Source organism: Streptomyces sp. NPDC058326 (assembly GCF_042879855.1).
Lineage (GTDB): Bacteria > Actinomycetota > Actinomycetes > Streptomycetales > Streptomycetaceae > Streptomyces.
On sequence record NZ_JBHVZO010000001.1, the window covers coordinates 427,018 to 483,269 of the forward strand.

Consider the following 56,252-nt stretch of genomic DNA (forward strand, 5'->3'; position numbering starts at 1 on the left):
GCCCATCTAAATACTAAAACCGCAAAACCATATAAGGATTTGTGCCGGTGGATATGTTAGTTCTATAAGTGACCGGGGGGCCCGGGCCGGGCACACCCCCCTCACCGTGCGGAGGAGTTACGGCCGCAGGCCGTGCTCCCGCGTCACGTCCTCGTCGACCGGCTTGTCGAGGCGGGCGTCGAACCGCGCCAGCGGCTGCGCCGCCTGGACGGCCGGGGCGGAGAGACCGGCCCAGGCCAGGATGCGGGCGGTGGCGTTCTCCCGCTCGGCGGGGACGAGCCCGGCCACGTTCGCGCCGTGGTTCGCGCCCGGCGCGGTGTAGACGTAGCTGTCGCGCGCGCCCTTGCCGAGGCGGAACGGCTCGGCGCTCCACGGGTCGTTGCCGCCGTTGACGAACAGCATCCGGTGCGCGTTCTTGCGGACCCAGTCGTCGATGTCCCGCATGACCCACGGCTGGAACTTCATGGGGATCGAGCTCGGCACGAAGTTGCGGGCCGGCTGGTAGCCGTACCGGCTCAGGCCGTCCAGGTGCGGCTGCTTGATGCTGGGCGAGCCGAGCTGGGTCGCCGCCTGGTAGTAGTACGGCGTGTAGTACTCCAGGCCCTGGTCGGCGTAGGCGCCCCAGCCGGAGTAGGCGTCGATCGTCTCGTAGACGGTGTCGTCGCTCGCGGTCTTCGCGTCCGGGATCTGGTCGCAGACGTCCTCGCCGTAGTACTGCCAGAAGCCCCACACGAAGTCGAGGACGACGGCCTCGTAGGCCTTGTCGAGCGTGCCGACCGTGTTGAAGGTGGCGCCCTCGGCCTCGGCCCACTCCTTGTACTTCTTCTGCAGCGGCTCGCGGCGGACGAGAGCCTCGCGCTGCATGTTGTTCAGGCGGTCGCGGCACTCCTTGGTGCCGACGTTCGCGAAGAACCGGTCGTAGGCCGAGTCCTCCTTGTTCACCACGTCGTTCGGGGCGACGTAGGCGACGACGCCGTCCATGTCACGCGGGTAGAAGCGCTCGTAGTAGGTGGCGGTCATGCCGCCCTTCGAGCCGCCGGTGGAGAGCCAGTTCTCGCTGTAGATCTTTTTCAGGGCGGTGAAGATCCGGTGCTGGTCGCTGGCCGCCTGCCAGATGTCGAGCTTGGACCAGTCGGCCGGCTGCGGGCGGGACGGCGTGAAGAAGCGGTACTCCATGGAGATCTGGTTGCCGTCGACGATCCGGGTCGGCTCGGTCCGGCTCGGGGTGGTGCTCAGGCCGTAGCCGCTGGTGCGGAAGACGGTGGGACGGTCCGTGCCCTTGTGGAGGACGGAGATCCGCTGCTGGAAGGTGCCCGCCCACGGGCGTCGGTGGTCGATCGGCTGTTCGTAGTTCAGCACGAGGAAGCGGTAGCCGGCGTACGGCTTCTCCTCGATCAGGCTCATCCCGGGGATTGCCAGGATGCGGTCCTTGATGTCCGTGCTCTGCGAGTCGGCGACGGCGGTGGTGCTGTCGACCTCCGTGTCCGCGGCGGTGGCCACGCCCGTGGAGCCGACGGTGCCTATGAGCACCGAGAGCGACACCAGCCATCTGAGCGACTTGCGCATTCGTCCTCCCCTTGGTTCACAACGGTGTCGCGAACCTAGCGGGGGCAACGTGTGGACCGCCAGACCCTGTTGGTCCTTACCCTTGGACTTTCCTTCGGATCAGCACAGGATCCAGCCCGTGGACGTCCCCCGCCCGGACACCGAAGCGGCCGCGCGGACACAGCGGTTGAGGGCGTGGACGGTGACGGGCCCTGCCTGCCGGCCGAACCGTCCGGCCTTGACGGCGGGGCGGCCGCCGCGCGGCTGGAGCGAGACGCTCATGGGCCGGGCGGCTCCCGGGCGCTTGGCGACGGTGACCGCGCAGGCGTAGTGGCGGGTCTTGTAGAGGCGCAGCTCGCCGGTGGCGAAGCGGTAGGTCTTGGTCGGGCGGCCCTGGCAGACGGAGGCGGCGTCGGCGGTCCCGGCGCCGGGTCCCGGCGCGGGGATCAGCAGGAGGGCGAGGGCCACGAGGAGCGGGGCGAGGACACGGGCGAGCGGTCGTCGGCCACGTCGTCCGTTCTGCGTGTCCGTGGGCATGCGTCCCCTTCCGGGCGGGTCGCCGCACGAACGTACGGCCGTACGGCGGTTCAGGCGTACGGGCGTACGACGCGCGAGCCCCCGGAATGGTTGCCTCCGGCAGGATTACGCGAACGTCGTGAGGACGAACAGCAGGAAGAAGGCCTCGGCGCCGAGCTGCGTCCACAGCGCCGCCCGGCGGACGCCGGCGCGGGAGGCGCCCCGCACGGTCAGCACGGTCACGAAGGCCGCGGCGGCGATCACCAGACTCACGGCGTACAGGAAGCCGGGGGCGCCCCCGCAGCCGCCTCCGTGGGTGATGCAGCGGCCGGCGTCCTCCGGGATGAGGGCGAGGACGCCGGCGAGCAGGGTCGCGGGCAGCAGCAGCCCGGCCCAGACCAGCGCCCACTTCCGCAGGCGCGCGCCCTCCACGTCCGGCGGGGTGATCGGGACGGGCGAGGCGGCGCGGGCGCGGAGGTCGGGGCTCATGCGCTCATCCAAGCCCGCGGGGCGGTGGCCCCGGAATCCGCCCGGATACTCATCCCGGGCGGCCCCCCGTACTCACACCCGCTCCGGCTCCTCCTCGTCCACGGCCTCCCCGACGAAGGTGCTCCACAGCGCCGCGTACCGGCCGCCGAGGGCGAGCAGTTCCTCGTGGGTGCCGTCCTCCACGACCCGGCCGTGGTCCATCACCACCACCCGGTCCGCACGCGCGGCCGTGGTCAGCCGGTGGGCGACGACCAGGGTCGTACGGCGGCCCGCGAGACGGTCGGTGGCCTGGTTGACCTGGGCCTCCGTGGCCAGGTCGAGGGCCGCCGTGGCCTCGTCGAGGAGCAGCACGTCCGGGTCGACGAGCTCGGCGCGGGCGAGGGCGATCAGCTGGCGCTGCCCGGCGGAGAGGTTCCGGCCGCGCTCGGCGACCTCGTGGAGGTAGCCGCCGTCCAGGGTGGCGATCATGTCGTGGGCGCCGACCGCGCGGGCCGCCGCCTCTACCTCGGCGTCGGTCGCCTCGGGGCGGCCGTACGCGATGGCGTCGCGGACCGTCCCCGCGAAGAGGTACGCCTCCTGCGGGACGACGCCGAGCCGGTGGCGGTACGCGGTGAGGTCGAGCTCCCGCAGGTCGGTGCCGTCGGCGGTGACCCGGCCGCCCGTCGGGTCGTAGAACCGGGCGACCAGCTTGACCAGGGTCGACTTGCCCGCGCCGGTCTCACCGACGAACGCGACGGTCTGCCCGGCCGGGATGCGCAGGTCGATGCCGGTGAGGGCGGTCTCCTCCTTCGCGGTGCCGTCCTCTCCCCCGTAGGCGAAGGAGACGTCCTCGAAGGCGATCTCGCCGCGCAGCGCGCGCACGTCCAGGGGCGTGTCGGCGGCGGCCGTCGACGTCGGCTCCTGGAGGAGCTCCTGCATCCGCCTCAGCGAGACGGTGGCCTGCTGGTAGCCGTCGAAGACCTGGGAGAGCTGCTGCACGGGGGCGAAGAACAGGTCGATGTAGAGGAGGTAGGCGACGAGCGCGCCGGTGGTGAGCGTGCCCGCCTCGATCCGGTTCGCGCCGACGATCATGACGGCGGCGGCGGCGACCGAGGACAGCAGCGTCACGAACGGGAAGTAGACCGAGATCAGCCACTGGCCCCGGACGCGCGCCTCGCGGTAGGAGTCGCTGCGCTCGGCGAACCGGGCCGCGCCCGACCGCTCGCGGCGGAAGGCCTGCACGATCCGCAGGCCGGAGACCGACTCCTGGAGGTCGCCGTTGACGACGCTGATCCGCTCGCGGGCCAGCTCGTACGCCTTCACGCTGGAGCGGCGGAAGAAGTACGTGGCGACGGCGAGGACCGGCAGGGTCGCGAAGACCACCAGGGCGAGCTGGAGGTCGAGGAAGACCAGAGCGACCATGATCCCGAAGAAGGTCACGACGGAGACGAAGGCGGTGACGAGACCCGTCTGGAGGAAGGTGGACAGGGCGTCCACGTCCGTCGTCATCCGGGTCATGATCCGGCCGGTGAGCTCGCGCTCGTAGTAGTCGAGGCCGAGCCGCTGGAGCTGGGCGAAGATCTTCAGGCGCAGCGCGTAGAGCACCCGCTCGCCGGTGCGGCCGGTCATCCGGATCTCTGCGGTCTGCGCCACCCACTGCACGAGCACCGTGACCAGGGCGAACGCGGAGGCCGCCCAGACCGCGCCGAGCGCGAGCCGGTTCACGCCCTCGTCGATGCCGTGCCGGATCAGGACGGGAAGCAGCAGGCCCGCGCCGGCGTCCAGGGCGACCAGGCCGAGGCTGATGAGCAGCGGGATGCCGAAGCCGCGGAGCAGCCTGCGCAGGCCGTACGTGTCCTCGGGCGACACCGCGCGGACCTCGTCGACGTCGGGGGTGTCGGTGGCGGGCGGCAGGGCCTCGACGGCGGCGAGCAGTTCGGGGGTGGCCCCGGGTGCGGCGCTCTCCTCGCCGGCGGCCTCGTCCCGTACCCACAGGGCCGGGGTGATGCCCCGCTCGGCGTCGAACTCCGCGTCCAGCTCGGCCCGCAGCGTGCGGTCCTCGGGGAGCTCGGGCGGCGTCACGTGGCCGGGCGAGACGGCGCCCAGCTCCTCGGGATCGGTGAGCAGCCGGCGGTAGAGCGGGGAACGCTCCTCCAGTTCCGCGTGGGTGCCGATGTCGGCGAGCCGGCCGTCCTCCAGGACGGCGATGCGGTCGGCGAGGTTGAGGGTGGAGCGGCGGTGCGCGATGAGCAGGGTCGTACGGCCCGCCATCACCGACTTCAGGGCCTCGTGGATCTCGTGCTCGACCCTGGCGTCGACGGCGGAGGTGGCGTCGTCGAGGAGGAGGAGCCGGGGGTCGGTGAGGATCGCGCGGGCGAGCGCGACGCGCTGGCGCTGGCCGCCGGAGAGGGTGAGGCCGTGCTCGCCGACCTTGGTGTCGTAGCCCTCGGGCAGTTCGGCGATGAACCGGTCGGCCTGGGCGGCGCGGGCGGCGGTCTCGATCTGCTCCTGGGTGGCCTCCGGGAGGCCGTAGGCGATGTTGGCGCGGACGGTGTCGGAGAAGAGGAAGGAGTCCTCGGGGACGAGGCCGACGGCGGCGCGCAGTGAGTCGAGGGTGAGCTCGCGGACGTCGTGGCCGCCGACGAGGACGGCGCCGTGGGAGACGTCGTAGAAGCGGGGCAGGAGGAGGGAGACGGTGGACTTGCCGGAGCCGGAGGCGCCGACGACGGCGACGGTCTCGCCGGACCTGATCTCCAGGGAGAAGCCGTCGAGCACCGGACGCCCGTCTTCGTACGCGAAGCTCACGTCGTCGAACTCGACGGTGGCGGATGCGTCGGCGGGGAGTTCCTTCGTGCCGTCCTGGATGACCGGTTCGGTGTCGATGAGGTCGAGGACCCGGTCGACGCCCGCGCGGGCCTGCTGGCCGACGGTGAGGACCATGGCGAGCATGCGGACCGGGCCGACGAGGGAGGCCAGATAGGCGGAGAAGGCGACGAAGGTGCCGAGGGTGATCTGGCCGCGGTAGGCGAGCCAGCCGCCGAGGGCGAGGACGGCGACCTGGCCGAGGGCGGGCACGGCCTGGAGGGCGGGGGTGTAGCGCGAGTTCAGCCGGACCGTCCGCAGCCGGCCGGCGAACAGCTTCCGCCCCGCCTCCCGGATCTTGCCGGTCTCCTGGTCCTCCTGGCCGAAGCCCTTGACGACCCGGACGCCGGTCACGGCCCCGTCGACGACCCCCGCGACGACGCCGGCCTGCTGCTGCGCGTACCAGGTGGCGGGGTGGAGACGGGTGCGGCTGCGCTTGGCGATGTACCAGAGGGCGGGGGCGACGGCGAGGGCGACGAGGGTCAGCGGGATCGACAGCCAGGCCATGACGGCCAGCGAGATGAGGAAGAGCAGGATGTTCCCGATGGTCATCGGGAGCATGAAGAGAAGGCCCTGGATCAGCTGGAGGTCGCTGGTGGTCCGCCCGACGACCTGCCCGGTGGACAGCTCGTCCTGCCGCCGCCCGTCGAGCCGGGTGATGGTGGCGTACATGTCGGTCCGCAGGTCGTGCTGGACGTCGAGGGCGAGCCGGCCGCCGTAGTAGCGGCGGACGTAGGTGAGGACGTAGACGAGGACGGCGGCGCCGATGAGGAGGCCGGTCCAGACGCCGAGGTCGCGGGTCTTCGTCCCGATGACGTCGTCGATGATGACCTTGGTGACGAGCGGCACGAGGGCGAGTACGGCCATGCCGAGCAGCGAGGACCCGAGGGCGAGGATCACGTTCGCCCGGTACCGCCAGGCGTACCCGGTGAGCCGCCGGGCCCAGCCCTGCTGCCGGTCCGCCGCCGGTCGCCCGCCGGCCGCCGGTTGTCCGTCCGCCGCCTGTTTTTGCTGCCCCACCGCCGCCACGAATGGCCTCCCGTTCGTCCTGCTCTACCGGAAGGCCCAACGCGGCCGACGTGCGATTTCATCCCGCCGCAACAAAAGTCCGGGCTTGGTCCTAGACGGTCCCGGGCGGGGCGACCCACTCGGTGGGCTGGCCGGTGACACGGGCGATGGTCTCGAAGTCCCGGTCGTAGTGGAGGAGCGTGAGACCCGAGAGCTCGGCGGTGGCGGCGACGAGCAGGTCGACGGGACCGGCGCTGCGGTGCTCGCCCCGGTTGGTCAGCATGTGCTGGACGCGGCGGGCCCGGGAGTAGACGCCATCGGGGACGGCGGTCCAGTTGAAGAGCTGCCCGAGGAGCTCCTCCTTGGCGAGCCGGTCGTTGGCGGACTGGGCCGAGTAGAGGAGCTCCAGCTCTGTGAGGTCGCACAGGGCGATGACGCCCTCGACCGCGAACTTCCGCCACTGATCCTGCACGCTCTTCTTGGCGATGATCCGCACGGCGGCGGAGGTGTCGACAAGGTAGGTGAGGGGGGTCATCGCCGGTAGTTCGCCTTGTCCATGAGGATGTCGAAGTCGCCCCGCTCACCCATCTCCGTGAGCTTCTCCAGCGCCCGCAGCCGCTCGTGCCGCCGCGCCACCTCCCGCAGGGCCGCGTTGACCGTGTCCTTCTTGGTCTTCGTGCCCAGTATTTCCGCCGCCTCGGCGAGGGCCAGATCGTCGACTTCCACGTACAGGTTCGACATGACAAATCCTCCCTATGTCAGAGACACATGGAGGATATGCCCGGGCGGAACGGCGCCGCAAACGCCGTTCGCTCACAGGTGGGTCGGTTCGAACATCCGCAGCAGGGCCGGGAGGACCACCACCGACGGGCCGGGGGTCGCGAGGGCCTTCGTGAGGTCCGCCGTCAGGGATTCCGGGCTCGTCAGGGTCCCGGGGACGCCGAAGGACTCCGCCAGGGCGACGAAGTCGGGGCGGGTCAGCTCGGTGCCCGTGGTCTCGCCGAAGGCGTCCGTCATGTACTCGCGCAGGATGCCGTAGCCGCCGTCGTCGACGATCAGCCAGGTCACGTCGAGGCCGTACTGCTTCGCCGTCGCCAGCTCCGCGATCGAGTACATCGCGCCGCCGTCGCCGGAGACCGCCAGGACCGGCTGGGACGGGTCGGCGACGGCCGCGCCGAGAGCGGCGGGGAAGGCGTAGCCCAGGCCGCCCGCGCCCTGGGCGGAGTGCATGGTGTTCGGGTGCTTGGCGTCGAAGGCCGACCAGGCCCAGTACGCGAGGATGGTCATGTCCCAGAAGCTCGGGGAGCGGTCCGGCAGCGCCTCCCGTACGGCCGCCACGGTCCGCTGCTCCAGGTCCAGGTCCTGCGCGGCGATCCGGTCCCGGACCTTGGCGAGGACGACAGAGACCCGCCCGGGGGCCGTCGGGTCCCGCCGCTCGGGGGCTGTCTCCAGGAGCGCCTGGAGGGCGAGGCGGGCGTCCGCGTGGATGCCGAGCGCCGGGTGGTTGGACTCCAGCTTGCCCGCGTCGGCCTCGATCTGGATGACCCGGCCGCGCGGGGCGAACGTGTGGTAGTTCGAGGACAGCTCGCCGAGGCCCGAGCCGACGACGAGGAGCACGTCGGCGTCCTCCAGGAAGTCGGTGGTGTGCCGGTCCTCCAGCCAGGACTGGAGCGAGAGCGGGTGCTCCCAGGGGAAGGCGCCCTTGCCGCCGAAGGTGGTGACCACGGGGATGTCCAGGCGCTCGGCGAGCGCGCGGAGCTTGCCGGAGGCGTCGGAGCGGACGACACCGCCGCCCGCGATGATCGCGGGCCGCTCGGCGTTCGCCAGGAGGTGGGCGGCGACCGCCGTCAGCTCGGGTCGCGGGGCGGCCTCCTCGGGCGTCGCGTCCATCGCCGTGACCACCGGCAGGATCGTCTCCGCGAGGAGCACGTCCTGCGGGATCTCGACCCAGACCGGCCCGTGCGGGGCGGTGAGCGCCGACTCCCAGGCCGCCGCGAGGGCGGAGGGGATCTGGGACTGCGTACGGACCGTGTGGACGGACTTCACGATGTCGCGGAAGGACGCCTGCTGGTCGCGGAGCTCGTGGAGGTAGCCGTGCCGCCCGCCGCCGAGACCGGCCGCCGGGATCTGGCTGCCGATGGCGAGGACGGGCGCCGAGGCGGCGGCGGCCTCCTGGAGCGCGGCGAGCGACATGAGCGCGCCGGGCCCGGTGGAGAGCAGCAGCGGGGCGGCCTCGCCGGTGATCCGGCCGTACGCGTCGGCGGCGAAGCCCGCGTTGTTCTCGACGCGGAGGCCGACGTACCGGAGGGGGGAGCGGCGCAGCGCGTCGAACATGCCGAGGGCGTGCTGGCCGGGGAGGCCGAAGACGGTGGTGGCGCCGAGGCCGGTGAGGGTCTCGACGACGAGGTCGCCGCCGTTGCGCCCCGCGGGCGGATTCAGGGCGGCCTCCGTCTGCGCGCCGGTCGGGCGCAGGACCAGGTCGTGGTCGTGGGTCATGGGGGCGTCCCTTCAGGGGATGGCGTTCAGGCCGTGGGCAGGCGTTCCGCAGGGCGATGGGGGTGCCCCCTGCGCGAGCGGAGCCGAGAGCTCGGGGGAGGGTGGGCACGACCCGACCACCGGGCCGCGCCCACCACGTACCTCGGCCCGCTGCCGCCCCCGAGGTTACTTCGCGCCGTCGGCGCGGCCGGCCGCGATCTGGCGGGACATGATCGTCGTCAGTTCGTACGCCGTGTGCGACGCGGCGACGGCCGTGATCTCGGCGTGGTCGTACGCGGGGGCGACCTCGACGACGTCGGCGGAGACCAGGTTGCAGGAGGAGAGGCCGCGGAGGATCTCCAGGAGCTCGCGGGAGGTCATGCCGCCCGCCTCGGGGGTGCCGGTGCCGGGCGCGTGGGCCGGGTCGAGGCAGTCGATGTCGATGGAGATGTACAGCGGGCGGTTGCCGATGCGCTGGCGGAGCTGGTCGGCGACCTCGTCGGCGCCGCGGCGGTAGACGTCGGCCGAGGTGACGATGCCGAAGCCCATCTTCTCGTCGTCGGTGAGGTCCTGCTTGCCGTAGAGCGGGCCGCGGATGCCGACGTGGGAGAGCGCCTCGGTGTCGAGGATGCCCTCCTCGACGGCCCGGCGGAACGGGGTGCCGTGGGTGTACTCGGCGCCGAAGTAGGTGTCCCAGGTGTCGAGGTGCGCGTCGAAGTGGAGCAGGGCGACGGGGCCGTGCTTCTTGGCGACCGAGCGGAGCAGCGGCAGCGCGATGGTGTGGTCGCCGCCGAGGGTCATCAGGCGGGCGCCGGTGCCGATCAGCTCGTCGGCGGCGGCCTCGACGGTCTCGACGGCCTCGTTGATGTTGAACGGGTTGGCGGCGATGTCACCGGCGTCCGCGACCTGGGCGAGGGCGAACGGGGAGGCGTCCTGCGCCGGGTTGTACGGGCGGAGCAGGCGGGAGGCCTCGCGGATGGCGTTGCCGCCGAAGCGGGCGCCGGGCCGGTAGGAGACACCGCTGTCGAAGGGGACGCCGACCACGGCGACGTCGGCGGTGCCGACCTCGTCGAGTCGCGGCAGCCGGGCGAACGTCGCGGGACCGGCGTACCGCGGGACGCGGGACGAGTCGATCGGGCCGCGGAAGGCGTTCTGGTCGCTGCTCATGGTCGGGTCCTCCTGGAGGTTCGTCGGGTCCGGCTCGACCGTAAGTCGCCTGACAGCGCCATTGAAGTGTACGTTTCTTCCATTGTTCGAGCATGTGATGTGCGAAGGATCCATTCGATGACCGTCGCGGCGGAGACCACCTCCTCTCCCCCCGTCCCACCGGTCCCGCTGGCCGCGCTGCTCGCCCGCAGGGCGCTGGGCCTGCGGCTGCTCGCGGGCCGCGACGACGTGGCGCTGCACTGGGTGCACACCTCGGAGATGGCCGACCCGTATCCCTATCTGCTCGGCGGCGAGCTCCTCATGACGGCGGGCGTGCAGCTGACGGACCCGGTCCGGTACGTGGAGCGGCTGGTGGAGGCCGGTGCCGCGGCGCTCGGCTTCGGCGTCACCCCCGTGTACGACACGGTGCCGACGGCCCTCGTCGAGGCGTGCGCCCGGCACGGCCTCGCGCTGATCGAGGTGCCGCCCGAGACCCCCTTCACCGCGGTGGCGCGGGCGCTGTGGCGGCTGATGGCCGAAGCGCGGCTGCACGAGCTGCGCCGGGTGTCGGAGGCGCAGCAGTCCCTGGCGACGGCCGCGGCCCGGCCGGCCCCCGTCCCGGCGGTCCTCGGCGCGCTGGCCTCGCGGCTCGCGGGGCGGGCGGTGCTCTTCGGGGCGGACGGTACGGAGTCGCTCGCGGCGGGCCGGGAGGTACCGGCGGAGGCGGCGCGTGCGCTGCGGGAACTCGCGGCGGTGCTCGGCCCGCGCCCGGGCGGACCGGCCTCGGCGAGCGGGGAGGGCGGCGGGTTCCGGCTCGCCGCGTACGCCCTCGGCGGCGGTGACGGTCTGACCCTCGGGGTGGCGACGGAGCGGCGCGGCCCCGGCGACCACACGATCGCGGGGGTCGCCGTCGTCCTGCTCTCGCTCCTGACAGCCCCGCACCGGGGCGCGGACGTGACGGTGCGGGACGGGGCCCTGGTGCGGCTGCTGCTCGGCGCGCCCCCGGCGGAGGTCGCGGGCGCGCTGGGCCCCGGCCCCTGGACAGTCGTCCACGCTTCGGGCGGCGACGGGACCCCGTTCGCGGCGGCCTCGCTGGCGGCGGCGCTGGGGACGCCGCTGGTGGAGGCGGGGGCGGGCGCCGGAGCCGTACGGCTCCTGCTGCCCGCCTCGGCCGCCGCCGTCACCCCCCAGCAGGGCTGGACGCTCGGGGTGAGCGCGGCGGCGGAGCCGGACGGCCTGGCCGCCGCCGACGCCCAGGCGGCACGGGCCCTGCGCCGGGCGCAGGCGACCCGCGCCTCGCTCGTACGGCACCGCCCCGGCGGCTTCGCGGCCCTGGTGGACCCCGCCGAGGCCGCGGCCCACGCCCGGACCCTCCTCGCCCCGCTGCCGGACCCCCTCCGGGAGACCCTGCGCACCTGGCTCTCCCTGCACGGCAGCTGGGACCGCACGGCCGTCGCCCTGGACATCCACCGCAACACCGTCCGCCAGCGCATCACCCGCTGCGCCGCGCTCCTGGACCGGGACCTGGACGACCCGGACGTACGGATGGAGCTGTGGTTCGCGCTCGGGTGATCCCCCGATCAGTAGAGCTTGTTGACGGCGGTCTTCGTCGTCGTGCGGAAGGCCGTCAGCGGGGCGTCCTTGAAGTCGCCCATCTGGCCCCAGCGGACGAGGGTGACGGTGCGGCCGTCGCGGCCGACGGAGAAGAGGTGGATGTCGGTGATGCCGATCTGCGGGTCGGCGGTGTCCAGGCTGTAGACCCAGGCGCCCTCCTCGACGGCGAGCTTGCCGTGGGAGGCGCTGACGGCCCGCAGGCCCGGGTTCTGCCGCTCAAGGAGGGGGCCGCAGCCGGCGAGGGCCTTGCGGAGGGTGTCGACCAGCTTCACGGCGTCGGCCTCGGTGCGGGCGACGGTGGTGATCTGCACGCCGTTGGTGTCGAGCTCGGTGGTGAACTCGCGGTAGCGGGTGTTCTGCGCCGGGATCTTGTACGGGGCGCAGAGGGCGCCGCCGTTCTCCGGGATGCCGGTGAAGACCTGGGTGGCGGTCCACGGCGTCGACGACGGCGGCATCTGGGAGGCGGCGAGGAACGCGGGCTGGGCAGCGGCCTGCGCCGGGGCCGTGGCGAGGGCCGCGAGGCCCAGGGCGGCCGCGGCGGCGGTGGCGAGTGCGGTACGGAGCTTGTTCATGGTGATGGATCCCCCGTCGGGTCGTTCGGTCAGTGCTCGACCAGCGTCGGGCCGGCGCCCGCCGCCCGCAACGGTGACGCGCCCACCATCCGTCCCGGAACCATTCCACCCCCGCTGACGTGCAAGGACGTAAAGGGTGGGACGCAGGGGCGAGGGGGATGGAATGCCGAAGGACGCCGTCGTCGAGGAGTTCGCGCGGCTTGTGCGGGCGCTGAAGACGCGGGACGGGAGGAGTTACGAGGCGCTGGGCCGGCGCCTGAGCGTCAGCGCGTCCACCCTCCACCGCTACTGCTCCGGCGCGACCGTCCCGGAGGAGTTCGCCGTGGTCGACCGCCTCGCCCTGCTGTGCGGGGCGGACGAGGGGGAGCGGCGGGCCCTGGAGGTGGCCTGGACCCGCGCGGACGGCGCCCGCCGCCCTCCGGCACCGGAATCCCGCGCGAAGCCGGCGTCCGGGGCAGGCGCGAAGCGGGCGTCCGAGCCCGGCCCCTGAGGCGGCGCCCGGGCCCGAGCTGGAACCCGTGCACGCGCGCGTGCCGGGCCTCCCGTCCGAGCGGCGGAGGCGCCGATGGGGGTGGCTGGGCGTGGTCGGCGGGGCGCTGGCGGTCGTGGGGACGGTGACGCTCGGAGCCGTACTCCTGCCCGGGAAGTCCCGGGAGCCGGCCGCCGAACCACCGGCGCCGCTGACGTGGACGGTCGCCTCGCACATCTGGAAGAACGGGTGCGGGCACACCTACCTCGTGGAGCGGACGCCCCCTCCCCCGCCGGAGGCGGCCGACGCGCGGAGCTGGGCGGCGGCGCAGGGGGCCGTGGACGGCGGGGAGACGCTGGTGCGGGTGTCGGTGCAGGGGAGGGGCGCGGCGGCGGTGGTGCTCCAGGCGCTGCACGTGCGGGTGGTGGAGCGGGGCGCGCCGCTGCCGTGGGCGGCGTACCGGATGGACGACGGGTGCGGCGGGGCGGTGACGCCGCGCCGTTTCGAGGTGGACCTGGACCGGCCGCGGCCGGTGGCGCGGGCGCTGGACGGGTACGACGCCTCCGGGCAGGAGGGCCGGACGCTCCCGGCGGTCTCCTTCCCGTACGTGGTCAGCGCCGCCGAGCCGGAGGAGCTGCTGGTCTCGGCGGGGGCGGCGGGGTGCGACTGCCGCTGGTACCTGGAGCTGGAGTGGAGCAGCGAGGGCCGTTCGGGGACGGTGCGGATCACCGACGGCGGCCGCCCGTTCCGTACCGCCTCCGTCACGGGCGGGCCTCCGTTCGCGTACGACACGGTGAGCCGCCGCTGGGTCGCCGGGGAGGCGTCCGCGCCGTGAGGGACGTGACGTGGACAACCATGGGCGCCCAGATCTGGACAGCGGTGCGAACCGATGGGTAACTTGACTGAGCAAGCGCTTAGGCATAGTGGGCCAGGCGCCCAGGACTCCGAGGAGGCGGCTCGTGCGCCGTACCGTATTCAACGAGGACCACGAGGCGTTCCGGGAGACCATCCGCGCCTTCATCGAGGCCGAGGTCGTTCCCGTCTACGACGAGTGGTTCGCGGCGGGCCAGGCGCCCCGCGACTTCTACGCCAAGCTCGGCGAGCTGGGGATCTTCGGCATCAACGTGCCCGAGGAGTTCGGCGGCGCGGGCCTGGACACCCACAAGTTCGAGGCCGTCCTCTACGAGGAGACCTCGCGCGCCGGCGTGCAGTTCGGCGGCTCCGGCGTCCACGTGCTGCTCGCCCTGCCGTACCTCAAGATGCTCGCCACCGGCGACCAGAAGAAGCGCTACCTGCCGAAGTTCGTCACCGGCGAGGAGATGTGGGCCCTCGCGATGACCGAGCCGGGCACCGGCTCCGACGTCGCGGGCATGAAGACCACCGCCAAGCTCTCCGAGGACGGCACCCACTACGTCCTCAACGGCTCCAAGACCTTCATCACGGGCGGCGTCCACGCCGACCGCGTGATCGTCTGCGCCCGCACCTCCGCCCCGACGGCCGAGGACCGCCGCTTCGGCATCTCCCTCTTCGCCGTGGACACCAAGTCCGAGGGCTACTCCATCGGCCGCAAGCTGGACAAGCTGGGTCTGCGCACCTCCGACACCGCCGAGCTCGCGTTCGTCGACGTCAAGGTGCCCGTCGAGGACCTCCTCGGCGAGGAGGGCAAGGGCTTCTCCTACCTCGGCCACAACCTGGCCTCCGAGCGCTGGGGCATCGCCTTCGGCGCGTACGCGCAGGCCAAGGCCGCCGTCCGGTTCGCCAAGGAGTACGTGACCGACCGCACCGTCTTCGGCAAGCCGGTCGCGCACTTCCAGAACACCAAGTTCGAGCTGGCCGCCTGCCAGGCCGAGGTCGACGCGGCCGAGGCCGTCGCCGACCGCGCCCTGGAGGCCCTCGACGCGGGCGAGCTGTCGCCGGCCGAGGCCGCCAGCGCCAAGCTGTTCTGCACCGAGGTCGCGCACCGCGTCATCGACCGCTGCCTCCAGCTGCACGGCGGCTACGGCTACATGAACGAGTACCCGATCGCCCGCCTGTACGCCGACAACCGCGTCAACCGCATCTACGGCGGCACCAGCGAGATCATGAAGTCGATCATCGCCAAGTCCATGGGCCTGTAGGTCCAGGTGCCCGAAGCGCACAGCGCCCTGGATGGCCTGCTCGATCTGCTCGATCTGGAGCGGATCGAGCGGGACATCTTCCGGGGTGAGTCCCGCTCCGCGCTCGTCCCCCGCGTCTTCGGCGGCCAGGTGGCCGCCCAGGCGCTGGTGGCGGCGGGCAGGACCGTGCCCGAGGACCGCCTCGCGCACTCCCTGCACGCGTACTTCCTCCGCCCCGGGGATCCCGGCGCGCCGATCGTCTACACGGTCGACCGGATCCGCGACGGCCGCTCCTTCACCACCCGCCGGGTCGTCGCCGTCCAGCACGGGCAGCCGATATTCCACCTCTCCGCCTCCTTCCAGGCGTACGAGGAGGGTCTCGACCACCAGGCCGGCATGCCGGCCGCGCCCGACCCCGAGTCGCTGCCGACGGCCGCGGAGATGCTCCCCCGGCACCTGCCCGGGGAGATCGCGGACCGGCTCGTCGAGGCGCGGGCGGCGGTGGACCTGCGGTACGCCGACACCCCGCCCTGGGGCTCCGTCGGGGAGCCGCGCGAACCGCGCTCGCAGGTGTGGTTCCGTACGAACGGCAAGCTGGCCGACGACCACCTGCTGCACGTCTGCCTGGCGACGTACGTCTCCGACATGACCCTGCTGGACTCCGTCCTGCTCGCGCACGGGCGCGGCGGCTGGGCCCTCGGGGACGTGGTCGGGGCCTCCCTCGACCACGCGATGTGGTTCCACCGGCCGTTCCGGGCCGACGAATGGCTCCTGTACGACCAGGAGTCGCCCTCCGCCTCCGCCGGGCGCGGCCTCGGCCAGGCCAGGATCTGGACGCGGGACGGAAAGCTGGCCATCACCGTCATCCAGGAGGGTGTCGTTCGCGTTCCGCGCTGACGACCGGACATACCGTCCGATCATGGCGGAGAACGGTGAGAGCACCTTCACGGTGATCGTGGCGGCGGTGGCGAACCTGGGGATCGCCGCCGCCAAGGCCGTCGCGGGCGTCGTCAGCGGTTCGAGCGCGATGCTGTCGGAGGCGGCCCACTCGCTCGCCGACACGGTCACCGAGGTCATGCTGCTCACCGCGCTCAAGCGGAGCGGGAAGCCGGCCGACGAGGACCATCCGGTGGGCCACGCCGGCGAGCTGTACGTCTGGGCGATGCTGGCGGCCGTCGCCACCTTCGTCGGCGGCGCGGTCTTCTCCGTCTACGACGGCGTCCACACGCTCACGCACGGCGAGGAACTCGGCGACCCGCTGATCTCGTACGTGGTCCTGGGCATCGCCTTCGTCCTCGAAGCCTTCTCCCTGCGGACGGGGATCCGGCAGGTCAGGGCCGAGGCGGAACGGCTGGAGGCTCCGTTCGCGGAGTACCTGCGGCTGACCCCCGACACGACCGTCAAGGCGGTCGTCCTGGAGGACTCCGCCGCCCTCGCCGGACTCGTGCTGGCGGCGGGCGGCCTCCTCGGCGGCCAGCTCACCGGCTCGGGCGTCTGGGACGGCGTCGCCTCGATCCTCATCGGCGCGCTGCTCGTGTACGTGGCCTGGGTGCTCGGCCGGTCCAACGCCCGGCTCCTCATCGGCCGGCCGCTGCCACGGGAGATGCGGGAGGCGGTCCGCGAGGAGCTGCTCTCCGTCCCGCACGTCGTCGGTGTCCTCGACCTGACGACGCTGATCCAGGGACCGGGGGAGGTCCTGATCGCGGCGAAGGTCGACTTCCAGGACGTGGCGTCGGCCGCACAGGTCGAGTGGGCGTGCGAGGACGCGGAGTCCCAACTCCGGGAACGCTTCCCGTCGATCCGCCGCGTCTACCTGGACCCGACACCGGGTGTGGAGCAGCGCCGGTACCGGCGGCCCACCGAGCCGGGCCCGATCTGACGGATTCGATCTTCCTTCCGAATGTCGTACAACCTTGCACGGCTGTCGCGGGTCCTGTGGTTGTGGCGTAGGGATGCCACAACCACAGCCAGGAGGAAGCCTCTTGAAGTACCTCAGCCCGGCCGGCCGGAATCTCGCCGTCGCGGTCGCCGTCACCCTCGCCGTGACGGCCGGGACGGCCCTGGCCGCCACCCCCGCCCTCGCCGCCCCACGAGCGGTCACCGCCGCCTCGGCGGAGCAGCAGGCGGGCCCCTTCGCCCTCGGCTTCAACGAGCAGCTGGCCGGCGGCGGCTCCACCGGCTTCCTGACCTGGGCCGGTTCCAGCGACGGCGTGACCACCGGCTGGCAGTGGCGCCGGGCCGCGGACGGCGCCGTGACCACCCTGCCCAAGGGCGCCCCCGACCACGCCAACCCCACGGCGGCGACGGACAGCGACCTCGTCGCGGTGCAGACAGGGGGAAGCAGCTACCGGCTCCTGGACATGGCGGGCGGCGAGCCCGTCGACATCGACGCCGGCTCCGTGGGCGAGGGGGCGGAACTCCGGCAGGTCGCGCGTGACACCCTCGTCATGATCGGCGCCGGCAACAGCCTCCACCTCATCTCCAAGCCCGGGGACGCGGTCGTGCACCGCCAGGTGCAGGGCCTGCCCGCCGACGCGGACATCCGGGACCTCACGTACTCCCCCTCCGGTGTCCTCGCCGTCCGGTACGAGGTGTCGGGCGTGGAGCACCTCGCCGTCGTCGACCTCGCCGGGGCGAAGGTCGTCGAGGACCGGCCCGTACCCCGCCTCTACTACGCGTCCGACGTCGCCGTCTCGGCCACCCACCTGGCCTGGTCCGAGAGCAACCCCGACGGCTCCGTGACCCTGGTGACGGCCCTGCGGGGTGCGGCGGAAACGACACGGCACACCACCTTCGAGACCCACGGCGGCTCCTACGTGCAGGTCTCCCTGCTCGGGGACTGGGCCGTGTCCGGCGTGTCCGACAAGGAGCTCTCGGCCGTCTCCCTCAAGGACGGCACGACCGCCGGTCTCCTCGGCGACCTGGGAGACGTGTCGGGAGCCGGCGACGATCTGCTGGCGCAGGGCAGCACTCCGGAGCACGGCGACGGCCTGTACCGGATCGCCCTCGACCCGGACGGCCGGCCCTCCGTCACCCAGGTGGCGACCAACGGCGCGCGGACTCCGGTCTCGGTCGTGGACGAGCAGGTGCCCGCCACCGCCGGTTTCGGCACGGCCGGGTCCAAGGCGGTGCTGCGGTGGAACCTCAGCCGGGGCGACGTGAGGGTGAGCCTGCGGCTGACGCACAAGGCGACGGGGAAGACCTGGACGGCCGACAAGGAGCTTCTGGGGGCGAGCACCGAGGCCGCCTTCGCGTGGGACGGGACCTTCCCGAACGGGACCGCCGCGTACAACGGCGCCTACGCGTGGCAGGTCACCGCCACCCCGCTCAACGGCGTCGGCGGGCAGATCGAGCGGACGGGCACCCTCCAGGTCGAGAGCGGCACCGCCCCGCACGACTACTCGGACAGCGGCTCCCCCGACCTGCTCGTCCGTGACAGCTCGGGCCACCTCGCCTCGTACGACGTCCGGCAGTTCGTCGCGCAGCCGGAGAAGCCGTGGGAGCGGACCGAGCGGGGCGGCGGCTGGTTCGTGTACGACCGGCTGCTGTCCGCCGGGAACCTCGACGCGACCCCGTACGCAGACGTCGTCGCCCGCGACAAGGAGGGCGTGCTGTGGCTCTACTCGGGCACCGGCCACTCGCTTTCGCCGCGGGTCCGGATCGGCTCCGGCTGGGGCGTGTACACGACGTTCGCGGCGGGCTCCGACCTGACCGGCGACGGCCGCCCCGACCTCGTCGCCACCGACACGGCGGGCGTCCTGTGGCTGTACAAGGCCACCGGCGACGCCGCCAAGCCGTTCGAGTCGCGGGTCCGCGTCGGCGGCGGGTGGAACACGTACGACCTGCTCACCGCCCCGGGCGACCTCGGCGGCGCGAAGTCCGGCGACCTCCTGGCCCGCGACCGGAGCGGCGACCTGTGGCTGTACCTCGGCAAGGGGGACGGCACGTTCGCGCCGCGCACCAAGGTCGGCGGCGGGTGGGGCCAGTTCCGGTACATCGTCAACATCGGCGATGTGGACCGGGACGGCCGGGCGGACCTGCTCGCGGAGAGCGGATCCCCGGAGTCCTCGCTGCTCCACGTCTACAAGGGCACCGGTGACTGGAAGGCCCCGTTCGGGCGCGGAACGAACCTCGACGTCGTCTCGCCGTACAGCTCCGCGTACGGCACCCCCGGCCCCGTCGCCTTCTGATCCCCTCACCGCAAGGGGGAGGCACCCCGACACGGACGCCCCGCGCCGCCTCGGCGCGGGGCGTTCCCGTCTTCCGGTCCCGTGACCCGGGCCGGGGCGCTCGGGCCGTCAGAGCAGGCCCGCCGCGTCCAGGGTGTAGGCCGTCAGCGGCTCGTAGAAGCGCGGGTCCAGGACGTGGTCGTCCAGGGGGATCGTGACCTGCATCGTTCCCTCCGCCTCGCCGATGAACAGTGCCGGGTCGTTGCAGTCCGCGTAGCCGACCGAGTCGATCCCCCGCTGCCCCGCCCGGCCCGCCCACCCGTGGTCCGCGATCACCAGGTCCGGCCGCCCGTCCTCGCCGAGCGCGTCGAGGATCGCGTTCATCGGCTCCGGGGAGTGGGTGTGCCAGAGGCTCGCCCCGCGCTCGAAGACGGCGACGTCGGCGAACTGCACGACGTACCCCTCGTCGGCGACGAGCCCCCCGGGGATCCGGACGATGTCGCAGCCCTGGGCGCGCAGCGCGGCGGCGACCCTGCTGTGGACGTCGATCAGGGCGCCGGGGTGACCGGTCGCGAAGAGGACCCGCTCACGTCCCGCCGCGGCCTTGCGGAGCCGGGCGGCCATCCGGTCGAGGCCGTCGACGGTGAGTTCGGGGTCGATGGTGTCCTGGCCGGCGCGGTGGGCCGGGTCGTCGATGACTCCGCAGCGCTCGGCCATCACGGCGAGCACGTCCTGCTCGTCGGCCCAGCGGTCGCCGAGCTCCAGGCCGAGCCAGTAGTGCCGGTCGCCGTTGGCGAGCTTGCGGTAGTGGGAGAGGTTGTTGTCGCGCGGGGTGGCGACGTCTCCCGCGATCCGGGTACGGACGAGGTGCTCGACGAGGGCGGCGCGGCTGAGTATCGGCATGGATCACATTCTGGCCGAGCGGCGGACGCGTTGGGCACACGTTTCGCCCCGTGGACCCCGCTCGGGCCGCGGACGACCCCTATCCGGCCAGCGCCCCGAACGCCCCGTGGGCCAGTCTGCGCAGCAGGTCCTCCATGGACCGGCGGCCGACCGTGGCCAGGTGCGGCGTCGAGTTCAGCAGGCCGAACACGGCGTGGACCGCCGTGCGCACCTCGCTCTCGGCCGCCTCCGGGTGGAGCTCCCGCACCACCGCCACCCACAGTTCGACGTACTGCCGCTGGAGCTGCCGTACCCGCTTGCGGTCCTCGTCCTTCAGGCGGTCGAGCTCCCGGTCGTGGAGGGTGATGAGCGGCCGGTCGTCGAGGGCGAAGTCGATGTGCCCGTCGATGAGGGAGCCGAGGAGGGCCTCGGGGTCGCCGGTGGTCGCGCCGGCCCGCGCCCGGCCGCCGTCGAGGAGTCTCTCGCTGATGCCCACGAGGAGCTCGGCGAGCATCGCGTCCTTGCCGGGGAAGTGACGGTAGAGGCCGGGGCCGCTGATGCCGACGGCCGCTCCTATCTCGTCCACGCCCACGCCGTGGAAGCCGCGCTCGGCGAAGAGGCGGGCAGCCTCTTTGAGGATCTGCTCGCGTCGCGTCGGGGCGTCCGTGCGGGTAGGGCTCGTGGTCATGGATTCGATTCTAGACAACCCCGTTAGCGGTCGTTAACCTGAGCGACATACGTTAACGCTCATTAACCGAGCAAGGGAGCTCGAGGGATGCAGCAGGCACCTGTGCTGACGAGTGCGGCGGATCCCGCCTCGCCGGCCTGGCAGGCGAACGAGGCGGCGCACCACGAGCTGGCCGCGACCCTGCGCGCCACGCTCGCGACGGCCGCGCTGGGCGGGGGTGAGAAGTCCCGGGCCCGGCACACCGCACGCGGCAAGCTGCTGCCCAGAGACCGGGTGGACACCCTTCTCGACCCGGGTTCGCCCTTCCTGGAGCTGGCCCCGCTCGCGGCGCACGGCATGTACGGCGATCAGGCCCCGGCCGCCGGCGTCATCGCCGGCGTCGGCCGGGTCTCGGGCCGCGAGTGCGTGATCGTGGCGAACGACGCGACCGTCAAGGGCGGCACCTATTACCCGATGACGGTGAAGAAGCACCTGCGGGCGCAGGAGGTGGCTCTGGAGAATCGTCTCCCCTGCCTCTATCTGGTGGACTCGGGCGGCGCCTTCCTGCCCATGCAGGACGAGGTCTTCCCCGACCGGGAGCACTTCGGCCGGATCTTCTACAACCAGGCCCGGATGTCTGGTGCGGGCATCCCGCAGATCGCTGCGGTCCTCGGTTCGTGCACGGCGGGCGGCGCGTACGTCCCGGCGATGAGCGACGAGGCCGTGATCGTACGGAACCAGGGGACGATCTTCCTGGGCGGTCCGCCGCTCGTGAAGGCGGCCACCGGCGAGGTCGTCACCGCCGAGGAGCTGGGCGGCGGCGAGGTCCACTCCCGGATCTCCGGTGTCACCGACCATCTGGCCGAGGACGACGCCCACGCGCTGCGGATCGTGCGGAACATCGTGGCCACGCTCCCGGAGCGCGGTGCGCTGCCGTGGTCGGTGGAGCCGGTCGAGGAGCCGAAGGTCGACCCGTACGGGCTCTACGGCGCGGTGCCGGTGGACTCCCGCACCCCGTACGACGTGCGGGAGGTGATCGCCCGGGTCGTGGACGGCTCCCGTTTCCAGGAGTTCAAGTCCGAGTACGGGCAGACGCTGGTCACCGGCTTCGCCCGGATCCACGGCCACCCGGTCGGCATCGTCGCCAACAACGGCATCCTGTTCGCGGAGTCCGCGCAGAAGGGCGCGCACTTCATCGAGCTGTGCGACCAGCGCGGGATCCCGCTGGTGTTCCTGCAGAACATCACGGGCTTCATGGTCGGCAAGGCGTACGAGCACGGCGGCATCGCCAAGCACGGCGCCAAGATGGTCACGGCCGTGGCCACCACCCGGGTGCCGAAGCTGACGGTCGTCGTCGGCGGGTCGTACGGCGCGGGCAACTACTCGATGTGCGGCCGGGCGTACTCCCCCCGCTTCCTGTGGATGTGGCCCAACGCCAAGATCTCGGTCATGGGCGGCGAGCAGGCCGCGTCCGTCCTCGCGACGGTCAAGCGCGACCAGCTCGGCGACGGGTGGAGCGCGGAGGAGGAAGAGGCCTTCAAGGCCCCGATCCGCGAGCAGTACGAGTCCCAGGGCAACGCCTACTACGCGACGGCCCGGCTCTGGGACGACGGGGTCATCGACCCGCTGGAGACCCGGCAGGTCCTCGGCCTCGCCCTGACCGCCTGTGCCAACGCGCCCCTGGGTGACCCCCAGTTCGGCGTCTTCCGGATGTGAGGAAGTCCATGTTCGACACAGTGCTCGTCGCCAATCGCGGCGAGATCGCGGTCCGGGTCATCCGCACGCTGCGGGCACTCGGCGTGCGCTCGGTGGCCGTGTACAGCGACGCGGACGCCGACGCCCGGCACGTACGGGAGGCGGACACCGCGGTACGGATCGGTCCACCGCCGGCCTCCGAGTCGTATCTGTCCGTCCCCGCGCTGCTCGAAGCCGCCGCCCGCACCGGCGCGCGGGCCGTCCATCCCGGCTACGGGTTCCTCGCCGAGAACGCCGGCTTCGCGCGGGCCTGCGCGGACGCGGGGCTCGTCTTCATCGGTCCGCCGGCCTCCGCGATCTCCCTGATGGGCGACAAGATCCGGGCGAAGGAGACGGTCAAGGCGGCGGGCGTCCCGGTCGTCCCCGGCGCGGCCGATCCCGAACTGGCCGAGGCCGCCCGTGCGCTCGGCGCGCCCGTGCTGCTCAAGCCGAGCGCGGGCGGTGGCGGCAAGGGCATGCGGCTCGTCCGGGACCTGGCGGTCCTGGAGGACGAGATCGCGGCGGCCCGCCGTGAGGCCCGCTCCTCGTTCGGCGACGACACGCTCCTCGTGGAGCGGTGGATCGACCGGCCCCGGCACATCGAGATCCAGGTCCTTGCCGACGCCCACGGGAACGTGGTCCACCTCGGCGAGCGCGAGTGCTCGCTCCAGCGCCGCCACCAGAAGATCATCGAGGAGGCGCCGAGCGTCCTGCTGACCCCGGAGATCCGGGCGGCGATGGGCGCGGCGGCCGTCGAGGCGGCGCGGTCCTGCGGCTATGTGGGCGCGGGCACGGTCGAATTCATCGTGCCGGGCGGCGACCCGGCCTCGTACTACTTCATGGAGATGAACACCCGCCTCCAGGTCGAGCACCCGGTGACGGAGCTGATCACGGGTGTCGATCTGGTGGAGTGGCAGCTGCGGGTGGCGGCGGGCGAGCCGCTGCCGTTCACGCAGGAGGAGATCCGGCTCGACGGCTGGGCGATCGAGGCCCGGCTGTGCGCGGAGGACCCGTCGCGGGGCTTCCTGCCCTCGGGCGGCACGGTCCTCGCCCTGAACGAGCCGCAGGGGGACGGGGTTCGTACGGACTCGGGCCTGAGCGAGGGCACGGAGGTCGGCAGCCTGTACGACCCGATGCTCGCGAAGGTCATCGTCCACGCGAAGGACCGCCCCACGGCCCTGCGCAAGCTGCGCGCGGCGCTCGCGGACACGGTCACCCTGGGCGTCCCGACGAACGCCGGCTTCCTGCGCAGGCTGCTCGCCCACCCGGACGTCGTCTCCGGCGCCCTGGACACGGGTCTGGTGGAGCGGGACGCGGAGAGCCTCGTCCCGGAGGGCGTACCGGACGAGGTGTACGCGGCGGCGGCCGCCGCCCGGTTCGCGGAGCTGGCCCCGGCGCCCCTGGGCGGCTGGACGGACCCGTTCTCGGTGCCGAGCGGCTGGCGGCTTGGCGGGCGTCCGGCCCCGCTGCCCTTCCCCGTACGAGTGGCGGGACATGAACCCGTGACGGCGGAGGCGCCGGCCGGCGCCCGGGTCACCCCCGACTCGGTGACGGTCACGGTGGACGGGCTCGTCCACCGCTTCCACCGCGCCGGGAACTGGCTCGGCAGGGACGGCGACTCCTGGCACGTGCTCGACCACGATCCCGTCGAGGCCGCGCTCAGCGGGGCGAAGCACGGCGGGGCCGACACGCTGGCCGCGCCGATGCCCGGGACCGTCACCGTCGTCAAGGTGGCCGTCGGGGACGAGGTCGAGGCGGGGCAGAGTCTGCTCGTCGTCGAGGCGATGAAGATGGAGCACGTCATCTCCGCCCCGCACGCCGGCACCGTCACCGAGCTGGACGTGACGCCCGGCAGCACCGTCGCCATGGACCAGATCCTGGCCGTCGTCGCACCCAGGGAGGAATCGTGACCACGGGCCTGCCCATGACCGTGAGGGATCCGGCGCTGCCCGCCCGGGTCCGGATCCACGAGGTCGGCGCCCGGGACGGGCTGCAGAACGAGAAGAAGGCCGTCGCGACCGATGTGAAGGCCGAGTTCGTGCGGCGGCTCGCCGCCGCCGGGCTCGGCACGATCGAGGCGACCAGCTTCGTGCACCCGAAGTGGGTGCCCCAACTGGCGGACGCGGAGGAGCTGTTCCCGCTCGTCCGTGATCTGCCCGTCCGCCTGCCCGTCCTCGTGCCGAACGAGCGGGGTCTCGACCGGGCCCTCGCGCTCGGCGCCCGCGAGGTCGCCGTGTTCGCCTCGGCGACCGAGTCCTTCGCGAAGGCCAATCTGAACCGGACCGTCGACGAGGCGCTCGCGATGTTCGCGCCGACCGTCACGCGGGCCATAGAGGCCGGCCTCACGGTCCGCGGCTACCTCTCGATGTGCTTCGGCGACCCCTGGGAGGGCGCCGTCCCCGTCGAGCAGGTCGTCCGCGTCACCAAGGCCCTCGCCGAGATGGGCTGTGACGAGCTGAGCCTCGGGGACACCATCGGGGTCGCGACCCCCGGCCACGTCCAGGCGCTGCTCACCGCCCTGGACGAGGCCGGTGTCCCCACCTCCCGTATCGCCGTGCACTTCCACGACACGTACGGGCAGGCCCTCTCCAACACCCTGACCGCCCTGCGCCACGGGGTCACCACCGTGGACGCCTCCGCCGGCGGCCTCGGCGGCTGTCCGTACGCGAAGAGCGCGACCGGCAATCTCGCCACCGAGGATCTCGTGTGGATGCTCGACGGTCTCGGCATCGAGACCGGGGTCGATCTGGCCACCCTCACCGCCACAAGCGTGTGGATGGCCGAACAACTGGGCCGACCCAGCCCTTCCCGTACCGTCCGTGCCCTCTCCCACCAGGAGTGACGATTCCCATGTCCCTCGACCACCGGCTCACCGCAGAGCACGAGGAACTCCGCCGTACCGTCGAGGCGTTCGCCCACGACGTGGTGGCGCCGAAGATCGGCGACTACTACGAGCGGCACGAGTTCCCGTACGAGATCGTCCGCGAGATGGGCCGCATGGGCCTGTTCGGACTGCCGTTCCCCGAGGAGTACGGCGGCATGGGCGGCGACTACCTGGCGCTCGGCATCGCTCTCGAGGAGCTGGCCCGGGTCGACTCCTCCGTGGCGATCACCCTGGAGGCGGGGGTGTCGCTCGGCGCGATGCCGCTGCACCTGTTCGGCACGGAGGAGCAGAAGCGGGAGTGGCTGCCGAGGCTGTGCGCCGGTGAGCTGCTCGGTGCCTTCGGTCTCACCGAGCCGGGCGCCGGCTCGGACGCCGGCGGCACCCGTACGACGGCCGTCCGTGACGGCGACCAGTGGGTCATCAACGGTTCGAAGTGCTTCATCACCAACTCCGGTACGGACATCACGGGTCTGGTGACGGTCACGGCGGTCACCGGCCGCAAGCCCGACGGCCGTCCGCTGATCTCCTCGATCATCGTCCCCTCCGGCACCCCGGGCTTCACGGTCGCCGCCCCCTACTCGAAGGTCGGCTGGAACGCCTCGGACACCCGTGAGCTGTCCTTCGACGACGTGCGGGTCCCGGTGGAGAACCTCCTCGGCGAGGAGGGCCGTGGGTACGCGCAGTTCCTGCGGATCCTGGACGAGGGCCGGGTCGCCATCGCGGCGCTCGCGACGGGTCTCGCGCAGGGCTGTGTGGACGAGTCGGTGAAGTACGCGAAGGAACGTCACGCCTTCGGCCGGCCGATCGGTGACAACCAGGCCATCCAGTTCAAGATCGCCGACATGGAGACGCGGGCGCACATGGCCCGGATCGGCTGGCGGGACGCGGCCTCGCGGCTCGTCCTGGGCGAGCCGTTCAAGAAGGAGGCGGCGATCGCGAAGCTGTACTCCTCCACCGTGGCGGTCGACAACGCCCGTGACGCCACCCAGATCCACGGCGGCTACGGCTTCATGAACGAGTACCCGGTGGCCCGGATGTGGCGCGACTCGAAGATCCTGGAGATCGGCGAGGGCACCAGCGAGGTCCAGCGGATGCTGATCGCGCGGGAGTTGGGCCTTCAGGCCTGAGTCCGTCCGCACGTCTCGGCGGAGCCCGCCGCCCCCGGGGTGGCGGGCTTCGTCGTGCCTGGCCAGGTGGGGTCCGTCAGGCCTGGCCAGGTGGGGTCCGTCACGCGCCCCCACCCCTACAGAGTTTGATGAGGTTAGGCTAACCTACGTTCTCATGACGAACGCCGAGACCGCCCCCTTCCAGTTCTTCCGCCTCCAGGTCGACCGGACCCGGCGGCTCGGCCCGTCCCTGGTCCGGGTCACCTTCACCGGGGACGACCTGAAGGGCTTCGCCGCCGGCGGCCGCGACCAGTCGCTCTCCCTCTTCCTGCCGCACCCCGGCCAGGACGCGCCCGCCCTGCCGCCGCTCGACAACCCGGACATGTACGCCATCCTGGGCGCGTGGCGCGCGATGCCCGACGACGAGCGGGCCGTGATGCGCTCGTACACGGTCCGCGAGCAGCGCACGGAGCCGGTGAACGAGGTCGACATCGACTTCGCGCTCCACGAGGACGGCGGCCCCGCCTGCCGCTGGGCGGCCCAGGCCAAGCCCGGCGACCGGGTGGTCGTGCTCGGTCCCGCGGTCGCCGAGAACACCGGCGTCCGCTTCCGGCTGCCCGAGGACGCCGACTCCGTCCTCATCTGGGCGGACGAGACGGCCCTTCCGGCCGCCTCCGCGATCCTGGAGTGGCTGCCGGCCGAGACCCGCGCCCAGGTGTTCCTCGAAGTGCCGTACTCGGGCGACCGCATGGAGCTCGCGACGCAGGCCGACGCGACCGTCACCTGGCTCGTACGCGAGGAGGGGGCGCCGTCCGCCGTGGACGCGGTGCGCGGTGCCGGGCTGCCCGGCGAGGCGCCGTACGTCTGGATCGCGGGCGAGTCCGGCGCGGTGAAGGCGCTGCGGCGGCACTTCGTGCGGGAGCGCGGGCTCGACCGGCGCCGGGTGACGTTCGTCGGTTACTGGCGCAAGGGGCTTTCCGAGGACGCGCTGCGCGAGGTCCCGGACGAGACCCAGGAAGACGCGTAGGCGTACTCCCACCGCCCGCGTTCAACTTCCGTTCACCGAGCGTGACCTGAGAGGGGCGAGGGGGCGTTGCGATGTGTTGTTAGGTTAGGCTAACCTAACAACACATCGCCCCCTCGTCCTTCTCTGCTGTCCGGAGGCCCCCCACATGCGCTCCCACCTGCTCAATGACGCCACGGCGGAGAGCTACCGCCGCTCCGTCACCGAAGGAGTCGAGCGCGTGGCGGCCAAACTCGCCTCGACGCGAGGTCCCTTCAGCGGTGTGACGCCCGCCGAGCTCGCCCCCGTGATCGACGCCGTCGACCTCGACCGGCCGCTCGGCGACTCCTCCGCCGCCCTCGACGAGCTGGAGAGCGTCTACCTCCGCGACGCCGTCTACTTCCACCACCCGCGCTACCTGGGCCACCTCAACTGCCCGGTGGTCATCCCCGCCGTCCTCGGCGAGGCCGTCCTCTCGGCGGTCAACTCCTCGCTCGACACGTGGGACCAGAGCGCCGGCGGCACCCTCATCGAGCGCAAGCTGATCGACTGGACCACCGGCCGCATCGGCCTCGGCCCGGCCGCCGACGGGGTGTTCACCAGCGGAGGTACGCAGTCCAACCTGCAGGCCCTGCTCCTGGCCCGCGAGGAGGCCAAGACGGACGACCTGTCCAGGCTCCGTGTCTTCTCCTCCGACTGCAGCCACTTCAGCGTCCAGAAGTCGGCCACCCTCCTCGGCCTCGGCGCCGACGCCGTCGTCTCGATCCCGGTCGACCGGAACAAGCGGATGCAGTCCGTCGTCCTCGCCGCCGAGCTGGAGGCCTGCCGCGCCGAGGGCCTCGTCCCGATGGCGATCGTCGCCACCGCCGGCACCACCGACTTCGGCTCCATCGACCCGCTGCCCGAGATCGCCGCCCTGGCCGAGGAGTACGGCGCCTGGATGCACGTGGACGCGGCCTACGGCTGCGGGCTGCTCGCCTCCCCGACCCGCCGCCACCTCCTGGACGGCATCGAGCGGGCCGACTCGGTCACCGTCGACTTCCACAAGTCCTTCTTCCAGCCGGTCAGCTCCTCGGCCGTCCTTGTCCGCGACGGCGCCACCCTGCGCCACGCGACCTACCACGCGGACTACCTGAACCCGCGCCGCACCATCGCGGAGCGGATACCGAACCAGGTCGACAAGTCCCTCCAGACCACCCGCCGCTTCGACGCGCTCAAGCTGTGGATGACCCTGCGCGTGATGGGCGCCGACGGCGTCGGGCAGCTCTTCGACGAGGTCTGCGACCTGGCCGCCGAGGGCTTCGCGATGCTCGCCGCCGACCCGCGCTACGACGTCGTGGTCGAGCCGCAGCTCTCCACGCTCGTGTACCGCTACATCCCGGAGGCCGTCACCTCCCCCGAGGACATCGACCGGGCCAACCTCCACGCCAGGAAGGCGCTCTTCGCCTCCGGTGAGGCCGTCGTCGCCGGAACCAAGGTCGACGGCCGCCAGTACCTCAAGTTCACCTTGCTCAACCCCGAGACGACCACGGCCGACATCGCCGCCGTCCTCGATCTGATCGCCGGCCACGCCGAGCAGTACCTGGGAGAGAACCTTGTCCACGCCTGAGACCCCTGAGACCTCTGGGATCCACGACTTCATCGGCATCGGACTCGGTCCGTTCAACCTCGGACTCGCCTGCCTGACCGAGCCGATCGACGAGCTGAACGGCCTCTTCCTGGAGTCGAAGCCGGACTTCGAGTGGCACTCGGGGATGTTCCTCGAAGGCGCCCACCTCCAGACCCCGTTCATGTCGGACCTGGTCACGATGGCGGACCCCACCTCGCCGTACTCCTTCCTGAACTACCTGAAGGAGAAGGGCCGGCTGTACTCGTTCTACATCCGGGAGAACTTCTACCCGCTGCGGACCGAGTACAACGACTACTGCCGCTGGGCCGCCGGGAAGCTCTCCTCGGTCCGCTTCTCGACGACCGTCGCCTCCGTGGCCTTCGACGAGACCGTTGAGGTGTACGTGGTGACCACCGAGGCCGGAGAAACGTTCCGCTCGCGGAAGCTCGTCCTCGGCACCGGCACCCCGGCGTACGTCCCCGAGACCTGCCAGGGCCTCGGCGGCGACCTGATCCACAACTCGCGCTACCTCCCGAACAAGGAGGAGCTCCAGAAGAAGAAGTCCATCACCCTGGTCGGCAGCGGCCAGAGCGCGGCCGAGATCTACTACGACCTCCTGAGCGAGATCGACGTCCACGGCTACAAGCTGAACTGGGTGACCCGCTCCCCCCGCTTCTTCCCCCTCGAGTACACCAAGCTCACCCTGGAGATGACCTCCCCGGAGTACGTGGACTACTTCCACGCGCTGCCCGAGCAGACCCGCTACCGCCTGGAGACCCAGCAGAAGGGCCTCTTCAAGGGCATCGACGGCGAGCTGATCGACGCCATCTTCGACCTGCTCTACCAGAAGAACCTGAACGGCCCGGTGCAGACCCGGCTTCTCACCAACTCCGCGCTGCACGCCGCCGCGTACGACGACACCAGCGGCACGTACACCCTCGGCTTCCGCCAGGAGGAGCAGGAGAAGGACTTCACCCTGGAGACCGAGGGCCTGATCCTCGCCACCGGGTACAAGTACGCCGTCCCCGCCTTCCTGGAGCCGGTCCGTGACCGCCTCAAGTGGGACGGCCAGGGCCGCTTCGACGTGGCCCGCAACTACGCGATCGACACCACCGGCCGCGGGGTCTTCCTGCAGAACGCCGGCGTGCACACCCACTCGATCACCTCGCCCGACCTCGGCATGGGGGCGTACCGCAACGCGTACATCATCGGGGCGATGCTGGGATACGACTACTACCCCGTCGAGAAGACCATCGCTTTCCAGGAGTTCGCGGCATGACCGTATCGATACGTCCCTTCGACCCGTCGAAGGACGCCCGGCTGATCCACCCGTGGGTCACCCACCCCAAAGCCGCCTTCTGGATGATGCAGGGCGCCACCCTCCAGGACGTCGAGCGCGAGTACACGGCGATCACCGCCCATCCGCACCACGACGCCTTCATCGGCCTGGTCGACGGCGAGCCGTCCTTCCTGATGGAGCGGTACGACCCGTCGGAGCTGGAGCTCGTCGGCCTGTACGAGCCGCAGCCCGGTGACGTCGGCATGCACTTCCTCGTCGCGCCGACCGACACCCCCGTGCACGGCTTCACCCGGACCGTGATCACCGCCGTGATGGCGGAGCTGTTCGCCGACCCTGCGACCGTGCGCGTCGTCGTCGAGCCCGACGTGGGCAACAAGGCCGTCCACGCGCTCAACGAGGCCGTCGGTTTCGTGCCCGAGCGGGAGATCCAGAAGCCGGAGAAGAAGGCCCTGCTGAGCTTCTGCACCCGGGAGCAGTTCGAGGCCGCCGTGGGAGCCGCCGTATGAGCGCCACCGACCGCCGCGACCCCGTCGCGCACCTCACCCCCGAGCTCTGGGCCGACGCCAACCGCGCCCTGATCCGCAAGGGCCTGGCCGAGTTCGCCCACGAGCGGCTCCTCGACCCGCGCGAGCTGGGCGAGAGCCGTTACGCGGTGCTCGCCGACGACGGCGTGACCGAGTACCGCTTCACCGCGGACCGGTTCGCCCTCGACCACTGGCAGGTCTACCCCGAGTCGATCAGCCGGCACCGCGGCGACGAGCAGCTCCCGCTCGACGCGCTCCAGTTCATCACCGAACTCCGCGGCGCCCTCGGCCTCAGCGACGAGGTCCTCCCGGTCTACCTGGAGGAGATCTCCTCCACCCTCGCCGGCACGGCCTACAAGGCGACCAAGCCGAGGGTGACCTCCGCCGAGCTGGCCCACGCCGGCTTCCAGGCCATCGAGACCGGGATGACCGAGGGCCACCCCTGCTTCGTCGCCAACAACGGCCGGCTCGGCTTCGGCGTCGACGAGTTCCGCGCGTACGCCCCCGAGGCCGCGAGCGACATCCACCTGATCTGGCTGGCGGCGCGGCGCGACCGCACCACCTTCACGGCGGGCGCGGACATCGAGTACGAGACGTTCGTCCGCGCCGAGCTGGGCGACGAGACGGTGGACGGCTTCGCGGCGACGCTGACCGCCCGCGGCCTGGACCCGGCCGACTACCTCCTCATGCCCTGTCACCCCTGGCAGTGGTGGAACAAGCTGTCCGTCACCTTCGCCGCCGAGGTCGCGCAGCAGCGTCTGGTGTATCTGGGCGAGGGCGACGACACGTACCTCGCGCAGCAGTCGATCCGTACGTTCTTCAACACGTCGGACCCGGCCAAGCATTACGTCAAGACGGCTCTCTCGGTCCTCAACATGGGCTTCATGCGGGGTCTCTCGGCCGCGTACATGGAGGCCACCCCGGCCATCAACGACTGGCTGCACCAGCTCATCGAGTCGGACTCCGTCTTCGCGGCGGCCCGGTTCTCGATCATCCGCGAGCGGGCGGCCGTCGGCTACCGGCACCTGGAGTACGAGGCCGCGACCGACCGCTACTCGCCCTACCGCAAGATGCTGGCGGCGCTCTGGCGCGAGTCCCCGGTGCCGTCCCTCGCCGAGGGCGAGCGCCTGGCGACGATGGCCTCGCTCCTCCACGTGGACCACGCGGGCGCGTCCTTCGCGGGCGCCCTGATCAAGGAGTCGGGCCTCGAGGCGCGGGTCTGGCTGCGCCAGTACCTGGACGCCTACCTCCTCCCGGTCCTGCACAGCTTCTACGCGTACGACCTGGCGTTCATGCCGCACGGCGAGAACGTGATCCTGGTCCTCGACGAGCGCGGCGCGGTGGCGCGGGCGATCTTCAAGGACATCGCGGAGGAGATCGTCGTCATGGACCCGGCGGCGGTCCTGCCGCCGGCGGTGGAGCGCGTCCGCGCCGAGATCCCGGAGGACATGAAGCTCCTCTCGGTCTTCACGGACGTCTTCGACTGCTTCTTCCGCTTCCTGGGCGCGACCCTGGCGGCGGAGGGCGTCCTGGCCGAGGACGACTTCTGGCGGACGGTCGCGGAGTGCGTCCGCGCCTACGAGGCGTCGAAGCCGGAACTGTCGGACAGGTTCGCCCAGTACGACATGTTCGCGGAGACGTTCGCCCTCTCCGCCCTCAACCGCCTCCAGCTCCGCAACAACAGGCAGATGGTCGACCTGGCGGACCCGTCGGCGGCCCTCCAGCTGGTCGGCGACCTGGTGAACCCGATAGCCCGGTTCGCCTGACCTTCCCCATGGACCGATGTGAGCCCCGCCGGAGTACGGTCCTCCGGCGGGGCTCACATCTTTCTCCGCCCTTCCGGGCCCTCGATCGTCCGCGGGTCGCCGGGACCGCCTTGGAGGTACTCGTCGATTCAGGCGCCCTCGTCGAAGCGGCCCGCCTCCACCTGGAGGGCGAGGGTCTGCAGCACCTCGGCCGAGGAGACGTCGGTCCGCCCCTCGTCGTGCGTCATGGCGAGACTCGTGAAGGCGAGGGTGAACCCGGAGACCATGGTGTACAGCACGGGGCCGAGGGCCGTGGCGAGGAGGCGGGTCACCTCCTGCGGAGTGGCGTCGGCCGGCACCCTGATGTGGGGCAGCATCTCGTTCAGCATCTGTGTGATCACCCCGGGTTCGATCTCGGACGCCGACTCGAGGGCCTCCTCGTCCCCCTCCTCCACCGCCCGCCGGATCTCCTGAGCCTCCGTCAGGATGCCGATCACTCGCCTCAGAACCTCAGCTCGCTCCATCCGCGGAGCTTAGCCCCGGACCGGTCGGCGGGTCCGGGGGTCCGGGGGTCCGGGCGGCAGCCCTGTCCCGGGACGGCCGGTCCACCATCGCGCCCGCACCCGGCGGAACGCCCTGCCGGCAGCGAACCGGCCGGGCGTTCCGCGTGAGCGGACGTCCTACCCCGCCGGCCAGGGCACCTGCGGTGACCGGTAGAAGTCGATGCCCAGCGCCTCGAAGCGTGGTGCCTGTTCCGCGAGGCGCACCTTGTACGTGTCCCAGTCGTGGGTCTCCGCCGGGGACCAGCCGAGTTCGGCCACGCCCGGCAGGCGCGGGAAGGCCATGACGTCGAGGTCGTCCGTGGTGGCGAGCGTCTCCGTCCACAGCGGGGCCTCGACGCCCACGACGGCGTTCTCCGGGGCTCCCGGCAGATAGGTGGCCGGGTTCCAGTCGTACGACTCCCGCACCTCGACGTGTCCGGCCCAGGAGAGGCCGAGCGGGGTGTCCTTGGTGTACTTCATGTCGAGGTACGTCCGGTCGGCCGGCGAGAGGATGAGGCCGGTGCCGTTCCGCGCGGCGGCGGCGACCCGTTCCTTCTCCGCGGCGGGGGTGCGATCGAGGCCCCAGTACTGCACGAGGGCGCCCTCGACGGGGGTGGTGCCGGTCAGCTGGTGCCAGCCGACGACCTTCTTGCCGTACTTCGCGACGACCGGCTGCACCCGGTCCATGAAGGCCACGTAGTCGGCGTGGCTGGTGGAGTGCGCCTCGTCGCCGCCGATGTGGACGTAGCGGCCGGGGGTGAGCGCGGCGATCTCCCGGATCACGTCGTCGACGAAGTCGTACGTGATGTCCTTGGGCACGCACAGGGAGCTGAGGCCGACCTTGATGCCGGTGTAGAGGGGCGGGGCGACGCCGTCGCAGTTGAGCGCGGCGTAGGAGGAGAGGGCCGCGAAGGTGTGGCCCGGCATGTCGACCTCGGGGATCACCTCCTGGTAGCGGGAGGAGGCGTACCGGACGATCTCCCGGTACTGCTCCTTGGTGTAGAAGCCGCCGGGGCCGCCGCCGACCTCGGTGGAGCCGCCGTGGCTGGTGAGCCGGGGCCAGGAGTCGACGGCGATGCGCCAGCCCTGGTCGTCGGTGAGGTGCAGATGAAGGGTGTTGATCTTGTAGAGGGCGAGCTGGTCGATGTACCGCTTCACCTCGTCGACGGTGAAGAAGTGGCGGGCGACGTCGAGCATGGCGCCCCGGTAGGCGTAGCGGGGGGTGTCGGTGATCGTGCCGCCTGCGATCTTCCAGGGGCCGGGCTGGACGGAGTCCCGCTCGACGGCGGAGGGCAGCTGCTGGCGCAGGGTCTGCACGCCGCGGAAGAGGCCGGCGGGCTCGCGGGCGGTGAGGGTGAGGCCGTCGGGCGTGGAATGGAGCCGGTAGCCCTCCTCGCCGAGCTTGGTGTCGCCGGGGGCGAGCAGGAGCCGGATGCCGCCCCGGGCGGCGGTGTCGTCGACGACGGGGAGCGGGAAGCCGGTGGCGGGTCGGAGCAGTCCGGCGAGGTAGCGGCCGATGGCCTTGGTCTCGCCGGAGGTCCCGTCCACGCCGATGCGGGTGGCGGGCGTGAGGGTGTAGGGCTCGCCCTCGGGGGCGATGCCGGCGGGTACGGGCACGATGCGGCCGAGCGGGCGGATCTCGGGTTCGGCGGCGGCCGCCTTTCCGTCGTCCTTTCCGGTGACCGCGGCGCTCTCCCCGCACCCCACTCCGGCGGTCGCGACGAGGAGCAGGGTTCCGATCAGGCGAGGAATCCTTCGGCTCTGTCTCACAGGCATGGTCCCCTTCGGGTGATCAGCACGTCCGTCGTCCTGTCGTTACGTATATCCGGTCGGCGCCCTCCCCGCGCATCAGCGCCCCGCCGACGTTCAAGGTCTGGACCAAACCCCCGATCCACGCGTGGATCATGGCACTCCTGCCCGATTTCGGGCAGGATTCTTGCGAAAGGGCCCGGGAACCCCTCAGTATTCACGGGTGCTCGAACGCCGCCCGTCACACGACGACCTCGTCGACCATCTGGTCCGCAGCACCGCGCTCCAGCGCGGTGAGGCCGCCCGGGTGGTGCTCGACGTCCTGGCGTACTTCGACGAGACGACCGAGGAGTTCGTCCGCCGCCGCCACCGCGAACTGCAGTCCGGTGGAGCGGTGAACACCGAGATCTTCGAACGGATCGCCGCGGAGCTGCCACACCGGGCCGTGGCGCCACCGGAACTCTCGCTCCGGCAGCTGCGCCGCATCGTCTACGGCTGACACGGCCGGGGACACACGGCCCGGGGGTGCGGCCGAGAAGCACCATCACAGACCTGGAGGGGTTTCCTTTATGTGCGGAATTGTCGGTTACATCGGAAAGCGCGACGTCGCCCCGCTGCTGCTCGAGGGCCTTGCGCGCCTCGAGTACCGCGGCTACGACTCCGCGGGCATGGTCGTCACCAGCCCGAAGGCCTCCGGCCTGAAGATGGTCAAGGCGAAGGGCCGCGTCCGCGACCTGGAGGCCCGCGTCCCCAAGCGCTTCACCGGCACCACCGGCATCGCCCACACCCGCTGGGCCACCCACGGCGCGCCGAGCGACGTCAACTCGCACCCGCACCTGGACCCCGAGAACAAGGTCGCCGTCGTCCACAACGGCATCGTCGACAACGCCCAGGAGCTCCGCGCCAAGCTGGAGGCCGACGGCGTCGTCTTCGCCTCCGAGACGGACACCGAGGTCATCACCCACCTCATCGCCCGCTCCCAGGCCACCACCCTGGAGGAGAAGGTCCGCGAGGCCCTCAAGGTCATCGAGGGCACGTACGGCATCGCCGTGATGCACGCCGACTTCAACGACCGCATCGTCGTCGCCCGCAACGGCTCCCCGGTCATCCTAGGCATCGGCGAGAAGGAGATGCTCGTCGCCTCCGACGTCGCCGCCCTGATCGCCCACACCCGCCAGGTCGTCACCCTCGACGACGGCGAGATGGCCACCCTCAAGGCCGACGACTTCCGCACGTACACGATCGCCGGCGCCACCACGACGCCCACCCCGGAGACCGTCGAGTGGGAGGCCGCCTCCTTCGACATGGGCGGCCACGACACCTTCATGCACAAGGAGATCTGCGAGCAGCCCGACGCGGTCGACCGCGTGCTGCGCGGCCGGATCGACGACCGCTTCTCCACCGTGCACCTGGGCGGCCTGAACCTCGACGCCCGCGAGGCCCGCACCATCCGCCGCATCAAGATCCTCGGCTGCGGCACCTCGTACCACGCCGGCCTCATCGGTGCCGGGCTCATCGAGTCCCTGGCCCGCATCCCCGCCGACGCCGAGCCGGCCTCGGAGTTCCGCTACCGCAACCCGGTCGTGGACCCCGACACCCTCTACATCGCCGTCTCGCAGTCCGGTGAGACCTACGACGTGCTCGCGGCCGTCCAGGAGCTGAAGCGCAAGGGCGCCCGCGTCCTCGGTGTGGTCAACGTGGTCGGCTCCGCCATCGCCCGTGAGGCCGACGGCGGCGTGTACGTCCACGCCGGCCCGGAGGTCTGCGTCGTCTCCACCAAGTGCTTCACCAACACGGTCACCGCCTTCGCGCTGCTCGCCCTGCACCTGGGCCGCATCCGCGACCTGTCCGTCACCGACGGCAAGCGGATCATCGAGGGCCTGCGCAAGCTGCCCGCGCAGATCAGCGAGATCCTCGAGACCGAGGACGAGATCAAGAAGATCGCCGCGGAGTACGCGGGCGCCCAGTCGATGATGTTCATCGGCCGCGTGCGGGGCTACCCGGTGGCCCTCGAGGCCTCCCTGAAGCTCAAGGAGATCTCCTACATCCACGCCGAGGCCTACCCGGCCTCCGAGCTGAAGCACGGCCCGCTCGCCCTCATCGAGCCGGCCCTGCCGACGGTCGCGATCGTCCCCGACGACGACCTGCTGGAGAAGAACCGCGCCGCCCTCGAGGAGATCAAGGCCCGCAGCGGCCGCATCCTCGCGGTCGCGCACCAGCCGCAGGCGAAGGCCGACCACACCATCGTCGTGCCGAAGAACGAGGACGAGCTGGACCCGATCCTGATGGGCATCCCGCTCCAGCTCCTCGCCTACCACACGGCGCTCGCCATGGGCCGCGACATCGACAAGCCGCGCAACCTGGCCAAGTCCGTCACGGTCGAGTAGCAGCGGTCCCGGGGCCTGTCCCCCCGGGTCCGCGGCCGCCGGGCCTGTCCCCCGGCGGATCGGCCGGACACGAAGCGGTCCCTGTGCACACCCAGGTGCACAGGGACCGCTTTTCCTCGTGCGCGTACGGTCAGCTCGCCGTGGCGGCGCCGCGGTTCGCCCTGCCGAGGGCCATCGGCCAGCCGGCGACGGCCGCCGTCGCGCCGTACCAGGCGACGAGGCCCGCCACGGCCGCGACCCAGCCGCCGGCCTTGCCGAGGCCCCCGCTGCCGGCGAGCGCCCCGATGCCGAGCAGCAGCAGCGCGAGGAACAGCAGCCCGTACACGCCCTGTCCGAACAGGCCGCTGCCCGAGGCCGCCATCGTCAGGGTGAGGGCGAGGAGCGCCCACAGGAGCATGAAGACGCCGACCGCGTCGGCCGAGGCGCCGCCGCCGACGGCGGTGCCCCAGGTGAACCAGAAGGCGCCCAGCGCCGCGAACGCCGTGCCCTCGCCCTTGTCGCCCGCGCGGAGGGCGAGCATGCCGACGAGGAAGAGCGCCACCCCGCCGACCCAGGTGGCGAGGCCCGCGGCATCCGCTGCCGCGACGTTGTCGATGACGCCCGTACCGCCGAGGCCGAAGGCCAACAGGGTCAGTCCGAGCGCGAGGTGGCCGAGAGTGGAGGTGCTGTTTCCCGCGGCGACGTCTTTGTCCACGGCGGGCTCCCTTCAGGAGTGCAGTCGTGCTGCGTGAGCTGCTGTGATCCGGTGACCCTTATCTACCCTTCACAAGCACACAATTCACCTGAGGAAGGCCGAATTTATGGCCGGATGAAGGCAGTTGAGGATCGGAACCCGCGGGGCGGGGCTCCTACGGGATGACGATCACGGGCCGCTGGGCGCGGCGGGCGAGGCGCCCGGCCACCGAGCCGAAGATCCGTCCGACGATCCCGTGCGTGGAGCCGACCACGATCGCGTCGGCCGAGTACTCACGGCCGACCTCCTCCAGCTCGTGGCAGATGTCCCCGCCGCGCTCGACGAGGATCCAGGGCACCTCGGAGAGGTGCTCGGCGCAGGCGAGCTCGAGACCGAGGACCTCGGTGCGGTGGTCGGGCACGTCGACGAAGACCGGGGGCTCGCAGCCGGCCCACACCGTGGTGGGCAGCCGGTTGGCCACGTGCACGATGATCAGGCCCGAGCCGGAGCGGCGGGCCATGCCGATGGCGTACGCGAGGGCGCGCTCACTGGACGTGGAGCCGTCGAAGCCGACGACCACCCCGTGCCGGAAGGCCGGGTCGCAGGCATGACGTGGCTGTTCGACCGCGAGGGGGTCGACCGTGGAGTCGGCGACGCGCTTGCGGTCCGCGGGTTCGGGGAATTCGTGACCGGCCATCGGTGTCTCGGCGAAGAGGGTCCTCGTGGGAAGGGACGGGGAACAGGGAGAGACGGAACAGGGGTGGCGGCGGAGCTGTGTGTCCGGGAATCATCTTCCCAAGCCCATACCCCCAAGGGTACGGCGACACTCCTCTCCTGCCCAGAGCCCGCCGTGCCACTCCCGGCGTGCCCGCCGCTCGCGCGCGGCGTTCCAGGGAGCATGCACGAGCGGCTCGGGATCTGGCAATGCCGGTTGTGTCCTACAGGCGTCCGTACGGGGGCCAAACGGACGTCGCCCAGAGTGACCGGAACGTTCCACTCCTCGTTGCCACAGGTCCAGCCCACCGTCGCAGGGAGCCCGCCCGTGCCCGCACCATCGACCGCCGCCGGCCAGACCTCCGCCACCCCCGCCCCCGCACTCGCCGCGCCCCGCGGACGCCGCAGGGCCCCCGCCCCCTCCCCTCTCTTCCCGGCCGCCACGACGGCCGGGGAGACGGCCGGGGAGACGGAGACGGCCCCGGGGGCGGCCGGAGCGGTCCCGGGGACCGGAGCGGCGGACCAGGCCGGTGACGTCGTCCGCTGGGCGGTCTTCTGCTGCGTGCTGGTCCCGGTGGTCCTCGTCGTCTACGGCACCTCGCTCGGCGGCGCCGCCGGCACCGCGCTCGGCCTCCTCTCGGTGACGGCGGCCTGCCGGGTGCTGCTGCGCCGCTCGGAGCGCGGGGGGCGCCGCGGGGCGGGCGAAACCGGGTCGAACCGGCGCCCCCACCGGTCCCGCCCCTCTTCGAGTTGACAGGTTCGTACACCCGAACCCATATGTTTTCAGCCAAGTTCCATCTCTCGGCGAGTCCTTGGCGGAACGGTTGCCCAACCCCGGCACCGACACCCGAGAATGCCCGTCCCCCAAGGCCCGCACCCCCCGCGTACGGGGGCGTTCGCGGCGCCGCGCCTTCCCCTCGGGGCCCCCGGACGGCAGACTTCGCGATCGATCGCTTCGCGCCAAGTGGCCTTGTCGACAATCCATCGGATGAAGAACTTGTCACGCCGGCGCCACGGGACACAGTAGATTCGATCATGGGTACCGAAGACTGGGGTCTCGTGCAAAACCGAGGGGAAACGTGCAGGAGCGACACGACCAGGGAGACGCGAACACCGAGGGGGGCTTAGCGTCATGAGCCAGGACTCCGCCGCACCGGAGGCCGCACGGAAACTGACCGGGCGCCGCCGTCGCGAAGTCGTCGCGGTGCTGCTGTTCAGTGGCGGCCCCATCTTCGAGAGCTCCATCCCGCTCTCCGTGTTCGGCATCGACCGGCAGGACGCCGGAGTGCCCCGCTACCGGCTGCTCGTCTGTGCGGGCGAGGACGGCCCGCTGCGGACCACCGGTGGACTCGAACTGACCGCGCCGTACGGCCTGGAGGCCATCGGCCGCGCGGGCACCGTCGTCGTCCCGGCCTGGCGGTCGATCACCTCGCCGCCGCCGCCGGAGGCGCTCGAAGCGCTGCGCCGGGCCCACGAGGAGGGCGCGAGAATCGTCGGTCTCTGCACCGGCGCCTTCGTCCTCGCCGCGGCCGGCCTGCTCGACGGCCGCCCGGCGACCACGCACTGGATGTACGCGCCGACGCTCGCCAAGCGCTACCCGTCGGTCCATGTGGACCCCCGGGAGCTCTTCGTCGACGACGGTGACGTCCTGACCTCCGCCGGCACCGCGGCCGGAATCGATCTGTGTCTGCACATCGTGCGGACCGACCACGGCACGGAGGCCGCGGGCGCCCTGGCGCGCCGGCTGGTCGTCCCGCCGCGGCGCAGCGGCGGTCAGGAGCGCTACCTCGACAGGTCTTTACCAGAGGAGATCGGCGCCGACCCGCTGGCCGAGGTCGTCGCCTGGGCGCTTGAGCACCTCCACGAGCAGTTCGACGTGGAGACCCTGGCGGCCCGCGCGTACATGTCACGGCGGACCTTCGACCGCCGGTTCCGCTCGCTGACCGGTTCGGCTCCGCTGCAGTGGCTGATCACCCAGCGGGTCCTGCAGGCCCAGCGGCTGCTCGAGACCTCCGACTACTCGGTCGACGAGGTCGCGGGCAGGTGCGGCTTCCGCTCGCCGGTGGCCCTGCGCGGCCACTTCCGGCGGCAGCTCGGCTCCTCGCCGGCCGCCTACCGGGCGGCGTACCGCGCGCGGCGGCCGCAGGGCGACTCCGGCACGGCGGTGCTCGACGCGGTCGTGCCCGCCCAGGTCGCGGCGGGCCTCAGGCGCCCGGCGTCCCCGCTGGAGCCGGGAAAGCCGCAGTCCGACGCCTACGCCCCGGGACGCGCCGCGCTGCCGGGCCAGCGCAGCGCGCCGTAACACCGACCCGCGCGGCCACAAGCGGCGCACCGCAGGACCGACGGGCGCCCGGGACACCTCCCCCGGGCGCCCGTCGGCGTGACCGGCGGGGCCCACGCCATGGCCCAGGGCCCTAAGGTAGGACGCATGAACGATCGCATGGTGTGGATCGACTGCGAGATGACCGGGCTCTCGTTGACGGACGACGCACTCATCGAGGTGGCCGCGCTGGTCACCGACTCGGAACTGAACGTGCTCGGCGACGGGGTGGACATCGTGGTCCGCCCGCCGGACGCGGCCCTGGAGACCATGCCGGAGATCGTGCGCCAGATGCACACGGCCTCGGGACTGCTCGACGCGCTGCCCGGCGGCACCACCCTCGCCGACGCCGAGGCGCAGGTCCTCGCGTACATCCGCGAGCACGTGAAGGAACCCGGCAAGGCGCCCCTGTGCGGGAACTCGGTCTCCACGGACCGTGGCTTCCTCGCCCGGGACATGCCGGCTCTGGAGAGCCACCTGCACTACCGGATCGTCGATGTCTCCTCGGTCAAGGAACTGGCCCGCCGCTGGTACCCGAGGGCGTACTTCAACAGTCCGGAGAAGAACGGCAACCACCGGGCGCTCGCCGACATCCGCGAGTCCATCGCGGAGCTGCGCTACTACCGGGAGGCGGTCTTCGTCCCGCAGCCCGGTCCCGACTCGGAGACCGCGAAGCAGATCGCGGCCCGCCACGTGCTGCCCGCGGAATGACCGCCGGATGACGCCCCGCTCGCGCCCTCGGACAATGGGGGCGCGAGCACCCTCCGGAACCCTGTAGACTTCTTCTCGGCCGGTCAGGGAAACCTTCGGGGAAACCGCCGGGCATGGTGGGTATAGCTCAGCTGGCAGAGCACCTGGTTGTGGTCCAGGATGTCGCGGGTTCAAGTCCCGTTACTCACCCTGAAGGCCGAGGCCCCGGTTCGAAAGAACCGGGGCCTCGGTCGTTTTCGTGTGTCTCAGGTACAGGTGAGCGCCGCCGGGGGCGGGTTGGTGCCCGTCCAGGCGCCGTTGAACCCGAAGGAGACGGTGCCGCCGGGCGGCAGCGTCGTGTTGTACGGGAGAGGGGTGGCCGTCACCTCTGCGCCGGTCTGGGTCACCGTCGCGTTCCAGGCCTGGGTGACCCGCTGCCCCGCCGGCTGGGTCCAGCGGACGGTCCAGCCGGCGAGGGCTGCCGTGCCCGTGTTGCGGAGGGTGACCTGGGCGGTGAAACCGCCCGTCCACTGACTGCTGACCGCATACGTGACGGAGCACACACCCGGGGCCGGCGGGGTCACCGGAGCGAGCGTCCCGGCGATCCCGGCGTGCGCCGGTTTCGGGTTCAGGTTCTCGTCGTACGGGGTCGCCGCGCCCTCGCCGGGGAAGAAGTCCGGGATCCAGGAGTCGGAGTCCGTGAAGCCCCAGACGGTGACGCCCGCGCAGCGGGTGACGGCCAGGCAGGCACGGAGGACGGCGGCGTAGTCGGCCTTCTGCCGGTCGAGCTTCTCGGCCGTCGCCGGCAGGGGCATCCGGATGTCCAGTTCGGTGATCGCCACGTCCACGCCGAGGTCGGCGAAGCGGCGGAGGTTGGCCTCCAGGGAGGCGGGCACCTGGCCGAGGATCAGGTGGGCCTGGAAGCCGACGCCGTCGACCGGGACGCCCTGCGCGAGGAGCCGTTTCACCAGGTTGTACATGCCGTCGCTCTTCGCGCCGATCGCGTCGGTCGAGTAGTCGTTCAGATAGAGCTTGGCGGCCGGGTCGGCGGCGCGGGCGGCGCGGAAGGCGTCGGCGATGTACGACTCGCCGAGGGTGGCGCCGAAGACGGACTGCCGGAGGGTGCCGTCCTCGTTCAGGGGTTCGTTGACGACGTCCCAGTGGTCGACGCGGCCCTTGTAGCGGCCGGCCTCGGCGGCGATGTGGTCGGTCATGACGGTACGGAGCTGGTCCGCGGTCCAGGTGCCGTCGCTCACCCAGGACGGCAGCTGGCTGTGCCAGACGAGGGTGTGGCCGCGGACCTGCTGGCCGTGGGCCTCGGCGAAGGCGACGACCCGGTCGGCGCCGGCCCAGTCGTAGGCGCCCCGGGTGGGCTCGACGGAGCCCCACTTCATCTCGTTGCCGGGGGTGACGGAGCCGAACTGGGCCCCGGCGACGTCCGCGTATCCGCCGGTGAGCTTCCCGGCGGTGACGGCGGTGCCGAGGTAGATCCCCCGGGCCTCGGCGAGGTCGCGCAGCGGGGTGTCGGCGGCGGCCGCGGGCGTGGCGGTCAGGGCGGCGGCCAGGAGCGCCGCCGCGGCGGTCAGGCGACGGAGCACGCCGCACCTCCGAGGGTGAAGGCGGCCGGTGCGGGGTTGGTGCCGGTCCAGGTGCCGGTGAAGCCGAAGGAGGCGGAGGCGCCGGCGGCGACGGAGCCGTTCCAGCCGACGTTCTGCGCGGTGACGGCGGTGCCGCTCTGGGCCGGGGTGGCGTTCCACATCTGGCCGACCCGCTGGCCCGCCGGGTAGTCCCAGCCGAGCTTCCAGCCGGTCCAGGCGGTGGTGGAGGTGTTGGTCAGGGTGATGTCGGCCTGGAAGCCGCCCTGCCACTGGTTGGTCACCTTGTACGCGACCTTGCAGGCGCCGGTGGGGGGCTCGGTGCCGCCGCCGTTGTCGCCGCCGGTCTCGGCCGTGTCGCCGTAGATGACGCCTCGGCCGTTGGTGGAGACGTACACCCGGCCGTAGACCCGGGGGTCGCCGGTGATGGCGCCGCCGGTCCAGCCCCACTGGTGGGCGTCGTCGTTGATCCGCACCCAGCTCGCGCCCGCGTCGGTGGAGCGGAAGATGCCGCGGACTCCGCCGATCTTGGCGCTCGTGTAGAGGGCGGGGTAGGTGGCTCCCGGGGCGGCCTTTCCGAAGCCGATGGTGTCGGCCTGCTCGACGCCGGTGACGCGGGTGAAGGTGGCGCCGCCGTCGGTGGAGTGCCAGAGGCCGTACGTGGCGTCGGTCGCGCCGCCCGCGAGCCAGATGTCGCCCTTCTTGCCGGGGACGGCCTTGAAGCGGATGTTGCCCTTGGCCGGGAGGCCGGTGGCCCTGGCGGTGAAGGTCCGGCCGCCGTCGGTGCTGGCGTAGAAGGTGCCGGCCGCGACACCGTAGAAGGTGAGCGGGTCGACGCGGTCGGATTCGACGGTCGCACCGGCCGGGATGCCGGTGGACGCCGTCCAGGCGCCTCCGGTGCCGGTGTGGACGCCGGTGCCCTCGGGGCTCCAGACGAACCGGGTGCCGTCGGCGCCCGCCGCGACCGTGCCACCGCCGGTGACGCCCGCGGGCTCCTGTCCCCCGGTCCAGGAGGCGCCGTTGTCGGTGGAGAAGGCGACGCGCGGGCCGCCGTCGAGGTGCCCGGCGCGGACGACGGCGGCGGGCTTGGTCTCGGCGAAGTCGACGCTGGTGGTGGAGGTGAAGTTGGGGCCGGTGAACATCATCGGGGGGACCTTGGTGAGGTCCGTGTGCCGGAAGCCGCCGATGTCGCCGAGCGCGCTGATCAGCGGGGCCCCGGAGGGCGGCGACGCCAGGTCGAGGACCGCGGTCTCCTCAAGGCCCTGGACCATCGGCCTGATGGTGAAGTTCGTGCCGGTGTCCCACCTGGTGAGTTCGGTGGTGCCGTAGATGGTGGCGCCGGTGCCGTACATCATGCGGTTCGAGTCGAAGGGGTCGATCTCCAGGGCCTCGGTCATCCAGCCGAGCTTCGGGGTCTGCTCGGGCGGCGCGGGGTTGCCTCCCCAGGTCAGCCAGGGAGAGGAGGAGACGTCCATGGTGTAGCGGTTGGCGCGGTTCGGGTACGAGCTGTAGTCCCAGGCCCTGGTCCACGTCCCGCCGCTGTCGGTGGAGCGGAAGAGCTGGGTGTCGGGATACCAGGAGCTGTAGGCGGAGACCATGACGGTGCCGGGGCGCTGCCGGTCGACGGTGAGGCCGCTGAAGCCGTGGTAGGTGTCGGCCTCGGCGACGGGGCTGATGTCCGTCCAGGTGCCGGTGGCGGTGGCGTACCGCCAGACCTGGCCCTTGCCGCCGTCGTACGGGCCCGCCGTGTCGCTGTACGCGAGGTAGAGGTAGCCGTTCTCCGCGTCGAGGACGCCCTTGTGGGCGAGGTAGCCGGTGGGCTGGCCGGGCAGCCGGGTCCAGGTGGCGCCCGCGTCGGTGGAGCGGTAGACGGCGTTCTGCTTGTCGCCGACGCCGACGTAGATCGTGCTCGTGGCGCGGCCGGCGGTGCCGGTGGACTCGTCGAAGGTGACCCAGACGATGCCCTGCTCGTCCGAGTTGTAGCCGCTGGTGTCGGTGGGGTCCTGCTGGTAGCCGCCGGGGTTGGTGAAGGAGGTGACCTTCGACCAGGTGGCGCCGGAGTCGGTGGAGCGCCAGAGGCCGTTGCCGCTGGGGGTGCCGAGGTAGAGGACGCTGTTCTTGTGCGGGTCGATCGCGAGGCGTTCGCCCATGCCGCGGCCCGGCATGTTGCCGCCGAGCTTGAAGGGGAGGTCGGCACGCTGCCAGGTGGCGCCCCGGTCGGCGGAGCGGAGGACGGCGCCGTTGCCGGGGTCCCAGTCGTTGGTGTAGGTGCCGACGGCGGCGTAGACGCGGTCGGGGTCGACGGAGTCGGTGGCGAGGCCGACGACTCCGGTGTGGCCCCAGTCGTCCCAGCCGATGTGGTCGAGGAGCGGGGTCCAGGAGGAGGCGGCCTGGTTCCAGCGGTAGGCGCCGCCGATGTCGGTGCGGGCGTAGGCGAGGTTCTTCTCGCTGCGGTTGAAGACGATGCCGGGGACGAAGCCGCCGCCGTCGATCCGGGCGTTCTTCCAGGTGTACGAGGCGCTCGTGGCGGCGGGCTCGGCGGGGGCCGGTGCGGCGGTGACGTGGGGTGCCGCTCCTGCGAGGAGGCCGGCGGTCAGGGCGAGCCCCGCCAGGAGGTGTCGTGATCGGCGCATGGGGGTCCTGTCGGAGAGGGGGTATGGGAGCGCTCCCACTATTGGGGGCTGTCAGAACACGGTCAAGGTCCGGGAACCGTCGAAGACGTTCGACGGCGCTCGGCCGGACGGGTGGTGGCGCCGGGTGGGTCCCCGCCCCCGGACGAACCGCGCACTACGGTCGGGGCCATGTGGTGGAGGAGGAGGCGCGGCGCCGCCGGAGGCGAACCGCTCACCGTCCTCGCCCTCGCCCTCGCCCTCCTCCTCGGCGCCGCGCTCTGTGCCGGGTGCGCCACCGACCCGCCGGAACCGTCCCCCGTACCCGGCCGCGAACGCGTCGACGGCGCCGGACGGCCGGTCACCCTCACCGTCGGCGTCTTCGGGGAGTTCGGCTTCCAGGAGGCCGGGCTCTACGACGCGTACATGCGGCTCCGTCCGGACGTCGCCGTCCGGCAGACCTCGCTCGCCCGCAACGACGTCTACTACCCGCAGCTGCTCACCCACCTCACCGCCGGCTCCGGCCTCGCCGACGTCCAGGCCGTCGAGGTCGGCAACATCTCCGAGGTCGTCGCCACCCAGGCCGGACGGCTCGACGACCTCGGCTCCGCGCCCGGCGTCGACGAGCAGGCCTTCCTTTCATGGAAGTGGGCGCAGGCCACCACTCCCGACGGCCGCACCCTCGGGCTCGGCACGGACATCGGCCCCCTGGCCCTCTGCTACCGCAAGGACCACTTCGCGGCGGCCGGGCTGCCCACCGACCGGGAGACCGTCGGACGGCTGTGGGCCGGGGACTGGCGGAGATACGAGGAGGTCGGGCGGCGCTTCGCCGAACGCGCCCCCGAAGGCGTGGCGTTCACCGACTCCGCCTCCGGGGTGCTCGCCGCCGCCGTCTCGGGCGCGCCGCTGCGCTACTACGACGCGCGCGGCGAGCTGGTCGTGGCGAACAACCCGCACGTCCGGGCCGCCTGGGACCTCGCCGCGGACTTCGCCCGGCAGGGGCTGACGGCCCGGCTCCAGCAGTTCACGCCCGACTGGGACCAGGCGTTCGCCCGCGGGGCCTTCGCCACGATCGCCTGTCCGGCGTGGATGCTCGCCTACATCCAGGACAAGGCAGGTCCGGCCGCGCGCGGGCGGTGGGACGTGACGGTGGCGCCGCGGCCCGGCAACTGGGGAGGTTCGTTCCTCGTCGTGCCGTCCGCCGGGCGGCAGCGGGCCGAGGCCGCCCGGCTCGCGGCCTGGCTGACCGCGCCCGAGCAGCAGGCCCGGCTGTTCGCCCGGCGCGGCGGCTTCCCGAGCGCCTCCGCCGCGTACCGGCTGCCGGAGGTGGCGGACGCGCGGCACCCCTACTTCGGCGACGCGCCGACCGGCCCGCTCTACGCGGCGGCCGCGCGGGGGGTGCCGCTGGCCCCGGTGGGGCCCAAGGACGGGCTCGTCAACCAGATCCTCTCCGACACGGGGATGCTCCAGGTCGACCAGACCGGGCGGTCGCCCGACTCGGCATGGCGGGCGGCGATGAAGGCGATCGACAACGCGCTGGACCGGTGAGCGTCCGTGACCCAGACGAAGGACCCCGTGGATCCCTTCCTGCCGCCCGCCGGTTCGCCCGTCCCACCGCCCGCCGCCGCGCCCCTGAGGCCGGAACCGGTCCGGGGGCGGGAGCGCCTCGGCCGGCTGCGGTCGCGCTCCGCTCCGTATGTGCTCGTCGCGCCGTTCTTCGTGCTCTTCGGGGCGTTCGGTCTCTTCCCGCTGGTCGCCACCGCCTGGACCTCGCTGTTCCGGGTGGAGCTGACCGCGCCGGAGGCCCGGGAGTGGGTCGGGCCGCACAACTACGTCCGGCTGCTGCAGGACGAGTTCTTCTGGAACGCCCTCTTCAACACCGTCGCCATCGGTGTCCTCGCCACCGTTCCGCAGCTGCTGCTCGCGCTCGGCGTGGCGCACCTGCTCGACGTGCGGCTGCGGGGACGCCTTGCCTTCCGGGTGGTGGCGCTCGCCCCGTACGCGACCTCGGTGGCCGCGGCGACGCTCGTCTTCGCGCTGCTCTTCGGCCGGGACCAGGGGATGGTGAACTGGGCTCTCGGGCTCGTCGGGATCGACCCGGTGGACTGGCAGAACGGTCCGTGGGCCTCGAAGGTCGCCGTCTCGTCGATCGTGATCTGGCGCTGGACGGGCTACAACGCGCTCATCTACCTGGCGGCGATGCAGACCGTCCCGCGCGAGCTGTACGAGGCGGCGGCGCTCGACGGGGCCTCGCGGTGGCGGCAGTTCCTGCATGTGACGCTGCCGGGGCTGCGGCCCGCGCTGCTCTTCACGGTCCTGGTGTCGACGATCGGCGCGACACAGCTGTTCGGTGAGCCGCTGCTGTTCAACAGCGGGGCGGGGGCGTCGGGCGGGGCGGACCACCAGTACCAGACGCTGGGGCTCTATCTGTACGAGCAGGGCTGGGTGAACCTGCACCTCGGGCGGGCGGCGGCCATCGCCTGGGCGATGCTGCTGATCCTGGTGGTGCTCTTCGGCGCGGCGCGACTGCTGCGGCCGGTGCTGCGCGGGAAGGGTGCCTGATGCGGACACCGGCAGACCTCAAGCGGACGTGGAGGGCGGCCTGATGCGGACGGTGCGGGCGGGCTGGGGCACGTACACGCTGCTCGGTCTCTTCACGGTGGTCTCCCTCTTCCCGCTGGTGTGGACGGCGGTGGCGGCCTCGCGGACGAGCACGCGCCTCGCGTCGGCGCCGCCGCCGTTCCGGTTCGGGCGGAACCTGCCGCGGAACCTGGGGATCGCCTGGGCCGAGGGCGGTCTCGGGGAGGCGCTCGCCAACACCACGGTCGTCGCGGGCGCGGTGGCGGCGGGCACGGTCCTCTTCTCGACGCTCGCCGGTTTCGCGTTCGCCCGGCTGCGCTTCCGGTTCCGCGGCACGCTGCTGCTGCTGGTGGGCGCGACGATGCTGATCCCGCCGCAGCTGGGGGTCGTACCGCTCTATCTGCTCGTCGCACGGCTGCGGTGGACGGACGAGCTGCAGGCGGTGGTCCTGCCCGCGCTCGTCTCGGCCTTCGGGGTGTTCTTCATGCGCCAGCATCTTCTGCGGGCGCTGCCGGCGGAGCTCCTCGAGGCGGCGCGGGTCGACGGGGCGGGGACGATGCGGGTGGTGTGGCACCTGGTGTTCCCCGCGGCGCGTCCGGCGATGGCGGTGCTCGGGATGCTGTCGTTCGTGGCGGCGTGGAACGACTTCTTCTGGCCGGTGCTCGTGCTGACGCAGACCGGGAACCCGACGGTGCAGGTGGCGCTCACGGGCCTGGGGCGGGGGCATGTGCCGGACACCTCGGTGGTGATGGCGGGGGCGCTGCTCGGGACGCTGCCGCTGCTCGTCGTACTCGCGCTGTTCGGGCGGCACATCGTGGGCGGGGTGATGCGGGGTGCGGTGAAGGGCTGAGTACGGCGCCCCCCGTCTCGGCCGTCCGAAAAAGGTGCGCGCCCCGGTCGGCGGTGGGGTGGTTCCGGCCGGGGCGCGCGGTGTGGGGGGCCTAGGGGGTGTCTTACCTGTAGGCAGCGAAGGCCTTCGTGAAGGCCAGCGGCTGCTGGAGGATCGAGGAGCAGGTGGCGTCGGCGCGGTTCACGGCGCCGTCCGGGCACTGCTTGTCGCGGGTCGAGGACCACATCGAGAGCCAGCCGATGCCCTTCGACTTCGCGAAGTCGACGAGCTGGGTGGCGTCGTCGACCTTGAAGATCTCGGACAGGACGTCGTTGACACCGATCATCGGGGTGACGGCGACGGCCTTCCAGGCGGCCGCGTCGGAGAGCCCGAGGACGCCCTTGATCTGCGCCTGGGTCGCGGTCGCGGCCTGGATCGCGTACGTGCCCATATCCGCGCTGTACGCCGGGCCGTAGTCCATCGCCATGATGTTGACGGCGTCGACGCGGACGCCATTCCTCTTCGCGTCGGCGAGCAGGTCGACGCCGGGCTGGGTGAGTCCCTCGGGCATGACGGGCAGGGTGAAGGAGACGTTCAGGCCCGGGTGGGACTTCTGGAGCTGGGCGATGGCCTGCGAGCGGCGGGTGTTGGCGGCGGTGTCCGGCAGGGCCGCGCCCTCGACGTCGAAGTCGACCTTGGTCAGCTTGTACTGGTCGATGACCTTGCCGTACGCGGCGGCGAGCGCCGAGGACGACGAGCAGTTCAGGGCCAGCTCGTGGCCGGCCGCGCCGCCGAAGGAGACCCGGACGTCACCGCCCTTGGCGCGGAGGGCGCCTATCTGGGCGGCGACCTTGTCGTCTCCGAGCTCGGTGACTCCGCCCCACAGCGGGGCGCAGGAGCCGCCGGAGGTGATGAAGGCCAGATTGAACTCCTTCACGCCAGTGGCGTCGGCGGTCGCGAGCAGGTCGTACGCCGGGTGGAGCGAGGTGTCGACGTAGGGGGCGTACTTCGCGGCGGCTCCGGTCGAGGGGGCGGTCGTGGTGGGCGTCGGGGTGGGGGCCGGTGCCGTGGTCGTGGTGGCGGTCGGTTTGGGGCTCGCGGTGGCCGTGGCGCTGGGGGTCGGCCTGGGGCTCGTGGTGGCCGAGGGGGAGGCCGTGGTGGTGGGCTGCTCGGTGGGGCGGCCGCTGGGGGTGGGGGCGGGGCCTCCGGCGGAGCAGGTCGCCTTGTTGATGAGGCAGTTGGCGGGGTCGCCCGCCGCTCCGGCGGCGGAGGTGACGAAGCCGACGGTGACCGACTGGCCCGGGGCGAGCTGCTTGTTCCAGCTCGCGGGCTTCACGGTGACATGGCGGCCGGAGACGGTGTGCTCGCCGTTCCAGAGGGACCCGATGGTCGTCCCTTCCGGCAGGTCGAACTCCAGCGTCCAGCCCCCCGACTGGACGCTGGAGGTCTCGTTGGTGACGACGTACTGGCCGGTGTAGCCGCCGGTCCAGGAACTGGTCCTGGTGTACGCGGCGCCGACGGCGGCGGCCTGGGCCGTACCGGTGAGCGCGAGGACGGCGCCGACGACGACCGCCGCGGCGACGACGGCGCCGACGGCCTTGGTCCTGGTGCTCGTCCTGCGCCGGTGCGAACTGGTGGCCATCGCGTGCCTGCCTCTGCGTACTGGGGTGGGGAGGGGGTGGGGCAGCACGCTAGCGACCGGCGAGCGGACAAAAGGGCGTCCGGGGGCGCGGGTGGGATTTCTTAGGGTCCGCTTAAGGAGGGCATCGGAACCACGAAAGGTTCCGCTCCGTACGGCTCAGCCTTCGGCGGCCCTGCGGGTGCCCGTGCCCCCGCGGCGGCGGCGGGCCGGGCGCCGGTCGCGGCGGCCCGTCGCGCCGCCCGTGCGGCGCCCGTCGAGACCGATCCAGACCCGGACCTCCGTACCGCCGAGGACGGAGTGCCCGATGCGGACGTCGCCACCGGTGGCCTCCGCCATCCGCCGCACGATGTCGAGGCCGAGGCCCGTGGAACCGTCCCGGCCGCCGCTGTTGCCGCGGGCCAGGGCGGCGGCGGGGTCGGCGATGCCGGGGCCCGCGTCGGAGACGAGGACGATGACGGCGTCCTCGCCGTTGTGGAGGTCGATCGAGAAGGCGGTGCCCTCGGGGGTGTGCCGGAAGACGTTGCCGAGGAGGGCGTCGAGCGCGGCGACGAGTTCGGGGCGCGCGACCGGGATGCGGACCGGGCGCTCGACGCCCGCGACCCGTACCCTGCGGTCCTCGTCCTCGGCGAGTGCCGACCAGAACTCCATCCGCTCGCGCACCACTTCGGCGGCGTCGCAGCCCGCGCCGGGACCGGTCGCCTGGGTCTGCGGCTTCGCGTCCCGGGCCGTGCGGATGATGGTGTCGACCTCGCGTTCCAGCTGCTCGACGGCGGTACGGGTCTGCTCGGCGGCCGGGCCCGAGCCCAGCGAGGCCGCGTTGAGCCGGAGCACGGTGAGCGGGGTGCGGAGCCGGTGGGAGAGGTCGGCGGCCAGTTCGCGCTCGTTGGCGAGCAGTTGGACGACCTGGTCGGCCATGGAGTTGAAGGCGACGGCGGCCGACTTCAGTTCGGGCGGCCCCTCCTCGGGGACGCGCGCGCCGAGCCTGCCCTCGCCCAGGTCGTGGGCGGCGCCCGCGAGCCGCTGGGCGGGCCGGACCATCCGGACGCCGAGCCGGTCGGCGACGGCGACGGAGCCGACGATCAGGGCGACGCCGACTCCGGCGAGGACCAGCCAGGCGGTGGCGACGCCGTTGGACACCTCGCCCTCGGGGACGAAGAGTTCGACGACGGCGACCTGACCGCTGCTGAGGGCGGTGGGCTGGAGCAGCGCGAAGCCGCCCGGGACCTCGGCGATGGAGGCACGGCCGAGCCTACGGGTGGTCGCGAGGTCCTCCGCGGCGGCCCGCCGGGTGCCGATCTCCAGGGCCTTGGCCCCGGGTTCACCGGCGGGTACGTGGACGGCGAGCCGTCCGGCGGCCCCGTCCTCGGTGGTGGCGACGGCCTTGTCGAGCTCGTCGCGGTCGGTGGTGATGGCGAGGACGGGGGCGAGGCCGGAGGCCCGCCGTTCGGCGTTGGAGAAGGCCCGGTCGCGGGCCATCTCCTTGACGACGAGACCGAGGGGTACGGCGAAGGCGACGACGACCATGACGGTGACGGCGAGCGACACCTTGACGAGGGCCCATCTCACGGCCGGGACTCCGGCGGCACGGGCGCGGGTTCCGGCTCCCGGGGCGGCTCCAGCTTCACGCCGACCCCGCGCAGGGTGTGCAGATAGCGGGGCCGCGCGGCCGTCTCCCCCAACTTCCGCCGCAGCCACGACAGATGTACGTCGATGGTCTGGTCGTCCCCGTACGACTGCTGCCACACCTCGGCGAGCAGTTCCTTGCGCGGGACGACGACACCCGGGCGCCCGGCGAGGAAGGCGAGCAGGTCGAACTCGCGGCGGGTCAGGTCCAGAGGTGCCCCGTCGAGCTCCGCCTGTCGGCGCAGCGGGTCGACGGTGAGGCCGCCGACCTGGAGCGCCCGGGACGGCGGCAGCTCGCCCGCGGCGGACCGCGCCCGGCGCAGGACGGCGGCCATCCGGGCCGAGAGGTGGTCGACGGAGAAGGGCTTCACCAGGTAGTCGTCGGCACCGGCGTGGAGGAGCCGTACGATCTCCGCCTCGTCGTCCCGCGCGGTCGCGATGATGACCGGTACGTCGGTGAGGCCGCGCAGCATCTTGAGCGCCTCGGACCCGTCCAGATCGGGCAGTCCGAGGTCCAGGACGACCACGTCGAAACGGAAATGGGCGACCTCGCGCAGCGCCTCCAGAGCCGTGCCGACGCTCCGTACCGTGTGGGAGGCCTCGGAGAGCTGCCGGATGAGGGCGGAGCGCACGAACTGGTCGTCCTCGACCACGAGCACACTTGCCATGGGCCGCACCGTACGCCATACGGGGGAATGTTCTGGAGTGGACCACCCTCCGGTACGGGCCCGCCGGGGGTGGTGCAGTATGACGCGGATGCGAAGAGGACTCGTTCACGCCCTGGCCTGGTCGCTCGCCACCGGCGCGGCGGTCACGCTGTCCTGGTGGGGAGTGCACACGGTGCTGTCCGGGACGGTGTACGACCCTCCGCGCGCCCTGCCCCTGCCGGCCGGCAGCACCGGTGACCCTGGCCCGGCCGCCGGCGATCCGCTGTCGTCCTCGACCCGGCGGCCCGAGCCCTCCGCGTCCTCCGCGCCCGCCTCCGCGAGGCCCACGCCGAGCGACGGGCCCACGGCCCCGGCCGCGCCCACGGCGCCCCCCTCACGGACACCGAAGGCCACGAGGGCGACTCCCCCGGCCACCACCCCGCCCCCCTCCGACTCGCGGGTGAGGACCTACACGGTCGACGGCGGCCGGGTCACCTTCGACCTCGGGGAGAACGCGGCCGAACTGGTCTCGGCGACGCCCGCCTCCGGCTGGCGGATGCAGGTGTGGAAGCAGCCGGCCTGGATCCGGGTCACGTTCACCATGGACGGCCGTGAGCTGTCCGTCTTCTGCGTCTGGCACGACACCGCGCCCCGCGTGGAGATCGAGGACCGGGCCACCTGAGACCGGCGGGCCGTCGGGCGGCGCTCAGCGGAAGGCGGAGGCGGGCGGTGCGGGCGAGGGCCTGGCGCTCGCGTCGGTGACGGGCGCCGCTCCCCCGGCGAAGTCGGCGAGCGCCCGCCCGTGTTCCACCCGGCCCGGGTGGGGGTCGGTGGCGACCCGGCGGGTCAGTTCGGCCACCGGCAGCTCCCGGTCGGAGGCGAGCAGCACCGCGTTGCCGAAGCGGCGGCCGCGCAGCACCGTCGGGTCGGCGGTCAGCGCCAGCTCCGGGAAGACGGCGGCGGCGGTGGCGATCTGGCCGCGCAGATGCGTCAGAGGCGGTCCGTCGGCGAGGTTCGCCGCGTAGAGGCCGCCGGGCCGCAGCACCCGCCGTACCTCGGCGAGGAACTCGGTGCTGGTCAGATGGGCCGGGGTGCGGGCCCCTCCGAACACGTCGGCGATGACCAGGTCGGCCCAGCCGTCCTGGACCTTGGCGAGGCCGGCGCGGGCGTCGGTGGAGCGGACCCGGACACGGGCCCCCGCGTCGAGGGGCAGTTCCCGGCGGACCAGCTGGACGAGACGCGCGTCGAGTTCCACGATCTGCTGGGTGGAGCGGGGCCGGGTCGCGGCGACGTACCGGGCGAGGGTGAAGGCGCCGCCGCCGAGGTGGACGACCTGGAGCGGCCGGTTCGGCGGGGCGGCGAGGTCGGCGATGTGGCCGAGCCGCCGCTGGTACTCGAAGGAGAGGTGGGCGGGGTCGTCGAGGTCCACGTGGGACTGCGGGGCACCGTCGATGAGGAGCGTCCAGGCGCGGGGGCGTTCCCGGTCGGGTATGAGTTCGGCGAGTCCGCCGTCGACGGTCTCGACGACGGGGGCGGCGGCGGCCGCCCGGTCACGCTGCTTGTTCCTGGCCACGGACCCCATTATCCGGGCACGCCCGGGCGGGGGCTCAGTGGCAGCCGTCGGCCGCCTCGATGAGCCGGGCCGCCTCACCGAGTGCCTCGCGGAGCACGACGGGATCGGTGACGGGGCCGGTGTCTCCCGGGGGCAGCAGCCAGCCGGCCGGCCGGGGCGTGTCGCCCGCCGGTTCGGGCAGCTCCGGCAGTTCGGGGAGACGGAGGCCGCGCCCGGAGGTCCGCGTACAGGCGCTGCCCGGCATGTCCCAGGCGGCGGCGGTGCCCGGCGGCACCAGGAAGCCGAGGGTGTCGCAGGTGCCGTCGTGGACCACGGGGCCGACGGCGGGGGCGGCGCCGCGCCGCAGGATGTCGACGGCCTCCAGGCCCTGCCGGACGGGGACCGTCACCAGGTCCCAGGCTCCGGCGGCGGGCTTGGGGTCGTCGGCGTCCGGGGTGGATGCGTGCCGCGTGGCCGACTGCGAACCGATCTCCGACATGGGGACCCCTCCTCGCTCCGAGGAGACACGTTCCGTCTCTCCCTTTACGGTTCAACGCCCATGCGCGTCAACGGCTACGGCGCCATGCCGCCGCAAAGGATGGCAGTTCATGGCAGATCGCAGGCGAGATATCCGATTTGTAGCCAAACTCTGCGTACGCATCCGGTCACAGCAGGTACGTTCTTGCCGCCGGACCACCCGGCAGCACAGGAGAGGGCTCGGCCATGGCGACGTCACGGGCAGTTCCCAATCTCGCCTTCCGACGGCTCCGCGGACAGCACTCGCCGGCGGAGTTCGCCGCGGCGGTCCGCCGGGCGGCGCGGGAGATCGGCGAACAGGTCGCGTGCGACGCCCGCTACATCGGGCGCGTGGAGGCGGGCGAGATCCGCTGCCCCAACTACGCGTACGAGCGGGTCTTCCTGCACATGTTCCCCGGGCTCGGCCTCGCCGACCTGGGGTTCTCCGCGCGGGAGACGGTGCGCGGCCGGCGGCAGGCCGTCCCGGCCGGGGCTCCGACTCCCGCCGCCATCCCGACCCGGAACGATGAGGAGAGCGACGTGCTGCGTCGCGCATTCATGACGAGCGGCTCCGCCACCCTGGCGGCCGCCTCGCTGGGACTCGGCGGCCCCGCCGTCGCGATCCCCTCCCCCCGCGGCACCCACCGCATCGGCGAGTCCGAGGTGCGGGCCGTGGAGGACGCCGTACGGCAGATCCGGCTGCTCGACGACCGGCACGGCGCCGACGGACTCTACAAGGTCGCCGCCCAGCCGCTCCGCGCCGCGTACGCGCTGCTCGACACGGGCACCATGACCCGCCGCTCCACCGAGGACCGGCTGCACGCGGGCGCGGGCGAGCTCTCCCTCTCCGTCGGCTGGCTGGCCCACGACTCGGGGCGGCACGAGGACGCGCGCTCGCACTACGCCGAAGCCCTGGCCACCGCGCGCGTGTCCGGCAACCCGGCCCTGGAGGCGCACGCCTTCTGCAACACGTCGTTCCTGGCCCGGGACACCGGCCGGTACCGCGAGGCGGTGCGGGCGGCGCAGGCGGGGCTGCGGGCCGCGCAGCCGCTGGCCTCGGCCCGGCTGCTGTCCCTGCTGTCGCTGCGGGAGGCCGGCGCCTGGGCCGGGCTCGGTGACCGCTCCGCCTGCGAGCAGGCCCTCGGCCGCGCCCATGCCTTCTTCGACCGGGGCCAGGCCGAGGGCGACCC

Annotated in this window: 48 protein-coding genes and 1 tRNA gene (1 of these 49 running past the window's edge); 27 read left to right on the forward strand and 22 right to left on the reverse strand. The window is 72.4% G+C overall.

Translation table 11 applies throughout. The features are described from left to right. Positions 1-117 precede the first annotated feature (117 nt). The 8 genes from ACFVYX_RS01800 to speB form a co-directional block, all read right to left on the reverse strand. On the reverse strand, positions 118-1,566 hold the full coding sequence (locus tag ACFVYX_RS01800) for an aminopeptidase (RefSeq protein WP_389679289.1): 1,449 nt from the start codon (positions 1,564-1,566) through the stop codon (positions 118-120). 99 nt (positions 1,567-1,665) lie between these two features. Beyond that, positions 1,666-2,082 carry a hypothetical protein gene (locus ACFVYX_RS01805; RefSeq protein ID WP_389679290.1) on the reverse strand — a complete coding sequence of 139 codons (417 nt, stop codon included), beginning with the start codon at positions 2,080-2,082 and terminating at the stop codon, positions 1,666-1,668. A gap of 105 nt (positions 2,083-2,187) precedes the next feature. After that, on the reverse strand, positions 2,188-2,550 hold the full coding sequence (locus ACFVYX_RS01810; RefSeq protein ID WP_389679291.1) for a hypothetical protein: 363 nt from the start codon (positions 2,548-2,550) through the stop codon (positions 2,188-2,190). A gap of 72 nt (positions 2,551-2,622) precedes the next feature. After that, on the reverse strand, positions 2,623-6,411 hold the full coding sequence (locus ACFVYX_RS01815) for an ABC transporter ATP-binding protein (RefSeq protein WP_389679292.1): 3,789 nt from the start codon (positions 6,409-6,411) through the stop codon (positions 2,623-2,625). A gap of 100 nt (positions 6,412-6,511) precedes the next feature. Continuing rightward, positions 6,512-6,934 carry a PIN domain nuclease gene (locus tag ACFVYX_RS01820; RefSeq protein ID WP_389679293.1) on the reverse strand — a complete coding sequence of 141 codons (423 nt, stop codon included), beginning with the start codon at positions 6,932-6,934 and terminating at the stop codon, positions 6,512-6,514. Beyond that, positions 6,931-7,140: a type II toxin-antitoxin system VapB family antitoxin gene (locus ACFVYX_RS01825; protein WP_389679294.1), complete on the reverse strand. Its 210-nt coding sequence runs from the start codon at positions 7,138-7,140 to the stop codon at positions 6,931-6,933. The genes ACFVYX_RS01820 and ACFVYX_RS01825 overlap by 4 nt, the downstream gene beginning before the upstream one ends. A 72-nt stretch (positions 7,141-7,212) precedes the next feature. Beyond that, positions 7,213-8,895, reverse strand: a complete 1,683-nt coding sequence (locus tag ACFVYX_RS01830; protein ID WP_389679295.1) for a thiamine pyrophosphate-binding protein — start codon at positions 8,893-8,895, stop codon at positions 7,213-7,215. A 165-nt stretch (positions 8,896-9,060) separates the two neighbouring features. Continuing rightward, complete coding sequence (gene speB / locus ACFVYX_RS01835; protein ID WP_389679296.1) at positions 9,061-10,041, reverse strand: agmatinase; 981 nt, start codon at positions 10,039-10,041, stop codon at positions 9,061-9,063. 117 nt (positions 10,042-10,158) lie between these two features. On the opposite strand from speB, the gene ACFVYX_RS01840 reads away from it, so the two are divergent. Continuing rightward, positions 10,159-11,592: a PucR family transcriptional regulator gene (locus ACFVYX_RS01840; protein ID WP_389679297.1), complete on the forward strand. Its 1,434-nt coding sequence runs from the start codon at positions 10,159-10,161 to the stop codon at positions 11,590-11,592. A gap of 8 nt (positions 11,593-11,600) precedes the next feature. On the opposite strand, the gene ACFVYX_RS01845 is transcribed toward ACFVYX_RS01840, so the two are convergent. Then, positions 11,601-12,206, reverse strand: a complete 606-nt coding sequence (locus tag ACFVYX_RS01845) for a hypothetical protein (protein WP_389679298.1) — start codon at positions 12,204-12,206, stop codon at positions 11,601-11,603. Between the two features lie 163 nt (positions 12,207-12,369). Here ACFVYX_RS01845 and ACFVYX_RS01850 point away from each other — a divergent pair, with 163 nt between their 5' ends. The 6 genes from ACFVYX_RS01850 to ACFVYX_RS01875 all read left to right on the forward strand — a co-directional run bounded on the left by ACFVYX_RS01850 (position 12,370) and on the right by ACFVYX_RS01875 (position 18,961). Continuing rightward, positions 12,370-12,696: a helix-turn-helix domain-containing protein gene (locus ACFVYX_RS01850; protein WP_389679299.1), complete on the forward strand. Its 327-nt coding sequence runs from the start codon at positions 12,370-12,372 to the stop codon at positions 12,694-12,696. A gap of 91 nt (positions 12,697-12,787) precedes the next feature. Then, positions 12,788-13,510, forward strand: a complete 723-nt coding sequence (locus ACFVYX_RS01855; RefSeq protein ID WP_389679300.1) for a hypothetical protein — start codon at positions 12,788-12,790, stop codon at positions 13,508-13,510. 124 nt (positions 13,511-13,634) lie between these two features. Beyond that, positions 13,635-14,792, forward strand: a complete 1,158-nt coding sequence (locus ACFVYX_RS01860; protein WP_389679301.1) for an acyl-CoA dehydrogenase family protein — start codon at positions 13,635-13,637, stop codon at positions 14,790-14,792. A gap of 6 nt (positions 14,793-14,798) precedes the next feature. Beyond that, positions 14,799-15,668 (forward strand): acyl-CoA thioesterase, encoded by an 870-nt coding sequence (locus ACFVYX_RS01865; RefSeq protein ID WP_389679302.1) that lies wholly within the window; start codon positions 14,799-14,801, stop codon positions 15,666-15,668. 22 nt (positions 15,669-15,690) lie between these two features. Next, positions 15,691-16,650 carry a cation diffusion facilitator family transporter gene (locus tag ACFVYX_RS01870; protein ID WP_389679303.1) on the forward strand — a complete coding sequence of 320 codons (960 nt, stop codon included), beginning with the start codon at positions 15,691-15,693 and terminating at the stop codon, positions 16,648-16,650. Positions 16,651-16,753: 103 nt separating this feature from the next. After that, positions 16,754-18,961 (forward strand): FG-GAP repeat domain-containing protein, encoded by a 2,208-nt coding sequence (locus tag ACFVYX_RS01875; RefSeq protein WP_389679304.1) that lies wholly within the window; start codon positions 16,754-16,756, stop codon positions 18,959-18,961. Positions 18,962-19,069: 108 nt separating this feature from the next. On the opposite strand, the gene ACFVYX_RS01880 is transcribed toward ACFVYX_RS01875, so the two are convergent. Together ACFVYX_RS01880 and ACFVYX_RS01885 are read right to left on the reverse strand one after the other, a co-directional pair. After that, positions 19,070-19,843 carry a phosphatase gene (locus tag ACFVYX_RS01880; protein WP_389679305.1) on the reverse strand — a complete coding sequence of 258 codons (774 nt, stop codon included), beginning with the start codon at positions 19,841-19,843 and terminating at the stop codon, positions 19,070-19,072. Positions 19,844-19,922: 79 nt separating this feature from the next. Further along, on the reverse strand, positions 19,923-20,510 hold the full coding sequence (locus ACFVYX_RS01885; RefSeq protein WP_389679306.1) for a TetR/AcrR family transcriptional regulator: 588 nt from the start codon (positions 20,508-20,510) through the stop codon (positions 19,923-19,925). A gap of 87 nt (positions 20,511-20,597) precedes the next feature. Between ACFVYX_RS01885 and ACFVYX_RS01890 the strand changes: the two genes are divergently transcribed. The 9 genes from ACFVYX_RS01890 (at position 20,598) to ACFVYX_RS01930 (ending at position 32,415) form a co-directional block, all read left to right on the forward strand. Beyond that, the gene (locus ACFVYX_RS01890; protein WP_389679307.1) at positions 20,598-22,205 is read left to right on the forward strand and encodes a carboxyl transferase domain-containing protein; all 1,608 of its coding nucleotides are present in this window, start codon (positions 20,598-20,600) and stop codon (positions 22,203-22,205) included. An 8-nt stretch (positions 22,206-22,213) separates the two neighbouring features. After that, positions 22,214-24,133 (forward strand): biotin carboxylase N-terminal domain-containing protein, encoded by a 1,920-nt coding sequence (locus ACFVYX_RS01895; protein ID WP_389679308.1) that lies wholly within the window; start codon positions 22,214-22,216, stop codon positions 24,131-24,133. Positions 24,134-24,147: 14 nt separating this feature from the next. Then, entirely contained in the window at positions 24,148-25,065 is a 918-nt protein-coding gene (locus ACFVYX_RS01900) for a hydroxymethylglutaryl-CoA lyase (RefSeq protein WP_389679501.1), read from the forward strand. 8 nt (positions 25,066-25,073) lie between these two features. Further along, complete coding sequence (locus ACFVYX_RS01905; protein WP_389679309.1) at positions 25,074-26,234, forward strand: acyl-CoA dehydrogenase family protein; 1,161 nt, start codon at positions 25,074-25,076, stop codon at positions 26,232-26,234. Between the two features lie 154 nt (positions 26,235-26,388). After that, complete coding sequence (locus ACFVYX_RS01910) at positions 26,389-27,240, forward strand: siderophore-interacting protein (protein ID WP_389679310.1); 852 nt, start codon at positions 26,389-26,391, stop codon at positions 27,238-27,240. 145 nt (positions 27,241-27,385) lie between these two features. Further along, entirely contained in the window at positions 27,386-28,825 is a 1,440-nt protein-coding gene (locus ACFVYX_RS01915; protein ID WP_389679311.1) for a pyridoxal phosphate-dependent decarboxylase family protein, read from the forward strand. Continuing rightward, a complete protein-coding gene (locus tag ACFVYX_RS01920; protein ID WP_389679312.1) occupies positions 28,812-30,104 on the forward strand; it encodes a lysine N(6)-hydroxylase/L-ornithine N(5)-oxygenase family protein in 1,293 nt (430 codons plus the stop codon). The genes ACFVYX_RS01915 and ACFVYX_RS01920 overlap by 14 nt, the downstream gene beginning before the upstream one ends. Beyond that, on the forward strand, positions 30,101-30,631 hold the full coding sequence (locus tag ACFVYX_RS01925) for a GNAT family N-acetyltransferase (protein ID WP_389679313.1): 531 nt from the start codon (positions 30,101-30,103) through the stop codon (positions 30,629-30,631). Before ACFVYX_RS01920 ends, ACFVYX_RS01925 begins: the two co-directional genes overlap by 4 nt. Continuing rightward, positions 30,628-32,415: an IucA/IucC family protein gene (locus ACFVYX_RS01930; protein ID WP_389679314.1), complete on the forward strand. Its 1,788-nt coding sequence runs from the start codon at positions 30,628-30,630 to the stop codon at positions 32,413-32,415. The genes ACFVYX_RS01925 and ACFVYX_RS01930 overlap by 4 nt, the downstream gene beginning before the upstream one ends. Before the next feature lie 128 nt (positions 32,416-32,543). Here the strand turns inward: ACFVYX_RS01930 and ACFVYX_RS01935 are convergent, their stop codons facing one another. Together ACFVYX_RS01935 and ACFVYX_RS01940 are read right to left on the reverse strand one after the other, a co-directional pair. Beyond that, positions 32,544-32,918 carry a hypothetical protein gene (locus ACFVYX_RS01935; RefSeq protein WP_389679315.1) on the reverse strand — a complete coding sequence of 125 codons (375 nt, stop codon included), beginning with the start codon at positions 32,916-32,918 and terminating at the stop codon, positions 32,544-32,546. A 156-nt stretch (positions 32,919-33,074) separates the two neighbouring features. Continuing rightward, a complete protein-coding gene (locus ACFVYX_RS01940; protein WP_389679316.1) occupies positions 33,075-34,706 on the reverse strand; it encodes a beta-N-acetylhexosaminidase in 1,632 nt (543 codons plus the stop codon). A gap of 202 nt (positions 34,707-34,908) precedes the next feature. On the opposite strand from ACFVYX_RS01940, the gene ACFVYX_RS01945 reads away from it, so the two are divergent. Next, positions 34,909-35,184, forward strand: coding sequence for a hypothetical protein (locus tag ACFVYX_RS01945; RefSeq protein ID WP_073807713.1), 276 nt, complete (start codon positions 34,909-34,911; stop codon positions 35,182-35,184). A 70-nt stretch (positions 35,185-35,254) separates the two neighbouring features. Further along, on the forward strand, positions 35,255-37,072 hold the full coding sequence (gene glmS / locus ACFVYX_RS01950) for a glutamine--fructose-6-phosphate transaminase (isomerizing) (protein ID WP_389679317.1): 1,818 nt from the start codon (positions 35,255-35,257) through the stop codon (positions 37,070-37,072). 130 nt (positions 37,073-37,202) lie between these two features. On the opposite strand, the gene ACFVYX_RS01955 is transcribed toward glmS, so the two are convergent. Next, positions 37,203-37,766 carry a GPR1/FUN34/YaaH family transporter gene (locus ACFVYX_RS01955; RefSeq protein ID WP_389679318.1) on the reverse strand — a complete coding sequence of 188 codons (564 nt, stop codon included), beginning with the start codon at positions 37,764-37,766 and terminating at the stop codon, positions 37,203-37,205. 154 nt (positions 37,767-37,920) lie between these two features. Then, on the reverse strand, positions 37,921-38,442 hold the full coding sequence (locus ACFVYX_RS01960; RefSeq protein ID WP_015033782.1) for a universal stress protein: 522 nt from the start codon (positions 38,440-38,442) through the stop codon (positions 37,921-37,923). Between the two features lie 345 nt (positions 38,443-38,787). Here ACFVYX_RS01960 and ACFVYX_RS01965 point away from each other — a divergent pair, with 345 nt between their 5' ends. The 4 genes from ACFVYX_RS01965 to ACFVYX_RS01980 all read left to right on the forward strand — a co-directional run bounded on the left by ACFVYX_RS01965 (position 38,788) and on the right by ACFVYX_RS01980 (position 41,679). Beyond that, on the forward strand, positions 38,788-39,213 hold the full coding sequence (locus ACFVYX_RS01965) for a hypothetical protein (protein WP_389679319.1): 426 nt from the start codon (positions 38,788-38,790) through the stop codon (positions 39,211-39,213). 378 nt (positions 39,214-39,591) lie between these two features. Further along, positions 39,592-40,761 (forward strand): helix-turn-helix domain-containing protein, encoded by a 1,170-nt coding sequence (locus ACFVYX_RS01970; protein WP_389679320.1) that lies wholly within the window; start codon positions 39,592-39,594, stop codon positions 40,759-40,761. 126 nt (positions 40,762-40,887) lie between these two features. Next, complete coding sequence (gene orn / locus ACFVYX_RS01975; protein ID WP_389679321.1) at positions 40,888-41,490, forward strand: oligoribonuclease; 603 nt, start codon at positions 40,888-40,890, stop codon at positions 41,488-41,490. Positions 41,491-41,606: 116 nt separating this feature from the next. Then, positions 41,607-41,679 (forward strand) — tRNA-His (locus ACFVYX_RS01980). Positions 41,680-41,735: 56 nt separating this feature from the next. Here the strand turns inward: ACFVYX_RS01980 and ACFVYX_RS01985 are convergent. Both ACFVYX_RS01985 and ACFVYX_RS01990 read right to left on the reverse strand, forming a co-directional pair. After that, positions 41,736-43,067, reverse strand: a complete 1,332-nt coding sequence (locus ACFVYX_RS01985) for an endo-1,4-beta-xylanase (protein WP_389679322.1) — start codon at positions 43,065-43,067, stop codon at positions 41,736-41,738. Continuing rightward, complete coding sequence (locus ACFVYX_RS01990) at positions 43,052-45,697, reverse strand: cellulose binding domain-containing protein (RefSeq protein ID WP_389679323.1); 2,646 nt, start codon at positions 45,695-45,697, stop codon at positions 43,052-43,054. Before ACFVYX_RS01990 ends, ACFVYX_RS01985 begins: the two co-directional genes overlap by 16 nt. A 168-nt stretch (positions 45,698-45,865) precedes the next feature. On the opposite strand from ACFVYX_RS01990, the gene ACFVYX_RS01995 reads away from it, so the two are divergent. The 3 genes from ACFVYX_RS01995 to ACFVYX_RS02005 are packed head-to-tail and all read left to right on the forward strand — an operon-like array spanning position 45,866 to position 49,103. Continuing rightward, the gene (locus tag ACFVYX_RS01995; RefSeq protein ID WP_389679324.1) at positions 45,866-47,221 is read left to right on the forward strand and encodes an ABC transporter substrate-binding protein; all 1,356 of its coding nucleotides are present in this window, start codon (positions 45,866-45,868) and stop codon (positions 47,219-47,221) included. Between the two features lie 39 nt (positions 47,222-47,260). Continuing rightward, positions 47,261-48,235, forward strand: a complete 975-nt coding sequence (locus tag ACFVYX_RS02000; protein WP_389679502.1) for a carbohydrate ABC transporter permease — start codon at positions 47,261-47,263, stop codon at positions 48,233-48,235. A 43-nt stretch (positions 48,236-48,278) separates the two neighbouring features. After that, the gene (locus tag ACFVYX_RS02005) at positions 48,279-49,103 is read left to right on the forward strand and encodes a carbohydrate ABC transporter permease (protein ID WP_389679325.1); all 825 of its coding nucleotides are present in this window, start codon (positions 48,279-48,281) and stop codon (positions 49,101-49,103) included. Between the two features lie 103 nt (positions 49,104-49,206). On the opposite strand, the gene ACFVYX_RS02010 is transcribed toward ACFVYX_RS02005, so the two are convergent. The 3 genes from ACFVYX_RS02010 to ACFVYX_RS02020 all read right to left on the reverse strand — a co-directional run bounded on the left by ACFVYX_RS02010 (position 49,207) and on the right by ACFVYX_RS02020 (position 53,015). Beyond that, positions 49,207-50,724, reverse strand: a complete 1,518-nt coding sequence (locus tag ACFVYX_RS02010; protein WP_389679326.1) for a cellulose binding domain-containing protein — start codon at positions 50,722-50,724, stop codon at positions 49,207-49,209. Between the two features lie 156 nt (positions 50,725-50,880). Beyond that, a complete protein-coding gene (locus ACFVYX_RS02015) occupies positions 50,881-52,290 on the reverse strand; it encodes an ATP-binding protein (RefSeq protein ID WP_389679327.1) in 1,410 nt (469 codons plus the stop codon). Continuing rightward, positions 52,287-53,015, reverse strand: a complete 729-nt coding sequence (locus ACFVYX_RS02020; protein WP_389679328.1) for a response regulator transcription factor — start codon at positions 53,013-53,015, stop codon at positions 52,287-52,289. The genes ACFVYX_RS02015 and ACFVYX_RS02020 overlap by 4 nt, the downstream gene beginning before the upstream one ends. Before the next feature lie 79 nt (positions 53,016-53,094). Between ACFVYX_RS02020 and ACFVYX_RS02025 the strand changes: the two genes are divergently transcribed. After that, positions 53,095-53,676: a hypothetical protein gene (locus tag ACFVYX_RS02025; RefSeq protein ID WP_389679329.1), complete on the forward strand. Its 582-nt coding sequence runs from the start codon at positions 53,095-53,097 to the stop codon at positions 53,674-53,676. Positions 53,677-53,700: 24 nt separating this feature from the next. Here ACFVYX_RS02025 and ACFVYX_RS02030 read toward each other — a convergent pair whose 3' ends face one another. Both ACFVYX_RS02030 and ACFVYX_RS02035 read right to left on the reverse strand, forming a co-directional pair. Next, entirely contained in the window at positions 53,701-54,576 is an 876-nt protein-coding gene (locus tag ACFVYX_RS02030) for a spermidine synthase (protein WP_389679330.1), read from the reverse strand. Positions 54,577-54,601: 25 nt separating this feature from the next. Continuing rightward, positions 54,602-55,045, reverse strand: a complete 444-nt coding sequence (locus tag ACFVYX_RS02035; RefSeq protein WP_389679331.1) for a hypothetical protein — start codon at positions 55,043-55,045, stop codon at positions 54,602-54,604. 224 nt (positions 55,046-55,269) lie between these two features. On the opposite strand from ACFVYX_RS02035, the gene ACFVYX_RS02040 reads away from it, so the two are divergent. Continuing rightward, on the forward strand, positions 55,270-56,252 hold the 5' portion of the coding sequence (locus tag ACFVYX_RS02040; RefSeq protein WP_389679332.1) for a tetratricopeptide repeat protein. Its footprint extends 304 nt past the window's final position; the window shows 983 of its 1,287 coding nt (coding positions 1-983); its start codon is at positions 55,270-55,272; its stop codon lies beyond the right edge, outside the window.

Excerpts from the sequence above, each read along its gene's own strand:
- ACFVYX_RS01800 (WP_389679289.1), bottom strand. The coding sequence starts at position 1,566 with ATGCGCAAGTCGCTCAGATGGCTGGTGTCGCTCTCGGTGCTCATAGGC.
- ACFVYX_RS01805 (WP_389679290.1), bottom strand. The coding sequence starts at position 2,082 with ATGCCCACGGACACGCAGAACGGACGACGTGGCCGACGACCGCTCGCC.
- ACFVYX_RS01810 (WP_389679291.1), bottom strand. The coding sequence starts at position 2,550 with ATGAGCCCCGACCTCCGCGCCCGCGCCGCCTCGCCCGTCCCGATCACC.
- ACFVYX_RS01820 (WP_389679293.1), bottom strand. The coding sequence starts at position 6,934 with ATGACCCCCCTCACCTACCTTGTCGACACCTCCGCCGCCGTGCGGATC.
- ACFVYX_RS01825 (WP_389679294.1), bottom strand. The coding sequence starts at position 7,140 with ATGTCGAACCTGTACGTGGAAGTCGACGATCTGGCCCTCGCCGAGGCG.
- ACFVYX_RS01830 (WP_389679295.1), bottom strand. The coding sequence starts at position 8,895 with ATGACCCACGACCACGACCTGGTCCTGCGCCCGACCGGCGCGCAGACG.
- speB (WP_389679296.1), bottom strand. The coding sequence starts at position 10,041 with ATGAGCAGCGACCAGAACGCCTTCCGCGGCCCGATCGACTCGTCCCGC.
- ACFVYX_RS01840 (WP_389679297.1), top strand. The coding sequence starts at position 10,159 with ATGACCGTCGCGGCGGAGACCACCTCCTCTCCCCCCGTCCCACCGGTC.
- ACFVYX_RS01845 (WP_389679298.1), bottom strand. The coding sequence starts at position 12,206 with ATGAACAAGCTCCGTACCGCACTCGCCACCGCCGCCGCGGCCGCCCTG.
- ACFVYX_RS01850 (WP_389679299.1), top strand. The coding sequence starts at position 12,370 with ATGCCGAAGGACGCCGTCGTCGAGGAGTTCGCGCGGCTTGTGCGGGCG.
- ACFVYX_RS01870 (WP_389679303.1), top strand. The coding sequence starts at position 15,691 with ATGGCGGAGAACGGTGAGAGCACCTTCACGGTGATCGTGGCGGCGGTG.
- ACFVYX_RS01880 (WP_389679305.1), bottom strand. The coding sequence starts at position 19,843 with ATGCCGATACTCAGCCGCGCCGCCCTCGTCGAGCACCTCGTCCGTACC.
- ACFVYX_RS01885 (WP_389679306.1), bottom strand. The coding sequence starts at position 20,510 with ATGACCACGAGCCCTACCCGCACGGACGCCCCGACGCGACGCGAGCAG.
- ACFVYX_RS01890 (WP_389679307.1), top strand. The coding sequence starts at position 20,598 with ATGCAGCAGGCACCTGTGCTGACGAGTGCGGCGGATCCCGCCTCGCCG.
- ACFVYX_RS01895 (WP_389679308.1), top strand. The coding sequence starts at position 22,214 with ATGTTCGACACAGTGCTCGTCGCCAATCGCGGCGAGATCGCGGTCCGG.
- ACFVYX_RS01900 (WP_389679501.1), top strand. The coding sequence starts at position 24,148 with ATGACCGTGAGGGATCCGGCGCTGCCCGCCCGGGTCCGGATCCACGAG.
- ACFVYX_RS01905 (WP_389679309.1), top strand. The coding sequence starts at position 25,074 with ATGTCCCTCGACCACCGGCTCACCGCAGAGCACGAGGAACTCCGCCGT.
- ACFVYX_RS01910 (WP_389679310.1), top strand. The coding sequence starts at position 26,389 with ATGACGAACGCCGAGACCGCCCCCTTCCAGTTCTTCCGCCTCCAGGTC.
- ACFVYX_RS01915 (WP_389679311.1), top strand. The coding sequence starts at position 27,386 with ATGCGCTCCCACCTGCTCAATGACGCCACGGCGGAGAGCTACCGCCGC.
- ACFVYX_RS01925 (WP_389679313.1), top strand. The coding sequence starts at position 30,101 with ATGACCGTATCGATACGTCCCTTCGACCCGTCGAAGGACGCCCGGCTG.
- ACFVYX_RS01930 (WP_389679314.1), top strand. The coding sequence starts at position 30,628 with ATGAGCGCCACCGACCGCCGCGACCCCGTCGCGCACCTCACCCCCGAG.
- ACFVYX_RS01935 (WP_389679315.1), bottom strand. The coding sequence starts at position 32,918 with ATGGAGCGAGCTGAGGTTCTGAGGCGAGTGATCGGCATCCTGACGGAG.
- glmS (WP_389679317.1), top strand. The coding sequence starts at position 35,255 with ATGTGCGGAATTGTCGGTTACATCGGAAAGCGCGACGTCGCCCCGCTG.
- ACFVYX_RS01960 (WP_015033782.1), bottom strand. The coding sequence starts at position 38,442 with ATGGCCGGTCACGAATTCCCCGAACCCGCGGACCGCAAGCGCGTCGCC.
- ACFVYX_RS01970 (WP_389679320.1), top strand. The coding sequence starts at position 39,592 with ATGAGCCAGGACTCCGCCGCACCGGAGGCCGCACGGAAACTGACCGGG.
- orn (WP_389679321.1), top strand. The coding sequence starts at position 40,888 with ATGAACGATCGCATGGTGTGGATCGACTGCGAGATGACCGGGCTCTCG.
- ACFVYX_RS01990 (WP_389679323.1), bottom strand. The coding sequence starts at position 45,697 with ATGCGCCGATCACGACACCTCCTGGCGGGGCTCGCCCTGACCGCCGGC.
- ACFVYX_RS01995 (WP_389679324.1), top strand. The coding sequence starts at position 45,866 with ATGTGGTGGAGGAGGAGGCGCGGCGCCGCCGGAGGCGAACCGCTCACC.
- ACFVYX_RS02005 (WP_389679325.1), top strand. The coding sequence starts at position 48,279 with ATGCGGACGGTGCGGGCGGGCTGGGGCACGTACACGCTGCTCGGTCTC.
- ACFVYX_RS02010 (WP_389679326.1), bottom strand. The coding sequence starts at position 50,724 with ATGGCCACCAGTTCGCACCGGCGCAGGACGAGCACCAGGACCAAGGCC.
- ACFVYX_RS02020 (WP_389679328.1), bottom strand. The coding sequence starts at position 53,015 with ATGGCAAGTGTGCTCGTGGTCGAGGACGACCAGTTCGTGCGCTCCGCC.
- ACFVYX_RS02025 (WP_389679329.1), top strand. The coding sequence starts at position 53,095 with ATGACGCGGATGCGAAGAGGACTCGTTCACGCCCTGGCCTGGTCGCTC.
- ACFVYX_RS02030 (WP_389679330.1), bottom strand. The coding sequence starts at position 54,576 with ATGGGGTCCGTGGCCAGGAACAAGCAGCGTGACCGGGCGGCCGCCGCC.
- ACFVYX_RS02035 (WP_389679331.1), bottom strand. The coding sequence starts at position 55,045 with ATGTCGGAGATCGGTTCGCAGTCGGCCACGCGGCACGCATCCACCCCG.